The 54,957-nt window shown below is 62.6% G+C and carries 63 protein-coding genes and 1 pseudogene (1 of these 64 only partly in view); 10 read left to right on the top strand and 54 right to left on the bottom strand.

The genetic code is table 11. The features are described from left to right. Positions 1-1,217: the 3' portion of a penicillin-binding protein 1A gene (locus ACJRPG_RS20915; RefSeq protein WP_445322691.1), read on the top strand. The gene continues 1,108 nt to the left of window position 1, outside the view; only the last 1,217 of its 2,325 coding nucleotides appear in the window; its start codon lies off the left edge, out of view; its stop codon occupies positions 1,215-1,217. 78 nt (positions 1,218-1,295) lie between these two features. Here the strand turns inward: ACJRPG_RS20915 and cyaY are convergent, their stop codons facing one another. After that, on the bottom strand, positions 1,296-1,631 hold the full coding sequence (cyaY, locus tag ACJRPG_RS20910) for an iron donor protein CyaY (RefSeq protein WP_408002032.1): 336 nt from the start codon (positions 1,629-1,631) through the stop codon (positions 1,296-1,298). Between the two features lie 29 nt (positions 1,632-1,660). Here cyaY and lptM point away from each other — a divergent pair, with 29 nt between their 5' ends. Both lptM and lysA read left to right on the top strand, forming a co-directional pair. After that, the gene (lptM, locus tag ACJRPG_RS20905) at positions 1,661-1,861 is read left to right on the top strand and encodes an LPS translocon maturation chaperone LptM (protein ID WP_408002031.1); all 201 of its coding nucleotides are present in this window, start codon (positions 1,661-1,663) and stop codon (positions 1,859-1,861) included. Between the two features lie 3 nt (positions 1,862-1,864). Further along, positions 1,865-3,139 carry a diaminopimelate decarboxylase gene (gene lysA, locus ACJRPG_RS20900; RefSeq protein ID WP_408002030.1) on the top strand — a complete coding sequence of 425 codons (1,275 nt, stop codon included), beginning with the start codon at positions 1,865-1,867 and terminating at the stop codon, positions 3,137-3,139. 55 nt (positions 3,140-3,194) lie between these two features. Here the strand turns inward: lysA and msrQ are convergent, their stop codons facing one another. The 5 genes from msrQ to ACJRPG_RS20875 form a co-directional block, all read right to left on the bottom strand. Further along, positions 3,195-3,824 carry a protein-methionine-sulfoxide reductase heme-binding subunit MsrQ gene (gene msrQ / locus ACJRPG_RS20895; protein ID WP_408002029.1) on the bottom strand — a complete coding sequence of 210 codons (630 nt, stop codon included), beginning with the start codon at positions 3,822-3,824 and terminating at the stop codon, positions 3,195-3,197. Further along, entirely contained in the window at positions 3,824-4,801 is a 978-nt protein-coding gene (gene msrP / locus ACJRPG_RS20890) for a protein-methionine-sulfoxide reductase catalytic subunit MsrP (RefSeq protein WP_408002028.1), read from the bottom strand. Before msrP ends, msrQ begins: the two co-directional genes overlap by 1 nt. 74 nt (positions 4,802-4,875) lie before the next feature. Beyond that, positions 4,876-6,027: a c-type cytochrome biogenesis protein CcsB gene (gene ccsB / locus ACJRPG_RS20885; RefSeq protein WP_408002027.1), complete on the bottom strand. Its 1,152-nt coding sequence runs from the start codon at positions 6,025-6,027 to the stop codon at positions 4,876-4,878. A gap of 31 nt (positions 6,028-6,058) precedes the next feature. Next, positions 6,059-8,134, bottom strand: coding sequence for a cytochrome c biogenesis protein ResB (locus ACJRPG_RS20880; RefSeq protein ID WP_408002026.1), 2,076 nt, complete (start codon positions 8,132-8,134; stop codon positions 6,059-6,061). A 95-nt stretch (positions 8,135-8,229) separates the two neighbouring features. Next, on the bottom strand, positions 8,230-8,892 hold the full coding sequence (locus ACJRPG_RS20875) for a c-type cytochrome (protein ID WP_408002025.1): 663 nt from the start codon (positions 8,890-8,892) through the stop codon (positions 8,230-8,232). Positions 8,893-9,031: 139 nt separating this feature from the next. Here ACJRPG_RS20875 and yihA point away from each other — a divergent pair, with 139 nt between their 5' ends. Together yihA and hemB are read left to right on the top strand one after the other, a co-directional pair. Continuing rightward, on the top strand, positions 9,032-9,733 hold the full coding sequence (gene yihA / locus ACJRPG_RS20870; RefSeq protein ID WP_408002024.1) for a ribosome biogenesis GTP-binding protein YihA/YsxC: 702 nt from the start codon (positions 9,032-9,034) through the stop codon (positions 9,731-9,733). Further along, a complete protein-coding gene (hemB, locus tag ACJRPG_RS20865) occupies positions 9,730-10,734 on the top strand; it encodes a porphobilinogen synthase (RefSeq protein WP_408002023.1) in 1,005 nt (334 codons plus the stop codon). Before yihA ends, hemB begins: the two co-directional genes overlap by 4 nt. A gap of 63 nt (positions 10,735-10,797) precedes the next feature. Here the strand turns inward: hemB and ACJRPG_RS20860 are convergent, their stop codons facing one another. From ACJRPG_RS20860 to ACJRPG_RS20840, 5 genes are all read right to left on the bottom strand, one after another. Then, entirely contained in the window at positions 10,798-11,715 is a 918-nt protein-coding gene (locus tag ACJRPG_RS20860; protein WP_408002022.1) for a flagellar biosynthesis protein FlhF, read from the bottom strand. Positions 11,716-11,840: 125 nt separating this feature from the next. Next, entirely contained in the window at positions 11,841-14,978 is a 3,138-nt protein-coding gene (locus ACJRPG_RS20855) for an efflux RND transporter permease subunit (RefSeq protein ID WP_408002021.1), read from the bottom strand. Beyond that, positions 14,975-16,135: an efflux RND transporter periplasmic adaptor subunit gene (locus ACJRPG_RS20850; protein ID WP_408002020.1), complete on the bottom strand. Its 1,161-nt coding sequence runs from the start codon at positions 16,133-16,135 to the stop codon at positions 14,975-14,977. Before ACJRPG_RS20850 ends, ACJRPG_RS20855 begins: the two co-directional genes overlap by 4 nt. A gap of 25 nt (positions 16,136-16,160) precedes the next feature. Next, positions 16,161-17,513 (bottom strand): ATP-binding protein, encoded by a 1,353-nt coding sequence (locus ACJRPG_RS20845; protein ID WP_408002019.1) that lies wholly within the window; start codon positions 17,511-17,513, stop codon positions 16,161-16,163. Continuing rightward, the gene (locus ACJRPG_RS20840) at positions 17,510-18,235 is read right to left on the bottom strand and encodes a response regulator (RefSeq protein ID WP_408002018.1); all 726 of its coding nucleotides are present in this window, start codon (positions 18,233-18,235) and stop codon (positions 17,510-17,512) included. The genes ACJRPG_RS20845 and ACJRPG_RS20840 overlap by 4 nt, the downstream gene beginning before the upstream one ends. A gap of 205 nt (positions 18,236-18,440) precedes the next feature. Between ACJRPG_RS20840 and ACJRPG_RS20835 the strand changes: the two genes are divergently transcribed. After that, on the top strand, positions 18,441-18,926 hold the full coding sequence (locus tag ACJRPG_RS20835) for a Spy/CpxP family protein refolding chaperone (RefSeq protein ID WP_408002017.1): 486 nt from the start codon (positions 18,441-18,443) through the stop codon (positions 18,924-18,926). Positions 18,927-19,009: 83 nt separating this feature from the next. Here the strand turns inward: ACJRPG_RS20835 and dsbD are convergent, their stop codons facing one another. Next, positions 19,010-20,842, bottom strand: coding sequence for a protein-disulfide reductase DsbD (dsbD, locus tag ACJRPG_RS20830; RefSeq protein ID WP_408002016.1), 1,833 nt, complete (start codon positions 20,840-20,842; stop codon positions 19,010-19,012). A 121-nt stretch (positions 20,843-20,963) separates the two neighbouring features. On the opposite strand from dsbD, the gene ACJRPG_RS20825 reads away from it, so the two are divergent. Then, complete coding sequence (locus ACJRPG_RS20825) at positions 20,964-22,562, top strand: M20/M25/M40 family metallo-hydrolase (RefSeq protein ID WP_408002015.1); 1,599 nt, start codon at positions 20,964-20,966, stop codon at positions 22,560-22,562. A 44-nt stretch (positions 22,563-22,606) separates the two neighbouring features. Here the strand turns inward: ACJRPG_RS20825 and rplQ are convergent, their stop codons facing one another. The 28 genes from rplQ to rplC form a co-directional block, all read right to left on the bottom strand. Beyond that, positions 22,607-23,002, bottom strand: a complete 396-nt coding sequence (gene rplQ / locus ACJRPG_RS20820; protein WP_408002014.1) for a 50S ribosomal protein L17 — start codon at positions 23,000-23,002, stop codon at positions 22,607-22,609. A 118-nt stretch (positions 23,003-23,120) separates the two neighbouring features. Beyond that, complete coding sequence (locus ACJRPG_RS20815; protein ID WP_231767633.1) at positions 23,121-24,098, bottom strand: DNA-directed RNA polymerase subunit alpha; 978 nt, start codon at positions 24,096-24,098, stop codon at positions 23,121-23,123. 107 nt (positions 24,099-24,205) lie between these two features. Next, positions 24,206-24,829: a 30S ribosomal protein S4 gene (gene rpsD, locus ACJRPG_RS20810; protein WP_408002013.1), complete on the bottom strand. Its 624-nt coding sequence runs from the start codon at positions 24,827-24,829 to the stop codon at positions 24,206-24,208. A gap of 207 nt (positions 24,830-25,036) precedes the next feature. Next, on the bottom strand, positions 25,037-25,441 hold the full coding sequence (rpsK, locus tag ACJRPG_RS20805; RefSeq protein ID WP_028101645.1) for a 30S ribosomal protein S11: 405 nt from the start codon (positions 25,439-25,441) through the stop codon (positions 25,037-25,039). 13 nt (positions 25,442-25,454) lie between these two features. Then, entirely contained in the window at positions 25,455-25,820 is a 366-nt protein-coding gene (rpsM, locus tag ACJRPG_RS20800; protein WP_093556901.1) for a 30S ribosomal protein S13, read from the bottom strand. 14 nt (positions 25,821-25,834) lie between these two features. Further along, positions 25,835-25,948, bottom strand: a complete 114-nt coding sequence (gene rpmJ, locus ACJRPG_RS20795; protein ID WP_005663407.1) for a 50S ribosomal protein L36 — start codon at positions 25,946-25,948, stop codon at positions 25,835-25,837. Positions 25,949-25,981: 33 nt separating this feature from the next. Beyond that, positions 25,982-26,200 carry a translation initiation factor IF-1 gene (infA, locus tag ACJRPG_RS20790; protein WP_005663428.1) on the bottom strand — a complete coding sequence of 73 codons (219 nt, stop codon included), beginning with the start codon at positions 26,198-26,200 and terminating at the stop codon, positions 25,982-25,984. 10 nt (positions 26,201-26,210) lie between these two features. Further along, on the bottom strand, positions 26,211-27,545 hold the full coding sequence (gene secY, locus ACJRPG_RS20785; protein WP_408002012.1) for a preprotein translocase subunit SecY: 1,335 nt from the start codon (positions 27,543-27,545) through the stop codon (positions 26,211-26,213). A gap of 26 nt (positions 27,546-27,571) precedes the next feature. Beyond that, a complete protein-coding gene (rplO, locus tag ACJRPG_RS20780) occupies positions 27,572-28,003 on the bottom strand; it encodes a 50S ribosomal protein L15 (RefSeq protein WP_408002011.1) in 432 nt (143 codons plus the stop codon). A gap of 27 nt (positions 28,004-28,030) precedes the next feature. Continuing rightward, complete coding sequence (gene rpmD, locus ACJRPG_RS20775) at positions 28,031-28,207, bottom strand: 50S ribosomal protein L30 (protein ID WP_050409754.1); 177 nt, start codon at positions 28,205-28,207, stop codon at positions 28,031-28,033. A 10-nt stretch (positions 28,208-28,217) separates the two neighbouring features. Further along, entirely contained in the window at positions 28,218-28,736 is a 519-nt protein-coding gene (rpsE, locus tag ACJRPG_RS20770) for a 30S ribosomal protein S5 (protein ID WP_049817602.1), read from the bottom strand. A 10-nt stretch (positions 28,737-28,746) separates the two neighbouring features. Continuing rightward, entirely contained in the window at positions 28,747-29,109 is a 363-nt protein-coding gene (gene rplR / locus ACJRPG_RS20765; protein ID WP_107144084.1) for a 50S ribosomal protein L18, read from the bottom strand. 13 nt (positions 29,110-29,122) lie between these two features. After that, positions 29,123-29,656, bottom strand: coding sequence for a 50S ribosomal protein L6 (rplF, locus tag ACJRPG_RS20760; protein WP_050409756.1), 534 nt, complete (start codon positions 29,654-29,656; stop codon positions 29,123-29,125). A 13-nt stretch (positions 29,657-29,669) separates the two neighbouring features. Then, entirely contained in the window at positions 29,670-30,065 is a 396-nt protein-coding gene (gene rpsH, locus ACJRPG_RS20755) for a 30S ribosomal protein S8 (RefSeq protein ID WP_408002010.1), read from the bottom strand. Between the two features lie 14 nt (positions 30,066-30,079). Next, on the bottom strand, positions 30,080-30,385 hold the full coding sequence (gene rpsN, locus ACJRPG_RS20750; protein WP_231767626.1) for a 30S ribosomal protein S14: 306 nt from the start codon (positions 30,383-30,385) through the stop codon (positions 30,080-30,082). Positions 30,386-30,391: 6 nt separating this feature from the next. Next, positions 30,392-30,931 (bottom strand): 50S ribosomal protein L5, encoded by a 540-nt coding sequence (gene rplE, locus ACJRPG_RS20745; protein WP_231767625.1) that lies wholly within the window; start codon positions 30,929-30,931, stop codon positions 30,392-30,394. A gap of 6 nt (positions 30,932-30,937) precedes the next feature. After that, positions 30,938-31,252, bottom strand: a complete 315-nt coding sequence (gene rplX / locus ACJRPG_RS20740) for a 50S ribosomal protein L24 (RefSeq protein WP_231767624.1) — start codon at positions 31,250-31,252, stop codon at positions 30,938-30,940. A 9-nt stretch (positions 31,253-31,261) separates the two neighbouring features. After that, on the bottom strand, positions 31,262-31,630 hold the full coding sequence (gene rplN / locus ACJRPG_RS20735) for a 50S ribosomal protein L14 (RefSeq protein ID WP_107144090.1): 369 nt from the start codon (positions 31,628-31,630) through the stop codon (positions 31,262-31,264). A 258-nt stretch (positions 31,631-31,888) separates the two neighbouring features. After that, positions 31,889-32,155, bottom strand: coding sequence for a 30S ribosomal protein S17 (rpsQ, locus tag ACJRPG_RS20730; protein WP_408002009.1), 267 nt, complete (start codon positions 32,153-32,155; stop codon positions 31,889-31,891). Then, on the bottom strand, positions 32,152-32,343 hold the full coding sequence (gene rpmC / locus ACJRPG_RS20725; protein ID WP_107144092.1) for a 50S ribosomal protein L29: 192 nt from the start codon (positions 32,341-32,343) through the stop codon (positions 32,152-32,154). Before rpmC ends, rpsQ begins: the two co-directional genes overlap by 4 nt. Before the next feature lie 12 nt (positions 32,344-32,355). After that, complete coding sequence (gene rplP / locus ACJRPG_RS20720; protein WP_231767621.1) at positions 32,356-32,775, bottom strand: 50S ribosomal protein L16; 420 nt, start codon at positions 32,773-32,775, stop codon at positions 32,356-32,358. A gap of 2 nt (positions 32,776-32,777) precedes the next feature. Then, positions 32,778-33,578: a 30S ribosomal protein S3 gene (rpsC, locus tag ACJRPG_RS20715; protein WP_231767620.1), complete on the bottom strand. Its 801-nt coding sequence runs from the start codon at positions 33,576-33,578 to the stop codon at positions 32,778-32,780. A 9-nt stretch (positions 33,579-33,587) separates the two neighbouring features. Next, the gene (rplV, locus tag ACJRPG_RS20710; protein ID WP_207232949.1) at positions 33,588-33,920 is read right to left on the bottom strand and encodes a 50S ribosomal protein L22; all 333 of its coding nucleotides are present in this window, start codon (positions 33,918-33,920) and stop codon (positions 33,588-33,590) included. Then, positions 33,917-34,192, bottom strand: coding sequence for a 30S ribosomal protein S19 (gene rpsS, locus ACJRPG_RS20705; RefSeq protein ID WP_130315950.1), 276 nt, complete (start codon positions 34,190-34,192; stop codon positions 33,917-33,919). The genes rplV and rpsS overlap by 4 nt, the downstream gene beginning before the upstream one ends. A 9-nt stretch (positions 34,193-34,201) precedes the next feature. Then, positions 34,202-35,029, bottom strand: a complete 828-nt coding sequence (rplB, locus tag ACJRPG_RS20700; protein ID WP_408002008.1) for a 50S ribosomal protein L2 — start codon at positions 35,027-35,029, stop codon at positions 34,202-34,204. Then, positions 35,029-35,343, bottom strand: coding sequence for a 50S ribosomal protein L23 (rplW, locus tag ACJRPG_RS20695; RefSeq protein ID WP_408002007.1), 315 nt, complete (start codon positions 35,341-35,343; stop codon positions 35,029-35,031). Before rplW ends, rplB begins: the two co-directional genes overlap by 1 nt. Next, positions 35,340-35,960, bottom strand: a complete 621-nt coding sequence (gene rplD / locus ACJRPG_RS20690) for a 50S ribosomal protein L4 (protein WP_408002006.1) — start codon at positions 35,958-35,960, stop codon at positions 35,340-35,342. The genes rplW and rplD overlap by 4 nt, the downstream gene beginning before the upstream one ends. A gap of 3 nt (positions 35,961-35,963) precedes the next feature. Further along, complete coding sequence (rplC, locus tag ACJRPG_RS20685) at positions 35,964-36,620, bottom strand: 50S ribosomal protein L3 (RefSeq protein ID WP_231767616.1); 657 nt, start codon at positions 36,618-36,620, stop codon at positions 35,964-35,966. Positions 36,621-36,886: 266 nt separating this feature from the next. Between rplC and ACJRPG_RS20680 the strand changes: the two genes are divergently transcribed. Further along, positions 36,887-37,201: a type II toxin-antitoxin system Phd/YefM family antitoxin gene (locus ACJRPG_RS20680; protein ID WP_408002005.1), complete on the top strand. Its 315-nt coding sequence runs from the start codon at positions 36,887-36,889 to the stop codon at positions 37,199-37,201. After that, a complete protein-coding gene (locus tag ACJRPG_RS20675; RefSeq protein ID WP_408002004.1) occupies positions 37,167-37,442 on the top strand; it encodes a type II toxin-antitoxin system RelE family toxin in 276 nt (91 codons plus the stop codon). The genes ACJRPG_RS20680 and ACJRPG_RS20675 overlap by 35 nt, the downstream gene beginning before the upstream one ends. 3 nt (positions 37,443-37,445) lie before the next feature. Here the strand turns inward: ACJRPG_RS20675 and ACJRPG_RS20670 are convergent, their stop codons facing one another. The 9 genes and pseudogenes from ACJRPG_RS20670 to ACJRPG_RS20630 all read right to left on the bottom strand — a co-directional run bounded on the left by ACJRPG_RS20670 (position 37,446) and on the right by ACJRPG_RS20630 (position 51,822). Continuing rightward, positions 37,446-39,332, bottom strand: a complete 1,887-nt coding sequence (locus tag ACJRPG_RS20670; protein WP_408002003.1) for a glycoside hydrolase family 127 protein — start codon at positions 39,330-39,332, stop codon at positions 37,446-37,448. A gap of 1 nt (position 39,333) precedes the next feature. Further along, entirely contained in the window at positions 39,334-41,523 is a 2,190-nt protein-coding gene (locus ACJRPG_RS20665) for a formylglycine-generating enzyme family protein (protein ID WP_408002002.1), read from the bottom strand. Between the two features lie 17 nt (positions 41,524-41,540). Further along, positions 41,541-43,991, bottom strand: coding sequence for a sodium:solute symporter (locus tag ACJRPG_RS20660; protein WP_408002001.1), 2,451 nt, complete (start codon positions 43,989-43,991; stop codon positions 41,541-41,543). A 28-nt stretch (positions 43,992-44,019) separates the two neighbouring features. Next, the gene (locus ACJRPG_RS20655) at positions 44,020-45,213 is read right to left on the bottom strand and encodes a CaiB/BaiF CoA transferase family protein (protein ID WP_408002134.1); all 1,194 of its coding nucleotides are present in this window, start codon (positions 45,211-45,213) and stop codon (positions 44,020-44,022) included. Between the two features lie 195 nt (positions 45,214-45,408). Beyond that, positions 45,409-46,194: pseudogene (locus tag ACJRPG_RS20650) on the bottom strand (HpcH/HpaI aldolase/citrate lyase family protein); the annotation flags it as partial. 21 nt (positions 46,195-46,215) lie between these two features. Then, complete coding sequence (locus tag ACJRPG_RS20645) at positions 46,216-48,363, bottom strand: TonB-dependent receptor (RefSeq protein WP_408002000.1); 2,148 nt, start codon at positions 48,361-48,363, stop codon at positions 46,216-46,218. 94 nt (positions 48,364-48,457) lie between these two features. Beyond that, the gene (rbsK, locus tag ACJRPG_RS20640; RefSeq protein ID WP_408001999.1) at positions 48,458-49,408 is read right to left on the bottom strand and encodes a ribokinase; all 951 of its coding nucleotides are present in this window, start codon (positions 49,406-49,408) and stop codon (positions 48,458-48,460) included. 104 nt (positions 49,409-49,512) lie between these two features. Continuing rightward, on the bottom strand, positions 49,513-50,514 hold the full coding sequence (locus tag ACJRPG_RS20635; protein WP_408001998.1) for a LacI family DNA-binding transcriptional regulator: 1,002 nt from the start codon (positions 50,512-50,514) through the stop codon (positions 49,513-49,515). A 33-nt stretch (positions 50,515-50,547) separates the two neighbouring features. Beyond that, positions 50,548-51,822, bottom strand: a complete 1,275-nt coding sequence (locus tag ACJRPG_RS20630; RefSeq protein WP_408001997.1) for a serine hydrolase domain-containing protein — start codon at positions 51,820-51,822, stop codon at positions 50,548-50,550. 182 nt (positions 51,823-52,004) lie between these two features. Between ACJRPG_RS20630 and ACJRPG_RS20625 the strand changes: the two genes are divergently transcribed. After that, positions 52,005-52,745: a PEP-CTERM sorting domain-containing protein gene (locus tag ACJRPG_RS20625; protein ID WP_408001996.1), complete on the top strand. Its 741-nt coding sequence runs from the start codon at positions 52,005-52,007 to the stop codon at positions 52,743-52,745. Positions 52,746-52,976: 231 nt separating this feature from the next. Here the strand turns inward: ACJRPG_RS20625 and ACJRPG_RS20620 are convergent, their stop codons facing one another. From ACJRPG_RS20620 to ACJRPG_RS20600, 5 genes are all read right to left on the bottom strand, one after another. Then, positions 52,977-53,369, bottom strand: coding sequence for a DUF1398 family protein (locus ACJRPG_RS20620; RefSeq protein WP_408001995.1), 393 nt, complete (start codon positions 53,367-53,369; stop codon positions 52,977-52,979). 10 nt (positions 53,370-53,379) lie between these two features. Next, positions 53,380-53,835: a MarR family winged helix-turn-helix transcriptional regulator gene (locus tag ACJRPG_RS20615; protein ID WP_408001994.1), complete on the bottom strand. Its 456-nt coding sequence runs from the start codon at positions 53,833-53,835 to the stop codon at positions 53,380-53,382. 56 nt (positions 53,836-53,891) lie between these two features. Next, positions 53,892-54,284, bottom strand: a complete 393-nt coding sequence (locus tag ACJRPG_RS20610) for a VOC family protein (protein WP_408001993.1) — start codon at positions 54,282-54,284, stop codon at positions 53,892-53,894. 119 nt (positions 54,285-54,403) lie between these two features. Then, the gene (gene rpsJ / locus ACJRPG_RS20605) at positions 54,404-54,721 is read right to left on the bottom strand and encodes a 30S ribosomal protein S10 (RefSeq protein WP_028101676.1); all 318 of its coding nucleotides are present in this window, start codon (positions 54,719-54,721) and stop codon (positions 54,404-54,406) included. A gap of 109 nt (positions 54,722-54,830) precedes the next feature. Beyond that, positions 54,831-54,957: EF-Tu C-terminal domain-related protein (locus ACJRPG_RS20600; RefSeq protein WP_456057495.1), on the bottom strand; the 127-nt coding region annotated here is incomplete at its 5' end.

Raw genomic sequence — 54,957 nt, 5'->3', positions numbered from 1 at the left:
CCTCCCCGTCGAAGGTGACGGCGGTGACGGCGTCCGGCGAGGAAATCGCGATTACCGGCGCGGGCCTGGACATGGGCAAGTCCTGGCTGTCCGAAAAGGCGGCGCCGAACAAGCGCATCCGCCGCGGCGCCGTGATCCGGGTGACGCAGGAAGGCAAGGACTGGCAGATCACGCAGATGCCGGAGATCGAATCGGCCTTCGTGGCGGCCAGCACCGAGGATGGCGCGATCAAGGCCATGGTGGGCGGCTTCGACTACAACCGCAACAAGTTCAACCACGTGACGCAGGCGTGGCGCCAGCCGGGTTCCTCGTTCAAGCCATTTATCTATTCGGCTTCGCTGGAACGCGGCCTGTCGCCGGCGACCATGATCAACGACGCGCCGATTTCCTTCGATGCGGGCCAGACCGGCGGTCAGGCCTGGGAGCCGAAGAACTACGACGGCAAGTATGAAGGCCCGATGACGATGCGGCGCGGCCTGACGAAATCGAAGAACATGATTTCGATCCGCATCCTGCACAAGATCGGCGCCAGGTACGGCCAGGAATATTCAACGCGCTTCGGCTTCGAGGCCGACAAGAACCCGCCCTACCTGACGCTGGCGCTGGGCGCGGGCGCCGTGACGCCGCTGCAGATGGCAGGGGCCTATGCCGTGTTTGCGAATGGTGGCTACAAAGTCTCGCCCTACCTGATCTCCAAGGTGACGGACGCCAGCGGCCGCGTGCTGTCGCAGGCAGCGCCGGACCGTGCGGGCGTGGAAGCCAACCGCGTGATCGACGAGCGCAATGCCTTCCTGATGGACAGCATGATGAAGGACGTGGTGCGTTTTGGCACGGCGACCAAGGCGCTGTCGCTGAAGCGTCCGGACATCGCGGGCAAGACCGGCACCACCAATGATTCGGTGGACGCCTGGTTTGCGGGCTACCAGCCGAAGGTGGTGGGTGTGGCGTGGATCGGCTACGACCAGCCGAAGAACCTGGGCAACCGCGAAACCGGCGGCGGCCTGGCGCTGCCGATCTGGATCAGCTATATGCAGAAGGCGCTGAAGAATGTGCCGGTGGAGGAGCGCGTGGTGCCGGACGGCGTGATCCAGGTGGATGGCGAGTACTACTACGCCGAGAACCCGCCGGGCACCGGCGTGCAGAGTCTGGAAGGCAACGCCCGCGGCACCCCGGAACAGGAAAAAGCCCGCGACGCCGTCAAAAACGAGCTGTTCTAAAGAAACGTTGCTCAAAAATTGGGGACAGACCCGGATTTTGAAAATCCGGGTCTGTCCCCAATTTATTTGCAACTTTTTTTAGGGAGCAATGATTACGGGGGAGCCGCCAGATTGTTCGGTGGCGATCTGGGACAGGGCTGCGAACAGCTCGCTGCTGTCGCGCGTGTTGAGCCATTTGCCGTCCACGTGCCGGTAGTGGAAGCCGCCGGAACGGGCCGCCACCCACAGCTCCTGCATCGCCGCCTGGCTGTTGACGATGACCTTGGAGCCGTTGTGCAGGAACTCGATTTCCAGCACGTTGCCGTTGCGGCTGCACTCGGCATCGATCCGGTCCTGATCGTTGAGCTGGTCGATGGCGTGCTCGATGGCGGCCAGCGTGGCATCGGCCAGGTCCAGGAATTCGGTTTCGGTCATGCTACACTCCAAGATAATCTGTTCAAACCGTGATTCTAATCGTGAAGTCCTCTTTTGCGCTGCCCGCCATCGTTGTCCTGACCGCCATGCTATCCGCCTGCGGCCAGACTGGTCCTCTGTATCTGCCCAAACCGCCGGCAAAACCGGCGTCGGCTAACGAGCTGGGCAAACCGGGCGTTGCGCCTGCTTCGGCGCCCGTCCCTTCGACCCCTCCAGCCTCCCAACAGTAATTTATGCCTCACTTCGAATACCAGAACGGCGTGCTGCACGCCGAAGGCGTTGCGCTGACCGCCATCGCCGAACAATATGGCACGCCTGCCTACGTCTATTCCAAAGCCCAGCTGCTGGAAAATTTCGCCGCCTACGCTGACGCCGTCGCCGGCCGCGATGCGCTGGTCTGCTATGCCATGAAGGCGAACTCGAATCTCGCCATCCTTGACCTGCTGGCGCGCAAGGGCGCCGGCTTCGACATCGTGTCCGGCGGCGAGCTGCTGCGCGTGATTGCCGCGGGCGGCGATCCGAAGAAAGTGATCTTCTCCGGCGTCGGCAAGACCGTGGACGAGATGCGCCTGGCGCTGCAACACGACATCCTGTGCTTCAACGTGGAATCCATCCCCGAGCTGCACCGCCTGAACGAAGTGGCCGGCGCCGCCGGCAAGAAAGCGCGCGTTTCCCTGCGCGTGAATCCGAACGTGGACGCCAAGACCCACCCGTATATCGCCACCGGCCTGAAAGCCAATAAATTCGGCGTGGCCTTCAGCGATGCGCTGGACACCTACCGCGTTGCGGCCAAACTGCCGAACCTCGACGTATCAGGCATCGACTGCCATATCGGCTCCCAGCTGCTGGACGATGCGCCGCTGCTGGAAGCGCTGGACAAGCTGATTGAGCTGATCGACACGCTGGGCGCCGAAGGCATCCACCTGCACCATCTCGATATCGGCGGCGGCATCGGCATCGACTACGGCAACGGCGAAGGCTCGCCGGTTGCCGTGGGCGATTACCTGTCCCGCCTGTTCAAGCGCATCGATGCCTGGCGCGCCGGGAAGCACGGCGGCAAGGCGATCAAGGTGATCTTCGAGCCGGGCCGCTCCATCGTGGGCAATGCCGGCGTGCTGCTGACCAAGGTGGAATTCCTCAAGCACGGCGAAGAGAAGAACTTCTGCATCGTGGATGCGGCCATGAACGATATGGCGCGTCCCGCCATGTACCAGGCCTGGATGGAGATGCAGCCGGTGGTGCAGGGCAAACCCGGCGGCACCGTGTTCGACGTGGTGGGTCCCATCTGCGAATCCGGCGACTGGCTGGCGCGCGACCGCGAGCTGGCGGTGGAGCCGGGCGACCTGCTGGTGATGAAAACCGCAGGCGCTTACGGCATGACCATGGCTTCCAACTACAACACGCGCGGCCGCGTGGCGGAAGTGATCGTGGACGGCAGCACCACCCACCTGGTGCGCCGCCGCGAAACGCCGCAGGAGCTGTTCGCGCTGGAATCCGTCATCAAGTAATGTCGTCCCCGCGCCAGGCGGCGGTCCGCCGATGCGGGACCCAGGTGCCAGCCACTCACCCCTGGGCTCCCGCCTGCGCGGGAGCGACGCGCCGCGCCCACCACAGGCGCAGCCCCAGCAGCGCAGCCACAATCACCACAAACAGCAGCGGCTGTCCCAGGTCATTCTTGGCCGCCTTCATCCACCAGTAGTGCAGCACGCCCAGCGGTGCGATCACATAGACCAGCCGGTGCAGCCACAGCCAGCGCTTGCCGCCCAGGCGCTTCACCATGGCATTGGTGCTCGTCACCGCCAAGGGAATCAGCAGCACGAAAGCAATGAAGCCCACCGTGATGAAGGGCCGCTTCACCACATCCTTCAGCATCTCCTGAACATCGAAGAAGTGATCGAACCACAGGAAGGTGGTGAAGTGCAGCAAGCCATAGAAGAAGGCGTACAGCCCCAGCATGCGCCGCAGCTTGAGCACCCAGTTCCATTTCGACAGCCGGCGCAGCGGCGTCACCGCGAGCGTGATGCACAGGAAGTACAGCGTCCAGTCGCCCGTCGCGCGCGTGATGTACTGCAGCGGCTCCACCAGCTGTTCGGTGACCGTCAGCCACACCAGCTTGCCGAAGGGGACCAGCGCCAGCAGGAACACCAGCGCCTTGATCGCACTGAGCTGCTTCGGACTCGGATTGAAGGCCATCAGTAGAACTTCTTCAGGTCCATGCCCGAGTACAGCGAAGCCACGTCGTTATACCCGTTGAACATCAGCGTCTTGCGTTTGCGGGACAGGAAGCCGTCTTCGCCGATACGCCGCTCGGACGCCTGCGACCAGCGCGGGTGGTCCACATTCGGGTTCACGTTGGAATAGAAGCCGTATTCCTGGGGCGCCGAAACGTTCCATGCGGTGCGCGGCTGGTCCTTCACGAAGCGGATCTTCACAATCGACTTGGCGGACTTGAAGCCATACTTCCACGGCACCACAATGCGCACCGGCGCGCCGTTCTGGTTCGGCAGCGTTTCGCCATACATGCCCAGCGTGAGCAGGGTGAGCGGGTGGTTCGCCTCGTCCATGCGCAGGCCCTCCACATACGGCCATTGCAGCACGCGGCTGCCCACGCCCGGCATCTGCTTGCGGTCCGCCAGGGTCACGAATTCCACGTATTTCGCATTGCCGGTCGGCTCGGCCTTCCTGATGATCTCGGAGAGGGAATAGCCCACCCATGGAATCACCATAGACCAGCCTTCCACGCAGCGCAGGCGGTACACGCGCTCTTCCAGCGGCGCCAGCTTCAGCAGCGCGTCGATATCGAGGGTGAAGGGCTTCTTCACTTCGCCTTCGATGGAAACAGTCCACGGCCGGGTTTTCAGCGTGTGCGCATTCTCCGCCGGATCGCCCTTGTCGGTGCCGAACTCGTAGAAGTTGTTGTAGGTGGTGGCATCCTTGTAGGCGGTCTGCTTGTCCAGCGCCGAGTAGGACGGATTCAGCTTGGCGGCCAGCTTGGGATTGACGCCCTGGGCAAAGGCCTCGCGGTTGGCCATTTCCCACAGGGCGCTGCCGGCGATGGAGCCCAGCGCCAGCTGCTTGATGAAGCGCCGGCGGTCTTCAAAAACCTCGCGCGGGGTGATTTCCGAGGAAAACGGCAGGTCGATGCCGTTGGGGGAACGTTTGATCAGCATTGCACACTCCTGAATGGTGTCGTTGAATGAACCTTACACCATTCAGTCGTTTCAGGAGATTACATCCTTGCAATCTAAAGCTTCCCATAAGAATGCAGGCCGGACAGGAACATGTTGACACCAAGGAAAGCAAAGGTCGTCACCAGCAGGCCGACCAGCGCCCACCAGGCGGCAACCCGGCCGCGCAGGCCGGACATCAGGCGCATATGCAGCCAGGCCGCATAGTTGAGCCAGACGATCAGCGCCCAGGTTTCCTTCGGATCCCAGGACCAATAACCGCCCCAGGCTTCCGCCGCCCACAGCGCGCCCAGGATGGTGGCAATGGTAAAGAAGGCGAAACCGGCCGAAATGGACTTGTACATCACGTCATCCAGCAGCTCCAGCGAAGGCAGGCGGTCCACCAGGTAGCCATGGGACTTCAGCAGGTAGGCCGTGGCCACCATGGCCGCCAGCGCGAAGGTGCCGTAGCCGATGAAGTTGGCCGGTACGTGGATTTTCATCCACCAGCTCTGCAGCGCAGGCACCAGCGGCTGGATATCGGCCGCCCCGCGCGAGACCGTGTACCACAGCAGGAAGGCCACCGCCGCCGAAATCACCAGCAGCACGAAGGCGCCCAGCTGGCGGGTCTGGTAGCGCTGCTCGTAGTAGAGGTGGAACATGGCCGTGATCAGGGCGAACAGGATGAACACTTCATACAGGTTCGAAATCGGAATGTGGCCCACGTCCGTACCGATCAGGTAGGACTCGTACCAGCGCACCAGCATGCCGGTAATGCCGAACACCAGCGCGGCCCAGCACAGGCCCGCGCCGATGGCGCCGCCGGTGGCCGAACGGCTGATCAGCCCGATCCAGTAGAACAGCGTGGACAGGAAGAAGAACACGCTCATCCACAGAATCGCGGACTGGCTGGAGATCATGTAGCGCAGCCAGAACTTCTTGTTCGCCATCTCCAGGTCGCCGGCGTACATGGACACGGCCCACAGCGCCAGCAGGAAGGTCAGCGGCATGACCCAGCGCACCGGCTTCCAGTGCCAGCCCAGCGCGGCGAATACCGGCGCGGAGGCGACCAGGATCACCTTCTCGTAGATGTCCATATAGGCGCCGAAGCGGTTCAGCGCGTACAGGGCGCCGGCCAGCAGCGCGAGGCCGAACAGCCAGTCGAAAATGCTCAGGCGCTTGAAATAGCCGGGCGCCTGCGTGTAAGGTTGGTTCTGGGTAATTTCCATGCTTTAGGTCTCCCCTTCTGACGGCAACAGCTTACGCCGATTGCGGCAGCTTTTCCTTTAAATCGTTGAATTCTTTGTCGAAATCCAGGGTCTTGCGCTGGGTGCTCATGGCCATCAGCGCATGGGTGCCCTGTTCGTCATCGCGCAGCCAGATCCACAGGCGGCGCTCGCGGATGTAGAACATGGCGAACACCCCCAGCACCAGGAAGGTGCAGCCGAGGTAGACCACGGCCTTGCCCGGCGAGCGCGTTACCTGGAAGACCGAGGCTTTCACCTGCGTATAGTCATCCAGCTGCAGGTAGACCGGCGCCTTGTAGAAGAAGCTGTCCGCCAGCGCATTGGTGGCCAGCTGCAGGAAGCGGGCGTGCTTCTCGTCGCCGTCCACGGCAGGCAGGCCGGCCTGCTCGCGCGTCACCTGCCACAGCTCCCACAGCGTGCCGTTCAGGATCTTCATGAAGATATCGGCGGCCTTGGCCTGTTCCCCTTCCGGCACCTTGCGCAGGAAGTCGGTGACGGCGACGAAGCCGGCCGATTTTTCATCGCCCGCGAAAATTTCCAGGCTCTTCAGCGAGGACTGTTCCAGCTGGGTCTGCATCTGCACCGCATTGCCGCCGGCCGGCATGGCGCGGCGCGCGTACGCTGCGGCGGCCTTGGCGCGCAGTTGCGGATCGTTGAGGGCGGCGCGCAGGCGCATCCAGTCGCGCACGCTGTATTCGTCGTCGGCCGGAATACGCAGATAGCTGAAAGGCTCGCCCGGATTGCTGCGCACGCCGGCCAGGAAGACGGTTGCGCCGTCGACCGTTACCGGCTGCATATAGTTCTGGTATTCGCGGGCCTGGCCGGTGGCGTCGCGCAGCTTGTACTGCACGCTGGGGCCCACGTTCTTCAGGTCTTTGTTGTTGGCGTTCTTGGCGGCCGAGCCCAGCTGCTTCGACAGCGCTTCGTTCAGGTTCTCGCCCTTCTTCACGGCGCGCGCGTCCTCGCCGGCCAGGTTCTCGACGTTGAAGGGGCGGAAATCGCTCCACTCCACCGTGTAGGCATCGTTCAGTTTGGTCGAGGAGCCGACTTCGCCGCTGATATCGAATTTGTCCGCCTTCGGGCCGGCCATCGGGAAGCCCGTCAGCTTGAGTTTGCTGCCGCCGTCTTCGAAGCTGGACTGGTAGACCGCCAGGCCCTTGTAGATCAGCGGCTTGTTGACTTCGATCACCGACGAGAAGGTGTGGCCCGTTTCGTTATCGCGCACCGTCACTTCGCTGGCGAACAGCTTGGGCATGCCGGTGCTGTAAAAGTCGATGTTGAACTTGTTCAGCTGGATGGTGAAGGGCAGTTCCTGGATCAGCACGCCGTCCGCGCGCGGAATCACGGCCGTATTGCTGGCCGCGCCTTCCGGAATCATGCTGTTGGCGCGGAAGGTGGGGTTGCCGACGCTGAGGCGGTGCTGTGCCGGGATATCGGAAATCAGGCCGCTGCCCGCGAAGGGCGTCTTGCCCATGAACCATTCCTGGATGCGGATCGGCATGTCCGAATCCAGCAGGCCGCCGATGCAGATCACCACAATTGCCGTGTGCGCGAAGATATAGCCGAACTTGTTGGCCGCGCCGCGCTTGGCCGCCACCAGCGTGCCGCCATCCTTCTCGACGATCTTCGCCTGGTAGCCGGCATGCGAGAGGCGCGTGGCCATCTGCTGCGCCATGGCGCTGCGCGCCAGCGGCGACTGCCATTCGTTCTTGTGGTGGAAGTTGCGCAGCGACTGCTCGCGCACGTTCTCCTTCCAGCTGCGCATATCCTTGATCATCTTCGGCGCATTGCGCACGATGCACAGCGAAGTGGACACGACGAGGAAGCCCATCATCAGCAGGAACCACCAGGCCGAGTACACGGCGTAGAGGCCCAGCTTGGCGAACACTTCGAACCAGAAGGGGCCGAACTGATTGATATAGTCCGGCATTGCGCGGTTTTGCTGCATGATGGTGCCGATAATCGCCGAGATGGCGATCATGACCAGCAATGCGATGGCAAAGCGCATCGACGACAAGAGCTCGAAAGCCTCATCGACTGCGGGACGGCGGGTATTCAGGCGGATGCCGGTGGTGCTGGGTTCGCTCATGCGTCAATCCGGAAAAATAAAAGGCGGCCCGCTCGCGCGGCCGCCCCTTTTCACTTCCATGCGTGCGCCTCTTGCGGGCGCCTTTGCTTCAGAGATTACTTCAAGCCAGCCACGTAGTCGGCGACGGCTTTCATTTCGTCGTCGGACATGCGGGCGGCGATGGTGCTCATCTCGGCGCTGTTCTTGCGGCCGTTGGCCTTGAACGCTACGAGCTGGGCGGTGGTGTAATCCTGGTGCTGGCCGCCGATGCGCGGATAGCGGGTCGGCATGCCGTTACCGGCCGGGCCGTGGCAGCTGGCGCAGGCAGGCACGTTCTTTTCAGCGATGCCGGCGCGGTAGATCTTCTTGCCCAGCTCGATGGTGTCCTTGTTCTTGGCGGCGCCAGGCTTCTGGGTCTGGGTGGCCAGGTAAGCGGAGATGTTCTGCTTTTCTTCTTCGGTCAGCATCTTCGCGTAGGTGCTCATCACCGGCTGCTGGCGCTGCGGGGTCGTGAACTCCACCAGCTGCTTGTGCAGGTAGACGGCGTTCTGGCCGGCCAGTTTCGGATTGGCGGCGATGGTCGAGTTGCCCGACGCGCCGTGGCAGGATGCGCAGGCCGGCAGGCCGCGTGCGTTGTCGCCATCGTTGTACAGGGTTGCGCCTTTGGCAGCATCCACTTTGACCGCTGCCGGAGCGTGCTCAGCGGCAGTCGCCAGGCCCGAAACCGCCATCATTGCAACGAACAAGGATTTTACAAACGGTGAAAACGCACGATTCATTCAGACACCCTGACTAGTAATAATAAAGGTAAGGTCATTGCGGCTGCCCATAGGGGCGTGGCTACAATTCGTAACCCCTTATTGTACAATAGCTTTCCACGGCATAACGCCCCTTTTGTTGCAATTTCTGCTTATCTCCATGTCCAAACTCTGGCAAGCCCGCTTCTTCACGACTGTTAATCACCTGCGCGACCTGCCCCGGACCACCGTGCCTGAAATTGCCTTCGCGGGCCGTTCCAACGCAGGCAAATCGACCGCCATCAACATTCTGTGCAACCAGAAAGGCCTTGCTTTCGCCTCCAAAACGCCGGGCCGCACCCAGCACATCAACTTTTTCTCGATCGGCGGCGCCCATGTGGCCATGCACCGCAAGGACGAGACCAATGTGGACGAAATCCAGTGCCTGCTGGCCGACCTGCCGGGCTACGGCTACGCGGAGGTGTCCGGCGACGCCAAACTGCACTGGCAGCGCCTGCTGGGCGACTACGTGCAGCGCCGCGAACAGCTGGCGGCCCTGGTGCTGATCATGGACGCGCGCCGCCCGTTCACCGACCTCGACATCCAGATGCTGGAATGGTTTGCCCCGACGGGCAAGCCGATCCACTGCATCCTGACCAAGGTTGACAAGCTCAACCGCAACGAATCCGTCAACGTGCTGCGCCAGGCGCAGGCCAAGCTGGACAGCTACGTGGACGAAGACGGTGAAGGCTTCCCCTTCACCGTGCAACTGTTTTCCGCGCTGAAGCGCATCGGCATCGAAGAAGCGACCGCGAAGATCGAAGAACTCGTGGGGCTGAGCGGTGCCGGCGACGCGCTGGCGGACGAACCTGAGGAACCATGATGACGCACCACGCCCCCTTCCCCGCCCTGCGCATGCGCCGCATGCGCCGCGATCCCTTCTCGCGCGCGCTGATGCGCGAGCACGCCGTCACGGCATCCGACCTGATCTACCCGGTCTTCATTCTCGACGGTGAAAACAAGCGCGAGCCCGTGCTGTCCATGCCCGGCGTGGAACGCGTGTCGGTGGACCTGCTGCTGAAAGTGGCTGAGGAGTGCGTCAAGCTGGGCATTCCGGTGCTGGCGCTGTTCCCGGTGATCGACGCTGCGCTGAAGACGCCGGACGGCATTGAAGCCACCAATCCGGACGGCCTGGTGCCACGTGCCGTGCGCGCGCTGAAGAAGAACTTTCCCGAACTCGGCATTCTGACCGACGTGGCGCTGGACCCGTTCACCAGCCACGGCCAGGACGGCCTGATCGACGAAAACGGCTACGTGCTGAACGACGTGACCACGGCCATGCTGATCCGCCAGGCGCTGGCGCAGGCCGAGGCCGGTGTGGACGTGGTGGCGCCGTCGGACATGATGGACGGCCGCATCGGCGCCATCCGTAATGCGCTGGAAGAAAAAGGCTTCATCCACACCCGCATCATGGCCTACTCGGCGAAGTACGCCTCGGCCTTCTACGGCCCCTTCCGTGACGCGGTGGGCTCGGCGGCCAACCTGGGCAAGAGCGACAAGGCCACCTACCAGATGGACCCTGCCAACAGCAACGAAGCGCTGCGCGAAGTGGCGGCCGACCTGGCCGAAGGCGCGGACATGGTGATGGTCAAGCCCGGCATGCCCTACCTGGACATCGTGCGCCGCGTCAAGGATGAATTCAAGGTGCCGACCTTCGCCTACCAGGTCAGCGGCGAATACGCGATGATCAAGGCCGCCGCGCAAAACGGCTGGCTGGACCACGACAAAGTGATGATGGAATCGATGCTCGCCTTCAAGCGAGCCGGCGCCGACGGCATCCTCACCTACTTCGCCCTCGACATCGCCCGCAAGCTCCGCACCTGACACCATGGGGTCAGGCCCCCTCCTGTCAGCTGACAACCGGTGCCTGACCCCAGGGTGTCAGTGTTAGCGGCCGGCGGGTTTAATGTAGTTGGGGAACATTTCCTTGATGAGGAAGGCGAGCAGTTCGGCTTCGTCTTCCTTACGGGCGCTCAGGCGCACCACTTTCCGCAGGCGGTGCGATTCCCATTCGAAGTCGCCCGGTTTTTCTTTGCGGATCAGCTCGATCATCTTCTTGGCCACCGCCGTTTCCACGTCGATCTCGCTGCCCGTCTCCACGTGCACCTGCGTCAGCCAGCGGCGCTTGAAGTTGGTGTTCCAGCCGCGGAATTTGAGGTCGGCGCCGGAGAAGGTCTTGTTCTGCACGTCGAAGATGCCGCCCGTGTCTTCCTTCTCGCCATTCGCACTGCGGCCCTGCGCGCCCATGATGTTGGCCAGCGCGATGCGCTTGGCGCGCGCGTCGTCGCTTTCCACCGACGCATCCGTCGACTGGTTCGGCTGCTCGCCGCGGTTCTTGCGGCGCGCTTCGATCATGGCCTGCATGTCCTGGAACTGCTGCGGCGCCGGCGTCAGCTCGCGCGCGGGCGTGGGGTCGACCTGCACCTTGCGCGGATCGGTAATCGCTTCGTTATTGGTGCGCGGCAGCACTTTCGGCAGCGCCCTGGCCACTTCCCGCTTCTGCGGCGTGTCCTTCGGACGCGGCGTGGGCGCCGGTTTCGGCTTGCTCGGCGTGGGCGACAGCGGCGCCACATAGACCATCTCGCCCTCTTTGGCGGGCGGTTTCATCCGGATCATGTGGCCGGGGTTGATAATGACCAACAGGATAATCGCCACGTGCAGCGCGATCGTGACCGCAATACCGATACGGTTCGGCTTGTTCGAGCCGTATTCGAGGACCGGCCCGCCCGGCGGCGGCAGGCGCTGGCCACAGGTGGGGCAGACGTCGTCACCTGCGTGGATGTGGCTGATTTCGGACAAGATCACTGGGTTTCTGTGCACAAACCGGCAATACCGGCGATATGAAAGCTTACTAGAGCTCGCTCTTGACGGATGTTACCGTATGTATCGAAGAGCCGCGGCCGGAAACTTTCGCTTCCGGCCGCATGATATCAGTGCTTGGACAGATTGACTGCTTTCAGTTCGACCGGCAGTTTCTCTGGTGGCGGCGCCGTTTCGTCCAGGTCGGCGTCGTTCATCGGGCCGCTGCCGCTCCAGCGGTCGAGGAAGAGGTAGATCACCGGCGTAATGTAGAGCGTGATCACCTGCGAGAAGATCAGGCCGCCGCACACCGCCAGGCCCAGCGGCTGGCGCAGCTCGGCGCCCGCGCCCAGGCCCAGCGCGATGGGCAAGGCGCCCATCAGCGCAGCCAGCGTGGTCATCATGATGGGGCGGAAGCGCAGCACGCAGGCCTCGCGGATCGCATCCACCGGCTTCATGCCCTGCTCGCGCTGCGCTTGCAGCGCGAAGTCGATCATCATGATCGCATTCTTCTTCACAATACCGATCAGCATCAGGATGCCGATGATGGCAATCATGGTCAGGTCGAGGTCGAACAGCCACAGCGTCAGCAGCGCGCCCACGGCGGCCGATGGCAGGCCGGCCAGAATGGTCAGCGGGTGGATGAAGCTTTCATACAGCACACCCAGCAGCACGTAAATCACGCCCAGCGCCGCCACAATCAGGATCAGCTGGTTGCCCTGCGTGCTCTGGAACACGGCCGCATCGCCGCCGTAGCTGGTGATGATCGATGGCGGCAGGCCCATTTCGGCGCCCATGGCGTCGATCTTGGCCGTGGCATTCCCCAGCGGCACGCCCGGCGCCAGGTTGAAGGACAGCGTGATCGCCTGCAGCTGCCCCTGGTGGTTGACGGCCGTCGGCCCCACCGTGCGCTCCACCGTGGCAAAGCTGGACAGCTTGACCAGGTCGCCAGTGCTGTTGCGCACCGATACCTTGGTCAGCGCGTCGTCGAACTGGCGGTCCTCATCGGCCGCTTCCATGATCACGTAATAGCTGGCGGCCGAGGAATAGATGGTCGATACCTGGCGTTCACCGAAGGCGAGGTAGAGCGCCGTGCGGATATCGGAAATCTTCACGCCCAGGTTGTTGGCCTTGTCGCGGTCGATGCGCAGCGAAGCCTGCAGGCCCTTGTTCTGCGAATCGCTGGTCACGTCGCGGAAGTCGGGATCGGCGCGCATCGCGTTCAGGTATTTCTCGGCCCAGTCGCCCAGCGCGTCCGGGCTGACCGACTGCAGCGTGTACTGGTAGCGGCTCTTGCTCTGGCGGCCGCCCAGTTGCAGGTTCTGCACCGGGCTCAGGAAGACCTGCACCCCCGCCACCTTGCGCGTTTCCTTGCGCAGCTCATCCAGCACCTGCGGCATCTTGCCGCGCTCGCTGCGCGGCTTCAGCACGATGAAGGAACGGCCGGAATTGCCGCCATTGCTGAAGGAGGTTACGTCCTGCACGGCCGGATGGGCGCGGATGATGTCCACCACCTTTTCCTGCAACTTCTGCATGCCCAGCGAGGAGATATCTTCCGACGCCTCGAAGCTGGCGCGGATCTGGCCCAGGTCTTCCTCCGGGAAGAAGCCTTTCGGAATCGAGGAATACATCAGCACCGTCAGCACGAAGCTGCCGATGGCGATGGCGAGCACCACGAAGCGGTGGCGCAGTGCGATGTCCAGCGTGCTGGCATAGGCATTGCGCAGTTTGGTGAAGCCCGCTTCGAAGTAGCGGCCGACAAAGCCTTCCTTGCGCTGCACTTCTTCCTCATGCGCCGGCAGGAAGCGCGAGGCCAGCATCGGCACCAGGGTCAGCGACACCACGGCCGATACCAGCACGGCCAGCGCCACCACCACGGCGAATTCGTGGAACAGCAGGCCGATTACACCCGGCATGAAGAAGATCGGGATAAACACCGCCACCAGCGACACGGAAATCGAGATGATGGTGAAGCCCATCTCGCGCGAACCGATCAACGCAGCCTGCAGCGGCTTCTTGCCTTCCTCGATATGGCGCACGATATTTTCCAGCACCACGATGGCGTCGTCGACCACCAGGCCGACGGCCAGTGTAATGCCGAGCAGGGAGACGTTATCCAGGCTGTAGCCGAAAGCGTACAGCAGGGCCAGCGCACCCATCAGGGAAATCGGCAACGTGACCGCAGGAATAAAGGTCGCGGCCAGGCGGCGCAGGAAGAGGAAGATCACCATCACCACCAGCACCACGGTCAGCGCCAGCGTCAGGTTCACGTCATGGATCGCTTCGCGGATCGATTTCGAGCGGTCGTTGACCAGGTCGATATTGATGGAGGCCGGCAGCTGGGCGCGGAAGCGCGGCAGCAGCGCGCGCACGCCGTCCACCACCTGCACGGTATTGGCGTTCGGCTGGCGCTGCACCAGCAGCGCAATCGAGCGCTCGCCGTTGAAGCTGCCCATATTGCGCACCGACTGGAAGCTGTCTTCCACCACGGCCACGTCCTTCAGGCGCACCGGTTCGCCGTTGCGCACGGCGACGATCAGCTCCTGGAATTCCGCTGCACGCATCAGCTGGGCATTGCCCTGGATGGTCAAGGTCTGGTCCGGGCCGTCGAGGATGCCCAGCGGCGTGTTGGCGTTGGCGGAGCGGATGGCCTGCTGCAGCTCATCCAGCGTCATATTGCGTGCATTCAGCAGGTCGGACTTCACACGCACCCGCACCGCAAAGCGCTTCTGGCCGTTGACCGAGACCTGGGCCACGCCCGGCAGGGTAGACAGGCTCGGCGCGATCAGGTTCTCGGCGTAGTCGTTCAGCTCGGACAAGGTCAGCGACGGCGAGGTCATCTGGATGAACAGCACCGGCGCGTCGGCCGGGTTCACCTTGCGGTAGGACGGCAGGTCCGTCATCTCCTGCGGCAGCTGGCGCTGGGCGCGCAGCAGCGCGGCCTGCACATCCACCGCTACCTGGTCCACATCGATGCTCGGATCGAATTCCAGCGTCAGCGAGGTGCTGCCCTGCGTGCTGGTGGAGGTAATCATGGTCAGGCCGGCGATGGTCGCGAACTGCTTTTCCAGCGGCAGCGCGACCGAGGAGGCCATGGTTTCCGGACTCGCGCCCGGCAGGTCCGCGCCGACGTTGATCACCGGCGTGTTATAGCTCGGCAGCGCAGCCACCGGAATGTGGGCGTAAGCCAGCACCCCCGCGAGAATCACGCTCAGCGAGAGCAGCACCACCATCACGGGGCGCCGGATACTCAGCTCGGAAAGATTCATGAAGCCTTGCCTTTCTGTTTGCCCGCGCCGTGCGGACCTTCCGAAACCTGAACCTTGCCGCCCGGACGCAGGTTCTGCTTGCCTTCGACGATCACGCGTTCATCGCCTTTCAGGCCCGCCACGGCAGCTTCCGTGCCGAAGGCGTGGAGACGCGTCACATTCCTGACGGCTGCGGTCTTGTCTTCCGCCACCGTGTACACGAAGGTGCCGCGCGTATTGCTGATGATGGCGTTCTGCGGCACCACCACGGCATCCTTCAGCGTCTGCACCGTCAGCTTCGTATTCACATACTGGCCGGGCCACAGGCGCGTATCCTTGTTGTCGAACTGCGCTTTCACGCGGATCACGCCGGCCACCGGGTCCACCGTGTTGTCGATGAAGCTCAGGTGGCCGTCGATCGGCTGGTCCGAATTGTTCTGGAACACCTGCACCGGCACCTTGCCGGCGCGCTGGGCATCGAGCAGCGCGGCCAGGCTGTTTTCCGGCAGCGTGAACGCGACGTTGATCGGGTTCAGCTGCGTAATCGTGGTCAGCGAGGTGGAAATCTGCACCAGGCTGCCCGGATACACATTGATGCCGCCCACCCGGCCCGACATCGGGGCGCGGATGGTCGTATAGCTCTGGTCCACCTTCACCGCGCGGGCGGCGGCGATATCCGATTCCAGCAGGGCGCGGGCCGCATCCACCTGGCTCTTCAGCGTATCGACGGCGCCCTGGGCGATGAATTTCTGGGCCAGCAGCTCCATGCTGCGCTTGTACTGCCGCTCCAGGTCGGCCAGGTTCGCGCGGTCGCGCGCCACCTGGGCTTCCGCCTTCTGCAGGTTAGCCGATTCGCTGCGGCTGTCCAGCGAGAACATAAGCTCCCCTTCCTTGACGAACTGCCCTTCCTTCACATGCACCTTGACGATGGTGCTGGTGGTTTGCGGATGCAGGTCCACGGTGCTGATCGGGCTCACGGTGCCGTTGGCCTGCAGGATCACCGGCACGTCCTGCCGTTTCGGGGCAATCACATTGACCACGGTTGGCCCCTGGCCGCCGCCCTTGCCGCCCTGGCCTGGGCCGTTATGCGCCTCGGCCGGTGCTTTCGTGAAATGCCATGCGCCCGCAGCAACAATCACTACAGCACCAATCAGTACTCCCAAAGTTTTCTTTTTCATTCGGACGACTTCATTATTTTGTTAATTATTTACCTGCATAGTATTCCGGCACCAGCAGCGTGGCTTCCAGTCCGCCGCCTTCCTGGTTGGCCAGGCTGAGCGTGGCGCCGTGCTGCTCGGCGATGTTGCGGGCGATGGTCAGCCCCAGTCCAGTGCCGCCCGATTCGCGCGAACGCGAGCTTTCGAGGCGGTAAAACGGTTCGAACACACGCGCCAGCTGGTCGGCCGGAATGCCGGGGCCGTTGTCGCGGATGCGGATGCGCGCGGCGCCGGCCAGGCGCTCCACCGTGACCTGGGCGCGGTGGCCGTATTTGACGGCGTTGTCGATCAGGTTGACCAGGCAGCGGCGGATATCCATCGGCCGGCCCATCAGGGCCATCGCGGCGCGGCCCTGCAGTTCCACTTCCTGGCCGGCATCGGCGGCATCGGAGCACACGCTGTCCAGCAGGGAATCGAGGTCCAGCTTCTGCATGGCGCCCGTGGTGTCCATGCTGCGCGCCAGGTCCAGGCCTTCGCGCACCATCTGCTGCATGGCCGACAGGTCGCCCAGCAGCTTCTGCTGCAGGTCTTCGTCGTTCACTTTTTCCAGGCGCAGGCGAATGCGGGTCAGCGGCGTCTGCAGGTCGTGCGTGATGGCGGCCAGCATTTCCGTGCGCTGGGCAATGTGCTGGCGGATGCGCGCCTGCATCGCGTTGAAGGCGGCGCTGGCCTGGCGTATCTCGCTGGTGCCCTTCAGCTCCAGCGGCGCGTGGTTGATGTCGTTGCCCAGGTCCTTCGCAGCCTGTGCCAGCTGCTTCATCGGCCGCATGGCCATGCGCGCCACGAAGTAGGCCAGGATGGCTATGCACAGCAGAGCCGGCAGGAAGACCAGGTACTCGTTATGCCCGGCCGGCGGCGGCGCGCGCGGCGGCAGGATGGACAGCTTGAGCATCTGGCCGTCCGTCATCATCACATTCATGGATTCGCAGGTGCCGCGCCAGATGCTGGGGCCGAAAATCGATCCGGGGCGCGGCTGGTCGCATTCCTGGGGCCGGTCGGCGAGCGGCGTTACCGCGTATTCGCGGCCGAGGCGGGCCGCCAGCGCGCTGGAGAACTCGGTGGCCGGCAACGGCGTGGCGCGGGTTTCGTCGGACAGCTCCAGGCGCACGCTGCCCTTGCTGGCCACGCGCAGGTACTGGCGGCGCGATTCGGGGCGGACCACGTCCGCCGTCGTAATGATCTGCTCCGAGCGTTCCAGCGCATGGAAATCGCGGTAACGCTCGATGGTGCGCTGGCGTTCGTTGACGGCAAGCCATTGCGTCAGCGCCCATGATGCGATGATGCCCAGCATCAGGACGACGAACACGCGGCCCGTCATCGAATTCCAGAATGCCTTCACGGCGCCGACTCCACGGAAACGGATCCGGCCAGCACGTAGCCGCCGTTACGCACGGTCTTGATGATCTGCGGCAGGCGCGCGTCTTCGCCCAGCTTCTGGCGCAGGCGGCTGATCTGGATGTCGATCGAACGGTCGAAGGGGTCGGCGTCGCGGCCCTGGGTGAGGTTCAGCAGCTGGTCGCGGTTCAGCACGCGGTTCGGGTGCTCGAGGAAGACCTTGAGCAGGCGGAACTCGGCGCCGGACAGCATGATCACCACGCCGTCCGGATTCAGCAGGTGGCGCGCCGTGAGGTCCAGCGTCCAGCCGGAGAATCGGATCAGCGAAGCCTTGTCGGCGGCATTGGCGGCGGCATTATGGCTGCGCCGCAGCACGCTGCGGATGCGGGCCAGCAGCTCGCGCGGCTCGAAGGGCTTGGGCAGGTAGTCGTCCGCGCCCATTTCCAGGCCCAGGATGCGGTCCAGCGGCTCGCTGCGGGCGGTCAGCATGATGACCGGCAGCGTGGAGTGGGCGCGCAGCTTGCGGCACAGGGTGAGCCCGTCTTCGCCGGGCATGTTCAGGTCGAGCACGATCAGGTCCGGGCGCGCTTCGTCCAGCAGCTTCCACATGCCGGTGCCATCGGCGGCGCCATAGGTGCGATAGCCGTTGGTCTCGAGGTAGTCGGCCAGCAGCGTCCGGATATCGCGGTCGTCATCGACGATCAGGATGCTAGATGTAGGTTCCATAAGCTCAATTATCCTTAGTTCCCGGACCGAAGACCAATGACAGTTTGTATCGTCTTGTATATGCGCCGAAAAACGAAACAACTGGATACAAAATGCGCGGCAGGGGACACGCATTCGAAACACTGCGTTGAGAAGATGATTCCCATGTGCAGTGCGTTCGACTTTCGATGCACATATTTAGTCAACCACTCTGGAAGGAATATCCATGAATACCCTGCGTAAAAGCTTCATTATCGGCATGACCGTTATCGGCATGGGCAGCGCCGCCTTCTCGGCGCATGCACAGGATACCGCCGCCAAACCACGCCATGCTTATACGGACACCAAATTCGATCCCGCCAAATTTGCTGAAAAGCGCGCCGCGCGCCAGCAGAAACTGCACGATGCGCTGAAACTGAATGCATCGCAGGAAACGGCCTGGAATAACTATATGGCCGCCATCCGGCCCAGCCACCCGGCCGGCCGTGCCGAGCGTGTTGATTTCAAGGCGCTGAACGCCCCGCAGCGTGCGGAAAAGATGCTGGAATTCTCGAAGCTGCGTGTCCAGCACCAGGAAACCCGCCTCGCTGCCCTGAAGACCTTCTACGCTGCGCTGACGCCGGAACAGCAGAAGACCTTCGACGAGGCAACGGCCCGCAAAGGCCGTGGCCACGGGCATCGCGGCATGATGCGCCATCACCGCCAGCAGTAATCATGCCACCTTCTGGCGCGTAAGCGCCAGAAATCAGCGCAGCGCGAGCGAAAAAAAGGGACGCCCCGGGGCGTCCTTTTTTTCTATTGCAACTTCCCGAGTGAAACCAGGAATTTGTCCTTGTCCTGGAATCCGATTACCCGCGAATCGGCAATTTCATTGCCGTTTTTATCGAAGAAGATAATACCCGGCGGGCCAAACAGGCGGAACCGTTTCAGCATGGCCTTATCGTATTCATCATTTGCCGTCACATCCACCTGCAGGGTAATGGTATTTGCCAGCGCGGTTTTTACGCGCGGATCGATAAAGGTGAATTTCTCCATTTCCTTGCACGATACGCACCAGTCGGCATAAAAATCGAGCATGACTGTTTTACCTTGCGTATTTGCCAGCACTTTATCGAGGTCGTCCACCGTCTTGATGCGCTGGAAATGCAGCGGCGCATTTGCCGCGCCCACGCCCAGGTGGGCGAGCGGGGCCCAGGCATCGCGCCCGCCGGTCGCCAGGCCTGCCAGCTGGATAATGCCGAGCGCGGCGAAAATCAGGCCGGCGCTTTTTTGCAGCCAGCGGCCGGGGCGGGTCAGCAGATACATGCCGTAGCCCACGCCGAGCAGCACCCAGCCCGCCATCTGCACCGCGGCCGGCAGCACGGGCGCCACCAGCCACCAGGCCATCGCCAGCAGCAGCACGCCGAAGAAACGCTTTACCGCATCCATCCAGGCGCCAGCGCGCGGCAGCAGGGAACCGGCCGACACGCCGACCAGGATCAGCGGCACGCTCATGCCCACCGCCATCGCGAACAGGGCGCCGCCGCCCACCACCACATCGCGCGTCTGGCTGATGTAGACCAGGGCGCCGGCCAGCGGGGCCGCCACGCAGGGGCCGACGATCAGCGCGGAGATGGCGCCCATGGCGAATACCCCCGCCAGGCGGCCGGAGGACTGGCGGTTCGATACCGTGGTCAGGCGGCTTTGCAGGGCCGCCGGCACCTGCAGCTCGTAGAAGCCGAACATGGACATGGCCAGGCCAGCCATCAGCAGGCCGAAGGCGACCAGCACAAAGGGCTTCTGCAGCGCGGCGCCCAGGCCCTCGCCCACCAGGCCGGCCGCAACTCCCAGCGCCGTGTACACGATGGCCATGCCCAGCGAATAGGCGACGGACAGGACCAGGCCGCGGCGGCGGCTGGACCCGGCGCCTTCGCCCACGATGATGGAGGACAGGATGGGCACCATCGGCAGCACGCAGGGCGTGAAGGCCAGGCCCAGGCCCCACAGCAGGAACAAGGGGGCAATAACAAGAAGTTGGCCGCTTTTGAGCGCGGATTCGATGCGGCCCATATCGCTGGGCGCTTCCTGCGCCGGCGGAACGGCGGCGGGCGCATCGCTGCCTGGCACGGCCGCCTCCGGGGAGCCCGGGCGGCTCATGGCCGCTGTGCTCGCGCTGCCGAACAGGCCCGCGATACCGCCGCCGGCCTTGCCGGCCGCCCCTTCGGCTAGCGGCGCGCTGCCGAGGCCGCCCAGCTGAGCCGAATAGTCCTGCGGCGAATAGCACAGGCCCTTGTCCGAACAGCCCTGGCCGGTCGCCTTCAGCGTAAACGGCCCGCTGGCTTCGAAAGGAATCAGGATGGTGAGTTCATGCCGGTAGGTTTCGACATTCTTGGCAAAGGTCTCGTCATATTTCACCTTGCCCGGCGGGATCTCCGGCGTGCCCAGCTTGGCGCCCACGGCTGAGAAGCCGAAGCGCTCGCGGTACATGTAATAGCCTTCGGCGATCTTGAAGTTGACGGCGATCTTGTCGCCCTCGATGCGGGCCGAGAAACGGAACGCGACCGAAGGATCGAGGAACTCGTCCTCGGCCCGGGCTGGGGACAACAGGGTAAGCAGCGCAAGGAACAGCAGCGCAAACAGTCGGAACATGACAGTATTCTTCCAGAGCATTGTGGCAAGCAGACGAATAGTACACCGGCATGCCTTCCATCCGCTGCCGGTGGTCAATTTGCCCAGTCTATAATCGGGAATCCACCTCAAGGAGCCGTCGTTGAAACTTCGAACCGCCCTGCTTCTGCTGTCCGTCCTCAGCGCACCTGCGCTGCAGGCCCGCCAGGCGCCCCTCCCGGCCATTTCCGACACCCAGTTCCGCAGCCATATCCAGACGCTGGCGTCCGACGCGATGGAGGGCCGCGCCCCCGGTTCCGCCGGCGAAAAGCTGGCCATCGCCTACCTTGAGCAGCAGTTCCGGGCACTGGGCCTGAAGCCGGGCAATCCGGACGGCAGCTACCTGCAAGCTGTGCCACTGCGCCACCGCATTCCCGCCACCCGCTTAAGCTACCACATCGGCGGCAAGGAGCAGACGCTGAAGCCGCTGGACGACTATGTGCTGGCGTCCACGGGCCCCTCGCGCAAGGCAAGCATCAAGGCGTCCGAGCTGGTGTTCGCCGGCTACGGCGCGGTGGCGCCCGAGTACGGCTGGGATGACTTCAAGGACGTGGATGTGCGCGGCAAGACCGTCATCCTGCTGATTAACGACCCGCCGCTGGACGACCAGAAGCTATTTCGCGGCAAGGCCATGACCTACTACGGCCGCTGGACATACAAATACGAGATCGCGCGCAGGAAAGGCGCTGCAGCCGTGCTCATCGTGCACGAGGACGGCCCGGCGGGTTACCCCTACGAGGTGGTGCGCAGCAGCTTCGGCAGCGAACAGTTCAGCCTGAAGCGCACCGGGGATGATCCGGACGCGCCGGAGGTGCCGGGCTGGATCCGCCTCGATGCGGCGAAGGCCATGTTCGGAGCAGCCGGGATGGATTTTGCGGCGCTGAAGCAGCAAGCCCTGTCGAAGGATTTCCGGCCGGTGAGCCTGAAGGGTACGGCCAGCTTCGAAGTGGATAACCAGGAGCGCATGCTGGATTCGCATAATGTGGTGGGCCTGATCGAGGGCAGCGATCCGCAGTTGAAGAAGGAATACGTGATCTATTCGGCCCACTGGGACCATCTCGGCAAGGACGGCAGCAAGATCTACCGCGGCGCGCTGGACAACGCTTCCGGCGTGGCCGCGCTGCTGGAGATTGCGCGCGCCTTCCGTGCCCAGCCTGCGCCCAAACGCTCGGTGCTGTTCCTGGCGACGACGGCCGAGGAGCGCGGCCTGCTGGGCGCGAAGTACTACGCGGCGCATCCGCTCTACCCGCTGAAGGACACGGTGGCCGATATCAATATCGACGGCATCAATGCCTGGGGCCGCACCGCTGCTATCGAACACGTGACTTCGGGGCATTCGAGCATCGACAGCTTGCTGGAGAAGTATGCCCGGCTGCAGGGCCGCAGCGTGGCGCCGGACTCGCGGCCGGAACTGGGCAGCTTCTATCGCGCGGACCAGTTGGAGTTTGCGCGCGTGGGCGTGCCGGTGCTCTACACCAAGGCGCGTTCAGGCTACCTGGACAAGCCGGAAGGCTATGCGGAAAAGGTGGTGAACCACTACTACACCCAGGACTACCACAAGGCTTCCGACGACTACCGCGCCGACTGGGACTTCAGCGGCGGCCTGCAGGATGTGCAGCTGCTGTTCCAGGTCGGCTACGACCTGGCGGGCGGCAGTCCGCGTCCGGTGTGGCACGCGGCTTCCGAATTCCGCCCCAAATAAAAAAAGCCGGGCTAGCCCGGCTTTCTTCTTACTTCAACGGCTGATTACTCAGCGGTTGGAGCGGCGTCCACATCGGAGACTTCTGGACGGTCCAGCAGTTCGATGTAAGCCATTGGCGCGTTGTCGCCCTGACGGAAACCCATTTTCAGGATACGCAGGTAGCCGCCGTTGCGGTTTGCGTAGCGTGGGCCCAGTTCAGCGAACAGCTTCAGAACCATCTCGCGGTCGCGCAGACGGGAGAAAGCCAGGCGCTTGTTGGCCAGGGTGTCGGTCTTGCCCAGGGTCAGGATCGGCTCGATCACGCGGCGCAGTTCTTTTGCCTTTGGCAGCGTGGTCTTGATCGCTTCGTGACGCAGCAGCGAAACGGTCATGTTGCGCAGCATTGCCAGACGGTGGGACGAGGTACGGTTCAGTTTACGAAGGCCGTGACGGTGACGCATGGTATTTCCTTTCGGTGTTTATATTCCAGATCTTCGATCGCTAAGCGCAAGCAGAGCGCGGTCCGGTTCTTAAGGGTTAAAACGCCCGGCGCGACAGTGCGCCGGACGGGTACTGCAATTACTTCTCCAGGCCGGCAGGCGGCCAGTTTTCCAGCTTCATGCCCAGGGTCAGGCCGCGGGAAGCCAGCACTTCCTTGATCTCGTTCAGCGACTTGCGGCCCAGGTTCGGGGTCTTCAGCAGCTCGTTTTCCGAACGCTGGATCAGGTCGCCGATGTAGTAGATGTTTTCTGCTTTCAGGCAGTTGGCCGAACGGACGGTCAGTTCCAGGTCGTCCACCGGACGCAGCAGGATCGGATCGACCAGCGGTGCGCGCGATGGCGCTTCCGCGGCGGCTTCGGTGCCTTCCAGGGCGGCGAACACGTTCAGCTGGTCCACCAGCACGCGGGCCGATTGACGGATCGCTTCCTCCGGCGAGATCACACCATTGGTTTCAATGTTGATGATCAGCTTGTCCAGGTCGGTACGCTGTTCCACACGGGCCGATTCCACGGCGTAGGACACGCGGCGCACTGGCGAGAACGAAGCGTCCAGGATGATGCGGCCGATGGTCTTGTTGGTGTCTTCCGACAGACGGCGCACATTGCCCGGCACATAGCCACGGCCTTTTTCGACCTTGATCTGCATGTCCAGCTTGCCGCCGGCGGTCAGGTGGGCGATCACGTGATCCGGGTTGATCAGTTCCACGTCGTGCGGCAGGTCGATGTCCGACGCCAGCACGGCGCCTTCGCCTTCCTTCTTCAGGGTCAGGGTGACGGAATCACGGTTGTGGACTTTGAAGACCACGCCCTTCAGGTTCAGCAGCAGATCAACCACGTCTTCCTGCACGCCGTCCAGCGAGGAGTACTCGTGCACGACACCGGCGATGGTCACTTCGGTCGGCGCGTAGCCGATCATCGAAGACAGCAGCACGCGGCGCAGCGCGTTGCCCAGAGTGTGGCCGTAGCCGCGCTCGAACGGCTCCATCACGACTTTAGCGTGACCGGCGCCCAGGGTTTCAACGTCGATAATACGTGGCTTCAACAGACTGTTTTGCATTGAAAATGTCCTTTTCATTACCCTCGGCTCGTTACACCGATAAGGCTGATGGCATTAGTGAAAACGCCCACTCCTCGGAGTGGGCGGGTGTTACTACTTACTGCGGATTAACGCGAGTACAGTTCGACGATCAGCGCTTCGTTGACGTCGTTGGCGATTTCGTTACGCTCTGGCAGGGACTTGAAGGTGCCTTCCATTTTCTTGGAGTCCACCGACACCCACGAAGGCATGCCGACTTGTTCAGCCAGCGACAGCGCTTCGATGATACGGGTCTGCTTCTTGGCCTTTTCGCGCACGGCGATCACGTCGCCGGTCTTCACAGCGTAGGAAGCGATGTTCACGACATTGCCGTTCACGGTGAAGGCTTTGTGGGACACCAGCTGGCGCGCTTCAGCGCGGGTCGAGCCGAAGCCCATGCGGTAGGCCACGTTGTCCAGGCGGGTTTCCAGCAGGGACAGCAGGGTTTCACCGGTGTTGCCCTTGCGGCGGTTCGCTTCGGCGAAGTAGCGGCGGAACTGGCGTTCCAGGATGCCGTACATACGCTTCACTTTCTGCTTTTCACGCAGCTGGTTGCCGTAGTCCGAGGTACGGGCGCCGGATTTGACGCCGTGCTGGCCTGGCTTCACGTCCAGTTTGCACTTGGAATCCAGCGAGCGGCGGGCGCTCTTCAGGAACAGGTCGGTGCCTTCACGGCGGGAGAGTTTTGCTTTTGGTCCGATATAACGTGCCACGGTGATTTCCTTAAAATTAAATGACGCCCCGGTGCCATCGGGATGGCATCAGGCGCTAGTCTGGTCTTCAACGAGCCAGACGGTGGCTCAACAAGCCGAGTCCGCGAGCGGACAAGGCGAAAATAGCCGGACAGTATAACCGTTTCCGGTTAACTGTTCCAGCAATTTCGGCGATAACACTGCCCAGCGGCTGCCGGGCGGCGGATCTTAGATACGGCGACGCTTTGGAGGACGGCAGCCGTTGTGCGGCACTGGGGTCACGTCCTGGATCTCGGTGATCTTGATGCCCAGGTTGTTCAGTGCGCGCACTGCGGATTCGCGGCCAGGGCCTGGGCCCTTGATGCGCACTTCCAGGTTCTTCACGCCGCATTCCTGCGCCACTTTACCAGCCGCTTCGGCCGCAACCTGCGCTGCGAACGGGGTCGACTTACGGGAGCCCTTGAAGCCGGCGCCGCCCGAAGTTGCCCACGACAGGGCATTGCCCTGACGGTCGGTGATGGTGATGATGGTGTTGTTGAAGGAAGCGTGAACGTGAGCGATACCTTCAGCGACGTTCTTCTTGACCTTCTTGCGCACGCGGGCTGCTGCTGCGCTGCTTTGTTGCTTAGCCATAGTAGTTCCCTAATTATTTCTTCAGCGATTGAGCGGCTTTGCGCGGGCCCTTGCGGGTACGGGCATTGGTGCGGGTACGCTGGCCGCGGACCGGCAGGCCCTTGCGGTGACGCATACCACGGTAGCAACCCAGGTCCATCAGACGCTTGATGTTCATCGACAGTTCACGGCGCAGGTCGCCTTCTACAACGAACTTGCCGATCTCGTCACGCAGCTTTTCCAGCTCGCTGTCGTCCAGATCCTTGATCTTCTTGTTGGTTGGAACGCCGGTTTGCGCGCAGATGAACTGGGCGCGTGGGCGGCCCACGCCGTAGATTGCGGTCAGACCGATCACGGTGTGCTGATGATTTGGGATATTAACCCCTGCAATACGTGCCATTCGTTATTCCTCGATTAACCTTGACGCTGCTTGTGACGCGGCTCGACGCAGATAACGCGGACGACGCCTTTGCGCTTGATGATCTTGCAGTTGCGGCAGATCCGCTTGACTGAAGCATTAACTTTCATTTTGCACTCTCTTCTTGGTTCGATTACTTAAAATTACTTGGTCCGGAACACAATGCGGGCCCGGGACAGGTCATACGGGGTCAACTCCACCGTCACCTTGTCGCCAGGGAGAATGCGGATATAGTTCATCCGCATTTTACCCGAAATGTGGCCGAGTACCACGTGGCCGTTTTCCAGCTTTACTCGAAATGTTGCGTTCGGGAGATTCTCCAGAATCTCACCCTGCATCTGAATTACGTCGTCTTTTGCCATAGTCTGCCGCTTATCGCGTAGGAATTCCGCCCTTGAAGTTGGCCTTCCGCAACAGAGAGTCATACTGCTGCGACATCACATAATTTTGTACCTGGGCCATGAAGTCCATGGTCACAACCACAATAATCAGCAGCGATGTTCCGCCAAACACAAAGGACACTTTCCACTGGGCCTGCATAAACTCGGGCAACAGGCACACTGCGGTAATGTAGACGGCGCCAGCCAGGGTCAATCGGGTCAGGATCTTGTCGATGTAGCGGGCTGTCTGCTCACCGGGACGAATCCCTGGCACAAAGGCCCCGCTCTTCTTCAAGTTATCCGCCGTTTCTTTGCTGTTGAACACCAGTGCGGTGTAGAAGAAGCAGAAGAAAATGATTGCCACGGCATACAGCAGCGCATGGATCGGCTCACCTGGGCTCAGCGACGCGGCCAGGTCCTTCAGGAAACGCACCACACTGTTGTCAGTGTTGGCGCCCTTCGAGAACCAGTCCACGATGGTCGCCGGGAACAAGATAATCGACGAAGCGAAGATCGGCGGAATCACGCCTGCCATGTTCAGCTTCAGCGGCAGATGGCTGGTTTGCCCACCGTAGATCTTGTTGCCGACCTGACGTTTGGCATAGTTCACCAGGATCTTGCGCTGGCCACGTTCCACAAACACCACCGCATAAGTCACCGCAGCGATCAGGATGACGATGATGATGGCCGAGAACGCATTGATCGCACCGGTCGACACTTGGGTGAACAGGCCACCCAGGGCGCTCGGCAGACCGGCAGCGATACCGGCGAAGATGATGATGGAGATGCCGTTGCCGAGACCGCGCTCGGTAATCTGCTCCCCCAGCCACATCAGGAACATGGTGCCGGTCAGCAGCGTCACCACGGTGACGAAGCGGAAGCCGATGCCCGGATCCAGCACCAGGCCAGGCTGGGCTTCCAGCGCGACCGAGATGCCGAATGCCTGGAACAGGGCCAGACCGACGGTTGCGTAACGGGTGTACTGGGTAATCTTGCGACGCCCCGACTCCCCTTCCTTCTTCAGCGCTTCCATCTGCGGCGACACGATCGACAGCAACTGCATGATGATCGAGGCCGAGATGTACGGCATGATACCCAGGGCAAACACCGTGAAGCGCGACAGGGCGCCACCGCTGAACATGTTGAACATGCCCAGCAGGCCACCTTCTTGCGACTTGAACAGTGCCGCCAGCTGGACCGGGTCGATGCCCGGCACCGGGACGTGGGCCCCGATGCGGTACACGACCAGAGCGCCCAGCAAAAACCACAGGCGGTTCCAGGGGAAACCGGCCGCGGCGCTCTTAGCAAGCTGTGGATTAGTCGCCAATTTTCGCTCCGATCAAGCTAGACGTCTCAGGCTACCGAGCCGCCGGCTGCTTCGATGGCGGCTTTCGCGCCGGCGGTCACTTTCAGGCCCTTGATGGACACTGCTTTGGTGATTTCGCCGGAAGCGATAATACGCACATCACGGGCCAGCACGCTCAGCACGCCGGCCTGCTTCAGCACCAGCAGGTCGACTTCGCCGACTGCCAGGTTGTTCAGGTCGGACAGGCGCACTTCAGCCTTGAAGGTTGCGTTCAGCGACTTGAAGCCGCGCTTCGGCAGACGGCGCTGCAGAGGCATCTGACCGCCTTCGAAGCCGACTTTGTGGAAGCCGCCCGAACGCGATTTCTGACCCTTGTGGCCACGGCCGGCGGTTTTACCGAGGCCGGAGCCGATACCGCGGCCAACGCGACGCTTAGCGTGCTTCGCGCCTTCTGCTGGTTGAATGGTATTCAATTCCATTGTGTTCTCCAGATCGTAAGCCGGGGCTTACGACACGACTTTAACGAGGTAGGCGACCTTGGTGATCATGCCGCGTACCGATGGCGTGTCCTGCAGCTCGGAAACCGAGTTGACACGGCGCAGGCCCAGGCCACGCACGGTGGCGCGGTGGTCTTGACGGGTGCCGATCAGGCCCTTCACCAGTTTGACTTTGATAGTGCTCATGGTCGTTCCTTTAAGCCAGGATGTCTTCCACCGACTTGCCGCGTTTCGCAGCGATGTCAGCAGCAGTACTGATTTTCGACAGGCCGTCCAGGGTCGCGCGCACCAGGTTGTACGGGTTGGAGGAACCGGTGGATTTCGCCACCACGTCCGTCACGCCCATCACCTCGAAGATCGCGCGCATGGCGCCACCAGCGATCACGCCGGTACCCGGCTTGGCCGGCATCATCATCACTTTCGACGCGCCGTGGCGGCCGATCACGGTGTGATGCAGGGTGCCGTTCTTCAGCGGAACCTTGATCAGGTTGCGGCGGGCTTCTTCCATTGCCTTCTGCACACCCACTGGCACCTCTTTCGACTTGCCCTTGCCCATGCCGATGCGGCCATCGCCGTCACCAACCACGGTCAGCGCCGCGAAGCCCATGATGCGACCGCCCTTGACCACTTTGGTCACGCGGTTGATCGCGATCATTTTTTCGCGCATGCCGTCATCCGGCTTGTCGCTTTGCATTTTTGCTTGCATTTTTGCCATGATCGTACCCTTAGAACTTCAGACCGGCTTCGCGCGCGGCTTCTGCCAGCGCCTTCACACGGCCGTGGTAACGGAAACCGGAGCGGTCGAAGGCGACTTCGGTGATGCCCGCTTTCAGTGCTTTTTCTGCGACGCGCTTGCCGACCAGTGCGGCAGCGGCGGCGTTGCCACCCTTGCCCGACTTGCCAGCCAGTTCGGCGCGCACTTCCGCTTCCACGGTCGAGGCCGAGACCAGTACTTTGGCGTCCGGGCTGATCAGGTTCGCGTAAATGTGCAGGTTGGTGCGGTGCACCGACAGGCGGTTCACTTTCAGTTGCGCGATCTTGATGCGGGTTTGACGTCCGCGGCGCAGACGAGATTCTTTTTTGTCCATCGTCAGCCCCTAATTACTTCTTCTTGGTTTCTTTAAGCTTGACCACTTCGTCCACATAGCGGACGCCCTTGCCCTTATAAGGCTCAGGGGAGCGGTAAGCACGCACTTCAGCAGCCACCTGGCCCACCTTCTGGCGATCGATACCACTGATCACGATTTCGGTCGGGGTCGGGGTTGCTACCTTGACGCCGGTTGGCATCGCGTGAACGACAGGGTGGGAGAAGCCCAGCGACAGGTTCAGCTTGTCGCCTGCGGCTTGCGCCTTGTAACCCACGCCGACCAGGGACAGCTTCTTCTCGAAGCCCTTGGTCACGCCGGTTACCATGTTGTTCACCAGCGCGCGCAGCGTGCCGGACATGGCGTTGGCTTCACGGCTGTCGTTGGCGACGTCGAAGGTCAGCGTGCCAGCATTGTTTTCTACTTTGACCAGGCCGTTCAGGCTCTGGCTCAGGGTGCCCAGCGGGCCCTTGACGGTGATCGCTTGCGCGGAGATGGCGACTTCGGCGCCAGCTGGCACAGCGATCGGCATTTTAGCTACTCGGGACATTGTCAATTACTCCTTAAGCTACGAAGCAGATGACTTCGCCACCGACGCCGGTAGCGCGCGCTTTGCGGTCGGTCATCACGCCTTGCGGGGTGGACACGATAGCAACGCCCAGGCCGTTCATCACGGTCGGGATTTCGCCTTTGCCTTTGTAGACACGCAGGCCCGGACGGGACACGCGCTCGAGGCGCTCGATGACCGGACGGCCAACGTAATATTTCAAACCGATCTTCAGTTCCGCTTTGCCCTCGGAGGTGGTCACAGCGAAATCTTCAATGTAACCCTCGTCCTTCAGGACGTTGGCAATCGCGACTTTGACTTTCGACGATGGCATGGCCACGGTCGTTTTTTGCACGCCCTGGGCGTTGCGAATGCGGGTCAGCATATCGGCGATAGGATCGCTCATACTCATTGCTTATTCTCCTATTACCAGCTGGCTTTGGTCATACCCGGGATCTCGCCACGCATGGCGAATTCACGGAGCTTGATACGGCCCAGACCGAATTTACGGAAGGTGCCGCGTGGACGGCCGGTCACGGCGCAGCGGTTACGCTGGCGGGTCGGCGCGGAATTGCGTGGCAGGGCCTGCAGTTTCAGGCGCGCTTCGTAACGCTCTTCTTCCGACTTGGACTGGTCATCAATGATGGCCTTCAGAGCGGCGCGCTTGGCGGCGAACTTCTCCACCAGGTCGGCACGCTTCTGTTCACGGTTAATCAGTGCGAGTTTTGCCATGATCGTTTAGTTCCTGAACGGGAATTTGAATGCGGCGAGCAGAGCTTTCGCTTCGTCGTCGGTCTTGGCGGTCGTGGTGATCGAGATGTTCATGCCACGCAGCGCGTCGATCTTGTCGTACTCGATTTCCGGGAAGATGATCTGCTCTTTCACGCCGATGTTGTAGTTGCCGCGGCCATCGAAGGAACGGCCGGACACGCCACGGAAGTCACGCACGCGCGGCAGGGCCACGGTGATGAAGCGGTCCAGGAATTCATACATGCGGGCGCCGCGCAGGGTCACCATGGTGCCGATCGGGTAGCCTTCGCGGATCTTGAAACCGGCGATTGCCTTGCGGGCCTTGGTCACCACAGGCTTCTGGCCGGCGATCTTGGTCAGGTCGCCCACAGCGTGCTCGATGATTTTCTTGTCAGCCACGGCTTCCGAGAGACCCATGTTCAGGGTGATCTTGGTCAGGCGCGGCACTTCCATTACCGATTTGTAGCCGAATTTCTCGGTCAGCTCGGTAACGACCTTGTCTTTGTACAGTTGTTGCAGACGGGCCATTTCTGATTACCCCTTCACTACTTCGCCGGAGGACTTGTACACGCGGACTTTCTTACCGTCCACGTCCTTGAAGCCCACGCGATCTGCCTTGCCGGTCGCAGCGTTGAACAGGGCAACGTTGGACACGTGAATCGGCATGGTCTTGTCAACGATGCCACCAGTAACGCCAGTCATCGGGTTAGGCTTGACGGCTTTCTTAGCCACGTTCACGCCTTCCACCACGACGTGCTCAGCGTCGACACGCTGTTGCACCACGCCGCGCTTGCCCTTGTCCTTGCCGGTCAGGACGATGACTTCGTCGTTTTTGCGAATCTTATCCATTACGACTCCTTACAGGACTTCCGGTGCCAGGGACACGATCTTCATGAACTTCTCAGTGCGCAGTTCGCGCGTCACTGGGCCAAAGATACGGGTACCGATCGGTTCCAGCTTGGAGTTCAGCAGAACGGCGGCATTGCCGTCGAACTTGACCAGGGAACCGTCCTGGCGGCGCACACCTTTAGCGGTACGCACAACCACGGCGTTATAAATTTCACCTTTTTTGACACGGCCGCGAGGCTGGGCCACCTTCACGGTGACCTTGATCACGTCGCCGATGCCAGCATAACGGCGCTTGGAACCGCCCAACACCTTGATGCACATGACTTCCTTGGCACCGGTGTTGTCGGCTACTTCGAGCCGGCTTTCAGTTTGAATCATAGTATTCTCTTTCCCAACTTAAGCCGAAGAATCCACACAATGCGGACATCGGTCAGTCTTGGTCCCGCCAGAGCGCACGATGCGCACTGATTGGGTGCTTGATCTTCATACAAGTACTGACCGCGAACCGCGCCAGTGGAATGACACTTAGCGGCGATACATGAACGAAGCCCGCAAGTATTACATAAAACCTGCGGGCCTGCAAGAACTAATTAAGTTGTGGCCGGGGCGTCGCCGCCCCGGCGTAGATCAACTTGCTTAGACGATTTGTGCGGCTTGCACCACACGGGTCACCGTCCACGCCTTCGTTTTGGAGATCGGACGGCCTTCCGCGATTTCCACGGTGTCGCCTTCCTTGACCTGGTTGGTCTCGTCGTGCGCGTGGTACTTGGCGGAACGGACAATGATCTTGCCGTACAGAGGGTGTTTCACGTGACGTTCGATCAGCACGGTAACGGTCTTGTCCATCTTGTCGGACACAACTTTACCGATCAGCGTACGCTTCAGCTTTACTTGCTCGGTCATTTTGCTTCCTTCGTGTTCATTACCGTTTTTACGCGTGCGATGTCGCGGCGTACCTTCTTGAGCTGCGAGGTGTTGCTCAGCTGCTGCGTCGCGGATTGCATACGCAGGCCGAACTGCGCCTTCAGCAGGTCGTTCAGCTCTTTCTGCAGAGCTGCCTGGTCTTTGCCGCGGAGTTCAGATGCTTTCATATTTCACTCCAATTATTGGCCAACCTGGCGCACCACGAAGGTGGTAGCCAGCGGCAGTTTGGCAGCAGCCAGGCGGAACGCTTCGCGCGCCAGTTCTTCGGCCACGCCGTCCATTTCGTACAGGACTTTGCCTGGACGGATTTCGGCAACGTAGTACTCCGGATTACCTTTACCGTTACCCATACGGACTTCGGCAGGCTTGTTGGAGATTGGCTTGTCCGGGAACACACGGATCCAGATACGGCCACCACGTTTGATGTGACGGGTCATCGCACGACGTGCGGACTCGATCTGGCGCGCGGTGATACGGCCGCGTGCCACGGCCTTCAGGCCGAACTCGCCGAACGACACCGAAGTGCCGGTGGTGTGCGAAATGCCGGTGTTACGGCCTTTCTGCTCTTTACGATATTTCCTGCGGCTTGGTTGCAGCATGATTATTCTCCTGCTTTCTCAGCAGCAGCCGGCTTGGCAGCGCGGCGGGCAGCTGGTGCGCCTGGTTTAGCGCCTGGACCTGGACGTGGGCGGCCAGCTGGCTTGCCGTCGTCGCGGCGTGGGCCGCGCGGCTTCTTCTCGTCAGCTGGGGTTTCGATGACTGGCGCTTCGCCGGTAGCGGAGCGGTCGCCCTTGTAAACCCAGACCTTGACGCCGATGATGCCGTAGGTGGTCGATGCTTCGGACGTGCCGTAGTCGATGTCCGCTTTCAGGGTGTGCAGTGGCACACGGCCTTCACGGTACCATTCGGTACGGGCGATCTCGATGCCGTTCAGACGGCCGGACGACATGATCTTGATGCCCAGGGCGCCCAGACGCATGGCGTTCTGCATCGCACGCTTCATCGCGCGGCGGAACATGATGCGCTTTTCCAGCTGCTGCGAGATGGAATCGGCGATCAGCTGCGAGTCGATTTCCGGCTTGCGGATTTCCTCGATATTGACGTGCACCGGCACGCCCATGATCTTGGTCAGGTCCGACTTCAGCACTTCGATGTCTTCGCCCTTCTTGCCGATCACAACGCCCGGACGGGAGCTGTACACGGTGAAGCGCGCGTTCTTCGCTGGACGCTCGATAACGATGCGGCCAACGGAGGCGTTCTTCAGCTTCTTCTTCAGGTAAGCGCGCGCCTTCAGGTCTTCGTTCAGCATCGAAGCGAAGTTGCCGTTGGTCGCGTACCAGCGCGAAGCCCAGTTACGGGTGACTGCCAGGCGGAAGCCGGTTGGATGAATTTTCTGTCCCATCGCGGCTCCTTAATTACCCACGGTCACATAAATGTGACAGGATTGTTTAGAGATACGGTCGCCACGGCCCTTTGCACGCGCGGTGAAGCGCTTCAGGATCGGGCCCTTTTCAACGTAGATCGTTTTCACGAACAGTTCGTCGATGTCGGCACCGTCGTTGTGCTCGGCGTTCGCAATAGCGGACTCCAGCACTTTCTTGACGATGAACGCGCCTTTTTTCGGGCTGAACTGCAGGATGTTCAGCGCGGCGTCAACCTTCTTGCCGCGGATCAGGTCAGCGATCAGGCGACCCTTTTGATCCGACAGGCGCACGCCTTTGAGGATAGCTTTGGTTTCCATTATTTCTTAGCCTTTTTGTCAGCAGCGTGGCCCTTGAAGGTACGGGTCAGCGCGAATTCGCCGAGCTTGTGACCAACCATGTTCTCGGACACATACACAGGCACGTGGACTTTGCCATTGTGCACAGCGATGGTCAGACCGATGAAGTCAGGCATGATCGTCGAACGACGGGACCAGGTTTTGATTGGCTTCTTGTCTTTCGACGCTTGCGCGGCTTCGACTTTCTTCACCAGGTGGGCGTCGCAGAACGGCCCTTTTTTCAATGAACGAGTCATGATTTATCCTTATTTCTTGCCGCGGCGCGAGACGATCATCGAAGAAGTGCGCTTGTTGCTGCGCGTCTTCTTGCCCTTGGTCTGCTGGCCCCATGGCGACACTGGATGACGACCAGCGGCGGTACGGCCTTCACCACCACCGTGCGGGTGGTCGATCGGGTTCATCACCACACCGCGGACGGTCGGGCGAACACCGCGCCAGCGCATGGCACCGGCTTTACCGATCTTGCGCAGGCTGTGTTCGGCATTGCCGACTTCACCCACGGTAGCGCGGCATTCGATGTGCACGCGGCGCACTTCGCCGGAGCGCAGACGCACCTGGGCGTAAGTGCCTTCGCGGGCCATCAGCACGACGGCGGCGCCGGCGGTACGGGCCATCTGGGCGCCCTTACCTGGCAGCATTTCCACGCAGTGGATCACGGTACCAACCGGGATGTTGCGGATCGGCAGGCAGTTACCGGCCTTGATCGGCGCTTCCGAACCGTTCAGCAGCGTGTCGCCGACAGCCATGCCTTTGGAGGCGATGATGTACTTGCGCTCGCCGTCGGCGTAGCACAGCAGGGCGATGTGCGCGGTGCGGTTCGGATCGTATTCGATGCGTTCCACTTTCGCAGGGATGCCGTCCTTGGTGCGCTTGAAGTCGATCAGGCGGTAGTGCTGCTTGTGACCACCACCGATGTGACGGGTGGTGATGTGGCCGTTGTTGTTACGGCCGGCGGTCTTCGATTTTTTCTCAACCAGGGCAGCGAACGGACGACCTTTGAACAGGTCGGAGTTCACCACCTTCACCATGCCGCGGCGGCCTGGCGAGGTTGGCTTCATCTTAACGAGTGCCATTATTTAGCCTCCTCGGAGAAATTGATTTCCTGGCCAGGCTTCAGGCACACGAAAGCGCGCTTGGTGTGGTTGCGGCGACCGATGAAACGGCCCGAACGCTTCACTTTACCTTCGCGGTTCACGGTCTGCACCGATTCCACTTCGACCTTGAACAGCAGTTCAACGGCGGCCTTGATTTCCGGCTTGGTCGCATCCGGTGCAACGCGGAACACGATCTGCTCGTTCTTTTCCGCGACCATGGTGGCCTTCTCGGAAATGACCGGCGCCAGCAGCACCTTCATCAGGCGCTCTTCGCTAATTTTGACGGCGCTCATGCCAGCAACTCCTCGATCTGTGCCAGTGCCGCTTTGGTAACCAGGATCTTCTTGTAGAAGACCAGCGACATTGGATCTGCGTGGCGCGGCTCGACAACCAGCACGTTCGGCAGGTTGCGGGAGGCCAGCTCCAGGTTTTCTTGAATGGTGTCGGTGATGATCAGCACGGAGTCCAGACCCATGCCGATCAGCTTTTGCGACAGCAGCTTGGTTTTTGGCGCTTCGATTGCCAGATCTTCGATCACGACCAGGCGCTCTTCACGAGCCAGCTGGGACAGGATCGAGCACAGGCCGGCGCGGTACATCTTCTTGTTCACTTTGTGGGTGAAGTTCTCGTCAGGCGAGTTCGGGAAGATGCGGCCACCGCCGCGCCACAGTGGCGACGACGACATACCGGCACGAGCACGGCCGGTGCCTTTTTGGCGCCATGGCTTCTTGGTCGTGTGGTGGACTTCTTCACGGTCTTTCTGCTTGCGGTTGCCGCTGCGGGCGTTCGCTGCATAAGCGACCACGACTTGGTGGATCAGCGCTTCGTTGTAGTCACGGCCGAAGACGGTGTCAGCGGCAGCCACGTTCGACGCGGCTTGACCTTGCGCGTTCAAGAGCTTGAGTTCCATCGATTAAGCTCCCTTCTTTGCTTTAACTTTAACGGCTGGGGACACAACCACCTGGCCGTTTTTCGCGCCTGGTACTGCACCTTTCACCAGCAGCAGTTGACGCTCGGCGTCAATGCGGGCGATTTCCAGGTTCTGGGTGGTGACGGTGACGTCGCCCATGTGACCGGTCATGCGCTTGCCTGGGAACACGCGGCCTGGATCCTGCGCCATACCGATGGAGCCTGGGACGTTGTGCGAACGGGAGTTACCGTGGGTAGCACGGCCCGACGAGAAGTTGTAACGCTTGATGGTACCGGCATAGCCTTTACCGATCGACACGCCCTGCACGTCGACTTTCTGGCCGACTTCGAACAGGGAAGCGGCAACCACTGCACCAGCTTTCAGTTCGGCGGCTTTAGCAGCGTCCACACGGAACTCTTTCAGCAGAGTACCGGCTTCAACACCAGCTTTAGCGTAGTGACCCGCAGCGGCTTTGTTCACGCGGGAAGCGCGACGTTGACCGAATGCGACCTGAACAGCGGAATAACCATCCGTTTCAGGAGTTTTGATTTGCGCAACACGGTTGTTCGATACGTCCAGCACGGTCACAGGGATCGAATCCCCGTCATCCGTGAAGATGCGCATCATACCAACCTTGCGACCGAGGAGGCCAAGGCTCATTTTTTCTCCATTCCCACCTACGATTGGGCGGGGCTTTGTTTAACTACAAAAGAAGCATGGACCAATAAAAAGACGAATCCATACCGAAGCCGGCTAGTTTAGCGTGAAAAGACCCTTGACGCAACAAGTATGTTGGGGGTATGTCGACTATTTCGGACGACGCCGCAAGATGGGATGATGGTTGATTTGCATCAAATTAATCACTTTAATCAATTTGATTCAAACCTCCCCTTCACGTATATTGAACTGGGATAAAGGAGAGCGTGATGAGCACAGCGAATTTCCCCACGATGAGCGCGCGGGATGCCAAAACCCGCTTCGGCGAATTGCTTGATGCGGCGCTAGGCCGCCCGGTGGGCATTACCAAACATGACCGCCTCACGGCGTTTATGGTGTCCAAACGCGACTTCGAGGCAATGCTGGCCCACATCGAGCTTCTGCAGGACAAACTGTTGCTCGCCGAGGCCGAGCTGGCGCGTCGTGAGGGTTTTGCCGGGGACGACCGGGTTGCGGCGTTTATTGCCGACTTCACGGAGGACAAGAGCCATGCTGAAGCTGGCGATTACCCACGCGGCATATAAGGTCCTGGCCGATCTCCAGGCCAAACAATACAAACAGATTGGCGGGGCGATCTTCAGGCTCCTCAAAGAAGGCCATCCACATGACAGCAAAGCGTTGCGCGGCGCCCGGCATGACGAGCGCCGGGTTGACTGTGGCGAATATCGCATCGTCTACGCGATTCATGGCGATATTGTTGAAATCCTCGTCATCGGAAAACGCAATGATGACGAGGTCTACCGGGCGTGGCAGCGTACTAGCTGAGTGCTACAGCGGTGGGGCGAGCTGGAGCCAGGTGAGGCGCCAGGTGCCGTCGCGGCGGCCGCCGGCTTCGTAGTAGGGGACGAAGATCAGGTCGGGGCGCGAGGCCAGTTTCAGGCGGATGGCGGGGCCGCTGGCGTCCTGCGGCAGCGCCTCGGGGGCCATTGCCAATTGTTCGCCGTCGGCCAGGATGACCGTTTCCTCGGTTTTGAAGCCGTCGATCAGGCCGGTGGCATAGACCAGCGGGCCGCGTGTGATGGCGGCGTATTCGTAGCGCATCACCTGCTGGGCTACGGGCGAGCCGTCCGGGGCCAGCGATTCCTGGGTGTTCTGGCTCAGCTTGCGGTGCAGCGTCGGCGCCATCGGCAGCGACAGCTCCACCACGTCGCCCGCCTGCCACTCGCGCTCGATGCGCAGATAGCTGCCGGGCTGCGCCGCCGTCTCGCCCGCGCCGGTCTTGGCACCATCCGCGCCCGTGCCGGCGCCATTCACCGCCGCCGCGGCGCCGTGCGCCCACGCCGGGATACGCAGCGCCAGCGTAAAGCGCCCTGCCCGCTCGGGCTGGATTTCGATGCGTACGCTGCCATCCGCTGGATACGCCGTCTGCTGCACCAGGCGCACGGCGCCTGCCGCCGCGGTGGCCAGCATCGCCTCGCCGGGGCCGTACAGGTTGACGGCGATTTCGTCGGCGCCGCGCAGCGTGTAGGCCACGCCCGGCAGTTCCTCGATCGCCATCGAGCCGCTGGATTTGCAGCAGCGCCAGTAAGTCGTGTACACCCGCTTCCCGTTGGGGAAGATGTAATAGCACCAGTCCTCGCCGTTCGGGGCCTGCGCAGCCAGCAGGTCGTTATAGGCCGAGCGCTCGATCTCTTCGGCGAATTGCGCCTCGCCGGTGATGGCGAGCAGTTCGCGGTTCATCTGCATCCACGCCAGCGTGGAACAGGTCTCGATATAGCCGTATGGCGAGAAGGCGCCATGGTGGTTGAACACCTCGCGCGAACGGTGCGCGACGCCGCCCCATGGCCCGCCGCCCAGCGACAGGTGGTACTCGCGCACGCTGTGCCACACATTGCGCACGGCCTGCAGGTACTGCGGCTTGCCGGTGGCGCGGTGCAACTTGGCCATGCCCACCATATTCCAGCACAGCTGGTAGGCCTTGCCGGTGGCGATTTCCGCTGCGTCCACGCCATTGACGGCCTGTGTCAGCAGATTGAGTTCAACACGCGCGTCGGCCTGCTGCACGATCAGTTCCGCCAGCTGCAGGTAGCGCGGCTCGCCGGTGCGCAGATAGAGCTCGGCCGCCGGATCGAGCAGGCAAGTGGCCGACATGCCGTGGTGGTTGCCCAGCTCCGTGATGTCGATATCGCCGCGCGTCAGCGTGGCGAAGCACAGGTCGCCGATCTTGCGCGCCGCCTCCAGATGGCGCGCATGGCCGAAGAACTTGTGCACTTCCAGCAGGCCGATGATCAGGTAGCTGTGGGTCCAGATGTCCCAGGTGCGCTTGCCGGGAGCGCCGTCCCAGGTGCGCGGGCCACGCGCCTGCTTCTGCATGAAGCGGCGTTCCGGCGCATAGGTGCCGAGGTAGCCGTCCGCTTCCTGTTCGGAGGCGAGGAAATCCGCAACCTGCAGCACATGCTGCGCCAGCACCGGATCGGCGCTGCGGTTGGCGGCGCGGGCGGCTGCGTACAGCCATTTTCCCGCGTGCTCGCCGTACCAGTCCCCTTCATGATTGCAGCACTTGTGGGCCGCGCCGAACAGCGCGATGGCGGGGCTGTGCCGGTCTTCGATGAAATGCGACAGGCGGCCGCGCCGGTTGGCATCGAGCGCCTCGCCCAGCAGGCCGGAAAGCTTGACCTGGGAAGGCGCGGGGAACATGGTAACGGCGTTGTCCATATCAGGCTGCGTCCACCACGCAACGGAAGCCGAGCATGCCGGAGCGGTCCTTGGCAGGCGCCATCAGCAGGTATTTGCCGTGCTGGTCGAGGCGGTGCGCCTGCGGGAAGTACCAGTGCGAGGTCTGCGGATGGTAGGAGCTGCCGCCGCGCAGGGCTGCGGCGCGGGTGTGCTCGTCCTCGAACTCGCTGGTCCACTGCCACACGTTGCCGACCAGGTCCAGCACGCCGAAGGGGCTGGCGCCGTCAGGGTGGGCATCCACATCGTCCGGCGGCAGCAGTTCGCGGCCGGTATTCTTCGCCGGCACACGGCTGTCGTCCCACTTGTCGCCCCATGGATAGAGGCGGCCGTCCGTACCCTGCGCCGCATACTGCCATTCCCATTCATGCGGGAGGCGCTTGCCGGCCCATGCCGCGTAGGCGCGCGCATCTTCCAGGCTCACCCAGGTAACAGGCTTGTTTTCCCAGCCCTTGCGCGGGGCGCCGTTCTCCCAGTCCTTCAGGAAGTTGTGCGCATCGCGCGGCGCGTAGCCGGTATCGTCGATGAACTTCTTGAACTGCGCGTTGGTGACGTTGTGCTTGTCCATGTAGAAGGGCTTCATCTCCATGCGGCGGCGGTGCGCGCGGCGCGCGATGCTCTCCCATGGGTACTGGAAGTCCATGCCGGCCCAGGTATAGCCTTCCACCTCGATGCCGGTGACAACGAAATCGAAAGTGCCCGCAGGGATGGCAACCATGCCTTCCGGTGCGCTGGCCGCGGCCCTGGTCGGCGCGATATCGATCATCTTCTGCGGCAGCGCTTTCCAGGCGCCGGAGAAGCTGCGCAGCGGCGCGGCTGCCATCTCCGCCATCTTGAGCAGGAAGGCGTCCAGGCCGGGCACGATGGCGCCCTTGTCCACGCCAACGATGGCGCCGAAGCCTTTCACTTCCAGCGTCAGGTCGAAGCTCGCAGTTGCGGCTTCGCCCGTGCCCTGGATACGCGGCGTGACCGGCACGCCGTTCCATACGTCGTAATAGGCGCGGCCTTCGGTGTGCGGCACGATCAGCTGCTCGCCGTTCACTTCATACTCGTTGCGGTTAACGATGGTCCACAGCGTGACGCCGTTGGCCGGGAAGCGGCTGGCGAACACGTTCTGCTGCAGCGCCGTCACATACGGCTCCCAGCCCGGGCTCACCAGCTGCTCGGGGAACTTGCGGTAGATGGTGGAGATGCGGCGCAGCGCTTCGCCATCGCGCTCGGTGAACTGGTTCCAGATGCCCCACACGTTTTCCCAGGCGGTATAGCCCACGCCGTTGAAGAACATGTAGTGGAAGTCATCGGTGCGGTCGCGGCACCAGCGGTTTTCCAGGTTGACCATATGGCGCGACTCCAGCCACTTCACCTTGCTCACGGCAGGAATGATTTCGGTGGAGGCCTTGCCCCAGGTCTGCTGGTTCCACTGCAGCGCTTCGTCGGCCGTCAGCGAGCCTTCCGGCTGGAAGATCAGCGGCTGCTTCGCCTTGTCGGCGCAGTCCGCGTACACGCGCGGCACGCCGTTGTAGGTGTCGCCGTTCACGCCGTCCGCATTCAGCTTCACGGCCAGGTCGGTGACGGCCTCCCAGTCTTCCTTGCCTTCCGGATGGGTGCCGTTATCCCATGGCATGGTGGGCAGGAAGACGCGCACGCCGCGCTTCTGGAAGGCCTGCACGGCCTTCTTCAGGCCTTCCAGGCCGCCCGGCATATCGCTGGCCAGCATGGTCTGGTTGCGGTTGTCGATGCCGATGTTCGGATACACGTACCAGATCAGCACACTGTCGATGCCGCCGAAACGCGCCTCCAGGTCGTCCAGGTAGCGGTCCACCGTGTACTCGTTCTTCACCGGGTCGAAGAAGTAGCGGTCTTCCACCATCATCTGCGTGTGCACGAAATTGCGCTGCGACCAGGCCAGGTCTTCGCGGTCATAGCGCGAACCGTCGTAGCCCGCGCGGATCTTGTGCTCATGGCGCCAGATCGTCAGTTCCTTGCGCCAGCTGTCGGCGTAGTTGTTGACGTCGATCTTCCACTTCCCGATATTGATGTAGGGCCAGTCAGGCGCCTTGCCCGGCGTTGGCAGGTGGGCCGGCAGCGTGTGCGGCAGCGGGGTGTCCCAGTGCTTCGGCTCTTTTGCAGGCACGGTGCGGGTATCGTAGGTGGGTGGGCGCTTGCTGGTCATGATGTGTTCTTTGATTCTTAAGGTTTGTCGGCGTAAATCGTGAGGCCAACCAGCGACTGTTTCGGGGCTGGGAACAGGAAGCTGGCGACGTAACCGAAGACGATGCACAACATGATCGAGATCGGCAGGTAGAAGTAAGGGTGGACCATCTTGAAGGTCCAGCAGATGGTGGTGAGGATGGAGCTGCACAGGATGCCGATGGCCACGCCCTGCCAGTTGGCGCGGCGCGTGAACATGCCCAGCGTGTAGGCGCCGGCGAAGCCGCCGCTCAGCAGTCCCGCCAGTTCAATCGACACATCGAACAGCGAGTGCGCATTGAAGCGCGACAGCAGCAGTGCGGCGGCAATGCCGATCAGGCCCGTGGCCACGGTGGCGATTTCCGCGAACAGCACACTCTTCTTCGGCGTGGGGTTCTTCACCAGTTTTTCGTAGAAGTCCACGGAAGCCAGCGTTGCCACGCTGTTCATGATGCCGGACAGGGTGGCCATGGCAGCGGCCAGGATGCCCGCGATGATCAGGCCCGTGATGCCCGTCGGCAGTTCGGCTGCGATGAACAGTGGGAAGGTGGCATCCACATTCAGCAGCGGGTTCATACGCTCCGGATGGCTCTTGTAGTAGGTGTAGAGCGCGGTGCCGATGGTGTAGAAGATGAAGCCGCCCGGAATCGAGATTGCCGCGAACATCCAGATCGAGCGCGTCGCTTCCTTGGCCGACTTGGTGGACAGCACGCGCTGCATCAGCACCTGGTCTTTCGGGAAGGTGAGCACCACGTCGAACAGCACGAGGAAAATGAAGCCCCAGACGGTAGGCTGGGTCAGGTCCCAGCTGAAGTCGAACAGTTTGGTCTTGCTTTCGGCCGCGGCCACGCTGACGAATTCCGCCACGCCGCCGTCCAGCTTCCAGATGATGAAGCCGATCGCGAACAGGGCGCCGCCCATCTTCACGAAGAGCTGTACGAAGTCGGTCCACACCACGGCCTTCATGCCGCCCATCGCCGTATAGATGATGGTGAAGCCGCCCATGATGATGATGCTCCAGGTGACGTCGATGCCGGTGATGGTGGCAATCGCCAGCGACGGCAGCAGCAGGATCACGCTCATGCGGCTGCCAATCTGCACCAGGATGCAAATCAGGCTGGCGATCATGCGGATCGCCGGGTGGAAGCGGATTTCGAGGTAGTGGAACACCGACATCAGGTCGAGGCGGCGCAGCAGCGGGACCACGGCCACGGCCACGAAAGTCAGCGCGACCACGGCCACCAGGTTATTGGTCATGTACTGCCAGTTGGTCTCGAAGGCCTTGGCGGGAATCGCGATATAGCTGATGGAGCTGGTGTTCGCCGCGTACAGGCTGATGCCCGCCGCCCAGAATGGAATGGAACGGCCGCCAACGAAGAAATCGGAGGTGGAATTGCGCTTCTCGCGGATGTAGCAGTACCAGCCGATGCCCAGCATGCCCGCCAGGTAGGCCACGATCACGAACCAGTCGAAGGTTTTCAGCAGGCGCTTGCCGCTGACGATTTCGGTATAGGCCATGTGCTGGCTGCCGTCCGCCGCCGTGTAGGCGCGCAGCAGGCCATTGGCCCAGCCGGTCGCGATTTCGCTGCCGCCCTGCGCTGCCGCCGAATCCTGCAGCGGCGACACGGCCCAGGAGCCGGTGATGGTGTGGTAGGTGTGCAGCTGCGGCGCGGCGGCGGCATCGCCTGCCGGGCGTGCGAGGTACAGCACGTGCGCCTGCCCGGTGGAGCGCGCGGCGCCGGGCAGCACCTTGCCCGCCACCGGCTTCATTTCCTCCCAGCCGCTGCGCGCCTTCCAGCGCAGGAGGCGGTCGCCCTCCCCGTCGGCGCCGCGCAGCGTCAGCAGCACGGTGGAGTTCTGTGCCGCGAGCGAGCTGATTGCCGCGCCGCGGCCGTCCCATGCGGCCAGCGTTTCCCAGCGCGCCGCGGTGTTGGCGGCATCAAGCGCCAGCAGCTGCGGCGCTCCGGTTTCGCTGTAACCGGCTACATAAAGCTTGTCTCCCAGCGTGGCGGCCACCGCCTGGGTAAGGGGCGCCGGCAGCGGCGGCAGCGCGCTCGCTTCCACCGTCGGTCCGCGCAGCCTGAGCTTTTCGACCTTGCTGACCACCTGGCGGGCGCCCTCGGCGCCGGACAACAGGTAGGTCTGCGTTTCGCTTGCGGCGAAGGCAAGGGCCAGCGGCGCGCGGAAATCGAGCGCCGTCCACGACTTGCGGTCCTCGCTCAGCAGCCAGCTGCGGTCTTCGCTCAGCGCCAGCAGCCGTCCTTCGATCGTGAGCATGCGCACGGCCTTCTGCTGCAGCGGCAGCGGCGGCAGTTCCATGTTCGTGATGGACGCCAGGTTGTCGGCATGCGCCTGGCGCGGCGCCAGCAGCATGCAGAAAGCCAGCAGCATGGCGAGCAGGGCGAAGCTCCAGTGCGCGGTGCGCATGGCGGGCGTGAATTGCTTGGTCATCTGATTACCTGTAGTGAGCTGGCGCACGTCAGCGGATAACGCCGAGGGCGCGCAGGCGCGAAATCTCTTCGGCGGAATAGCCGTTTGCTGCAAGGATCTGGTCCGAATGCTGGCCCAGCGCCGGCGCGGCGAACGGCGCGGGCGCCGCTGCATTGCCAAATTTGACGACTTCAGTAAAGCCTTGATAGCTGCCGACCACGGGATGGCTCATCGTTGCCATCATGTTTTCGGCGCGTACTTGCGGGTGCTCGAACATTTCTTCGAGCTGGCGCGCGGCGGAGCATGGCACGTCGCTGCCGAATACGGTTTCCCATTCATGCGCGGTGCGGGCCGACAGCGCGGCGCGCAGCTTTGGAATCAGCGCGTCCGCGTGCTCGGCGCGCTTGCGCACCGTGTCGTAGCGTTCGTCGCCCGCAAGCTCCGGCAGGCCCACGCGTTCGCACAGGGTGGTCCAGAAATGCGCGGTGTTGGCGGACAGGTAGATGTAGCCTTCCTTCGCGGGATGAATGCCGGTGATGCCGCCGGAGCGCATGTCGCGGCCGACGTTCAGGGGTTCCCCATCAGCCTTGATCAGACGTGCGGACTGCATCGCCAGCGCGCTGCGCAGCAGGGAGACGCCCACATACTGCCCTTGGCCGCTGCGGCTGCGCTCGAACAGCGCGGCCGTGACACCGGAGGCCACCAGCGCGGCGGCGTAGTAGTCCACGACGCTGCCATATACGATTTGCGGGTCGCCGCCTGCCGGGCCTTGCAGCGTGCAGATGCCGGTGAAGGTCTGCAGCACCTGGTCGTAGCCCGCGTTGTCTTTCATCGGCCCGTTTTCGCCGTAGCCGGTGACGGCGCAGTACACCAGCTGCGGGCGGCGCTGTTTCAGCTGTTCGTAGCCGATGCCGAGGCGCTCCGGCACGCCGGGCCGGAAGTTGTGCACCAGGACGTCAGCGCTATCCACCAGCTTTTGCAGCACGGCGAGGCCGTCCACCTGTTTCAGGTCGATGACGATGCCGCGCTTGCTGCGGTTCACGCCCAGGAAGGCGCGGCTTTCCGCCTCCAGCGTGGACGGATACTTGCGCAGGTTGTCGCCGGCCGGCGGTTCAACCTTGATGACTTCAGCGCCCATGTCGGCCAGTTGCGTGCAGCCGTAAGGACCGGCGATATAGGCGCTCAGGTCGAGCACGCGGATACCAGCCAGCGGCAGCCGCTGTTCCGGCTGTGCTGCAGCCAGGGCGGCGAGCGCGCCAGCATTGGCGCCAGCAGCCGCGATTCCCGCGCTGGCCGACGGCGCAACAGAGCCGGCAGACGGATCGCTTGTGGCGCTCGCCGCGGGCGTGCCGTCGTCAGTAGCCTCGGCCATCGCAGGGGCACCTGCGGCGACCACGGCTTCGGCACGGCGGATGAACGGCAGGTCGATCATCTTGCCATCCACCGTGAACGCGCCCGCGCCGGATGCTTCGGCTTCGCGCGCGGCGGCCAGCACGCGCACGGCGTGCTCATACTCCGCAGCACTCGCGCTGAATACTTCATTGGCCAGCGCCACCTGCGATGGATGAATGCAGCTCTTGCCCCAGAAGCCCAGTCGCTTCGACATGCCAGCTTCGGCGCGGAAGCCGTTGGCGTCCCTGATATCGGGGAAAGCGCTGTCGTAGGCGAACACGCCCGCTTCGGCGGCGGCCATGCGCAAGGCGAACATCGCCGCATGCACATTGGCCGGGTCGCGGCGCGCAATGCCGTTCGCCTCGAACAGGTCGGCAAAGCCCAGCTGCAGGCCTGCCACGCGCGGGTCGGCGGCGCCGATTTCGGCGGCCTTGCGCAGGCCGAGGGGAGATTCGATATTGGCCAGCACGCGCACCGGGCGCGCCACGCCATTCATGCTTTCGGCACGCGCCAGCGCGGCGCATACCGTATGAATATCGGCAGCCGATTCCGCCTTCGGCAGATTCAGCATGCCCAGCGCAGGCTGGGTGACAGCCTGCACGTCTGCTTCAAAGTGCGGCGAGCCGATGGCGTTCACGCGAACGATAATCAGCTTGCCGCTGTCGAGCGCCTGCGGCGAACGCAGGAACTCCGCGACCGCTGCGCGGGCTTCCTCCTTGCGCGCTTCCGGCACTGCATCTTCCAGGTCGATCGAAATGGCATCGGCCTGTCCGTTCAGTGCCTTGGCGAAAAGCTCCGGGCGCGAGCCCGGCACAAAGAGTTTGCTGCGCATGACGGTCTGTTGGCCTCTCGCTTAGAAGGTGATGCTGTGCGTGATCGAGTAGGTTCGGCCACGGCCCGCGAAGAAGTTCTGGAAGCCCGGCACCTGCGCGGACGTCAGAATATAGTAGCGGTCAGCCAGGTTCTCGATACCCAGCGTGAGGTCGCCATAACGGGTCTTGTACGAAGTGGTAAGGTCCAGCAGCGTGTAGCCACCGGTCTTTTCGCGCGAGCTCTTGCCCGGATTGATTTCGCGGCCGCGCAGCGTGGTGGAACTCAGGCGCACATCGCCGCGCTCCGAATACTGCCAGCTGACACCCAGGCCCACCTTGTCCGGATTGATGGTCGAGACACCCTGTTCGGTATCCAGCGGGCCGCCGAGGCGGGACGCCATCAGGCCGCGGATGCGAGAATACAGGCCGTTCACACGCAGGTCGCGGGTCACATTATATTCACCCGAGACCTCGAAGCCTTTCACGCGCACCGCGGAACGCTGCATGATGAAGTCGCCGGTCACTGGATCGATCGACAGCGAAACACCGAAGTCGGAATCCGACTGGTAGTAGGAGGTGGACAGACTGCCCCACGAACCCTTCCAGTTGGCGCCGATTTCCTTGTTCTTCACGATGATGGGCTGCAGGTCCAGGATGCCGGCCACGGACTGGCCGGGCACCTTGATGTTACGCAGCGGGATGCCCACGTTCGGCAGGCTGAAGCCCTTGCCGTAGGAGACGTAGGCAGACCAGCCCGGCGCGAAGCGCCACACGACACCCGCATTCGGCAGGCTCGCCTCGTAGTCCAGTTTGCCGCCTTCAACGTGCACGCGGTTGTTGAAGTAGGTGGTGGTGTAGCTGTCCACCGACAGGTCGCCGGACTCGCGGCGGTAGCCGCCGCTGAAGGTCAGGTCGCCCAGGTCATACGACAGCTGCGCGAACGGCGCGGTGCTGCTGTATTCCATCGGCGGCACCCAGGTGCGGTTGGTCAGCGCCAGGCGCTGTTCGGTCTCGTCACGCACCACGTCCACGCCGGCGCGCAGTTCGAGGCCGCTCACCAGGAAGTCCGGACGGGTGTAGCCGGTGCGCAGGCCGCGCTTCTCGGAATGCACTTCGGACTGGTCCACCAAGGTGCCCAGCGGCGCAATTAGCGGGTCCTGCTTGTCGGCGCCGCCCTTCTCGGCCACGAAACGCATCGCCTGGGAAGCCTTGTAGACCTGCGCGGTGAAGGTACCGCCGAATACTTCGTCGTTGGTGTAGTTCGCCGCGTACTGGCGGAAGTCGTTGAACTCGGCCTGGCCGTTGAACGGTTTGCCCGGCTGCGAGCTGTCGGTCACGCCCTTGGCGCGGTTGCCTTCCAGGTAGACGTAGTTGCCCTTACCATCCAGCTTGAAGCGGCTGGCGCTCACTTCGACGCGCTGGCTGGAGCTCAGGTTGAAACCGGTTTTCAGGAACAGGTTGCGCCCTTCGGTATCGTTCAGCGAACCGGAAGCATTCATGCCGATGCGGCGGCCCTTGGCGTCCCACTGCATGCCGCGGTCGACTTCCGACATTGCCAGCAGCACGTCGAAGGCTTCCTGCTTGTGCGCCACGTTCACGCCGACTTTCCAGCCCATGCTGTCGTCTTCGAACTGCGAGTTCAGCTTGGTGGTCAGCGTGACTTCGGTGCCCATCTTGGTCGGGGTCTTGGACACGTAGTTGATGATGCCGCCAGCCGCGCCCACGCCTTCCGACGCCGACGGGCCATTGATCACTTCGATGCGCCCCACCACGCCCAGGTCGGTGAAGGAACCGCTGCGCTGCGTTTCACGGAGCGGCGAGCTTTGCGGAATGCCGTCGAACAGGCGCAGCGGAATACGGCCGCGCAGCGTTTCGCCGGTGTTGCTCATGGCCTGCGTCGATTCGGCATAGCCAGGCACCAGGCGCGCCAGCACGGCGGTCGCGTCTTCGCTCAGGGCCAGGGACTTGCCCACTTCGGCCATGGAAATCACGTTCACGGCGCCCGGAATCTTGTCCACGGCCTTGGCCGTGCGGGTACCCGTCACAATGACGGTGGTATTGCTCTGCTCTTCCGCCTTCTTCTCTTCGGCGGGAGCGGCTTGCTGTGCATTGGCAACGCCGGCAAACAGCATGGCGGTAATCGCGGCAGCGATGGGGGTCAGTTTGATGGTCTCGCTCGTATTCTTCATGATTTTCTTATGTCTCATTTGAGTTGTCGGATGCCCCGGAACAGCGGGCGCTCTTTCAGTCACAGCAGGGTCAGGCAGGGCGATCAGGTCCTCCTTACAGGTCGAGACCGAGGGCTGCGCGGCCGCCCCGGCTGTCGATGAATTGCTGCAGTTCCTCACGCGTGGGAATCGAGGTCTGGGCGCCGATGCGGGTTACGGCCAGGGCGGCGGCGTATTGCGCCTCGCGGGTGGCCACTTCCAGCGTCATGCCGCGCGCCAGGGCGACGGTGAGGGCGCCGACGAAAGTGTCGCCGGCGGCAGTGGTATCGATCGGTAAAACCTTGGCTGCCGGGATCAGGTGCTGTGTGTTGCAATCAGACACGAGTACGCCCGATTCTCCCATGGTCAGCAGCACAGCGCCAGCACCGCGGCGGCACAGGGCGCGGCCGGCGGCCACGGCATCTTCCGTGCCGCGCACATCGAGGCCGCTCAGCTGCGAAGCTTCGGTTTCATTGACAACAAGGTAGTCGGTCATGGCCAGCAGGCTGTCCGGCAGGTCGGCGGCCGGCGCCGCGTTCAGCACGACTTTTACGCCTGCCGCGCGCGCAATTTCGATGGCGCGGGTGACGGTATCGAGCGGCGATTCGAGCTGGCACACGAGGTAGGAGGCGCCTTCAATGGTGGCGGCGGCCGCCTCCACCTGGGCCACGCTCAGCACATCGTTCGCGCCCGGCGCGATCACGATGCTGTTGGCGCCGTCCGAGTCCACGAAAATGCCGGCCACGCCGGTGGCCACGCCGGGAACGGTGAGCACGCCTTCGATGCAGATATCGTTGCCGCGCAGGCCGGCCAGGGCCGAACGGCCGAATTCATCGTCGCCGACCGCGCCAATGAAACGGACCTCGGCGCCCTGTCGCGCCGCTGCAACAGCCTGGTTCGCGCCCTTGCCGCCGGCGACCTGGCGGAAGCCATCGCCGCTGATGGTTTCGCCGAGCATGGGCATGCGCGGGGTGCGAAACACCAGATCGATATTGATACTGCCGACTATGGTGATACGGGGCGTCATGCTCTCAGGTCTCCGGAATTATTCTATTTATGCAGCGCAATCGATTGCGCAAACGATTGCTATTGAACTCCTGATTTCCCTGCAAGTCAATCGGTTTGTTGTTTTCAGGCCAGCCGGGCGGTGGACTGGCGCACCACGAGCTCGGTGTGCAGCATCTCGCGGCGCAGCGGCAAGGTGGGGCCGGCGACGCGGTCGAGCAGGACGCGGGCCGTCAGTGCGCCCATCTCGTACTTCGGCTGCGCCATCGTGGTCAGCGGCGGCGTGGTGAAGGAGGCCAGGGCGATATCGTCGTAGCCGATCACGGACAGCTGCTCGGGCACGCGCACCCCGGCGGCGTTGGCGGCGCACAGGCCGCCGATGGCCATCAGGTCGTTGCTGGCGAAGATGGCGCTGGGCGGCTTGGGCATGGCCAGCAGCTGCTTGAACGCCTGGAAGCCGCCTTCGCTGGTGAAGTCGCTGCGCACCAGGTAGTCGAGGCGGAAGCGCAGGCCCGCTTCCTTCAGCGCGCGCAGATAGCCTTCCACGCGGGCGCGCGAAGGCAGCAGGTCGATCGGGCCGGACACGCAGGCGATGTCCTTGTGGCCCAGCCCGATCAGGTATTTGGTGGCGAGGTAGCCGCCCTCTTCGTGGTCGGCCTCGACGAAATCGGCCTGCACCCCCTCCACTTCACGGTCGACCAGCACGGTGGGAATGGGCTGATGCTGAAGGCGCGACGACAATTCATCGTCCGCGCCGGAAGCCACCAGGATCAGCCCGTCGATGCGCTTTTCCATCAGCACCTGCAGGTAGGCCGACTGCTTGCGCGTGTCGTCGTAGGCGTTGCACAAGATGACGTTGTAGCCCTGCTTGAAGGAAGCATCCTCGATGCCCTGGATCAGCTCGGCAAAATAGGGGTTGGTGTTATTCGGGATCATCATCCCGATGGTGTGCGTCTTGTCGTTTTTCAGGCTGCGCGCCACCGCGCTGGGGATGTAGCGCATCTCCGCCATGGCGGTGCGCACGCGCTCCTTGACATCTTCGCTGACGGCGCGGGTGTTGTTCAGCACGTGGGATACGGTCGTGGTCGATACGCCTGCGCGCTCGGCCACCTGCTTCATCGTTGCCATTTCGTTATCCTTATGCGGGCAATCGATTATGTATCATTTGATCAACGATTGGTACACGAGATTAAAAAATTTCACGTTCAGCTTGGGCGGATCGCTGGGCTTGCCGCTCGGCAGGTGCTGCATCATCAGCAGCGCCACCAGGTTTTCCTTCGGATCAATCGTGTAATAGGTGGAGGCGGCGCCCGACCAGCCGAACTGGCCGACCGAACCCAGCCGCGCACGGCGCGCCACATCCAGCACCACCGAGCCGCCCAGGCCAAAGCCCTCGGCCGGGCTGAACTCGTGCGTCGGCGGGCTGAGGTGCGACAGGTGATTGGCCATCATCATCTCGACGCTCTTGCGGCCCAGGATCTGCACGCCGTCCAGCTGGCCGCCGTTCAGCAGCATCTGGGCGAAGCGGGCGTAGTCGCCAGCCGTGGAATACAGGCCGCCCGCGCCGCTGAAATAGGGATTCTGCAGTTCGCCCGCCGGCGCAATGCGGCCCGGCGCGACGGCGCTCAGGCGGCCGCCGGCGTCGCTGGTCGTCATGTCCACGATGCGGCGGCGCTTGGCAGGCGGCACGATGAAGCCCGTGTCCGCCATCTGCAACGGGCGGAACAGGCGCTTGTGCAGGAAGGCGTCGAAGCGCAGGCCCGATACCACCTCCACGATGCGCCCGGCCACCACGGTGGCGGTGCCGTCGTAGTGGAACTCGGCGCCCGGCTCATGGGCCAGCGGCACGCGCGCCAGGCGCTTGCTGAAGACATCGAGGTCGGACGCCTGGAACAGCAGCGCAGAGTCGAAGATCTGGTTGACCGGCAGCGAACGGTCGCCGTAGGAGGCGAAGCCCGGCGTGTGCGTCAGCAGCTGGCGGATGGTGATCGGCATTTTCGGCGGCCGCGTTTCCGGCACGGCAGCCGTGCCCGCCACGAACACGCGGGCGTCGGCAAACTCCGGCAGGTATTTCGAGACCGGGTCGTCCAGCAGCAGCTTGCCCTCTTCCATCAGCATCAGGATGGCGACCGCCGTCACGGTCTTGCTCATTGAATAGATGCGGAAGATGGCGTCGCGCTGCAGGGGCTCGCTGCGCGCCAGGTCGCGGTGACCATAGGCGTTGTAATCCACCACCTTGCCGTTGCGTAGCACCAGCACCACGGCGCCCAGATAGTCGTTGCGCTGGATGGCCTGCTCGACGAAGCTGTCCACGCGGTGCAGCCGGTCCGGCGCAATGCCTTGCGTGGCAGGCGGCATGTAGGGCAGCGGCGTCCCGGCAAAGGCGGGCGCGGCGCAGAAAGCAGCAAGGGCGGCGACGCTGAGCAGTGTTCTCATGTGGTCCGGAGATTAGCAAACCCGGCCCATTCTACTCCGTGCTGGCTGACAGGCAAGTAGTTGACATCGGAACAGGCTGCTCATGCCACAAAATTTCCTGTCTCTACGGTGCGCAGGTCATCGCAGAGCCTGATGTAGCCTTGGTCCTTCCAGCGTTTGCGGCTCAACATTTGGAGGTTCCAATGCACTCATCAATTCGAGCGCTTGCCGTCTGCGCGGCGCTAGCCCTGGCCAGCGCGCCCAGCTTCGCAACCGGCTATTCCTCGGTAAAGATCACTCCCACCCTGGAGGTCATCGACCTCACTCCCGGCGACGGCGTTGCCGCCGGCTACCGCTTCCGCGATGCGGATGGCGAGCTGTCCAGCAGCTTCGGCGGCGTGATGCACGTGAACGGGCTGTGGCCTACCGAAATCATCGACAGCGTGACCGGCCGCGCTCTGGCGGGCACCGCAGGCGAAATCGGCTCGCTGTATGCGTCCGCCAGCACGGCGCGCGGCTTCACCTTCGAAGGCTCGAACGCGTCCATGTTCTGGGAATTCGCCGTACTCCCGCACAGCAATGTTGCGCTGACCCTCACCTACGACTGGGAAGCCAGCCGCGACGGCGGCTATCCGGCCTCGATGCGCGCCAGCTCCAGCACCTCGATCTTCGAAGAGAGCTGGGGGCAGGCCTTCGAGATCCGCTCGGCGGTCGATCCCTTCGGTCCCGATGCCAGCAAGCACGAGAGCTACACCTTCTTCTTCAGCAATCCCACCGATACGGTGCTGGAACAGCGCCTGACGATGCGCACGGATGTGCAGGTGCAGGTCTCCGTGGTGCCGGAGCCCGGCTCCTATGGCCTGCTGGGCGCCGGCCTGCTGACCCTGGGCTTCGCCAGCCTGCATCAGCGCCGCCGCGCGCAAAACAATACACGCCGCAGTTAAAGCAGCTTAGGAAACTCCTCAACCGTCAGACCCGCGTCGCGCACAATACCGCCCAAGGTCAGTGCGTTGACGGGGTTGTGACGCGGGATCGTGATAGTGCGCGCACCACGACGCATCACTATGTGGGCTGTAGCGCATACGGCCTCCCTGACTGGTCATAAAATCATATGCCCTGTTTGAATGCGGCTGACTGGATGGTGCGCCGATTTCAGCCGCCCAGCCCCATCACGGCTATGGGAAAGCCTCGACGTGGACTTCGCCGCGACGCCCGAAGTAGCTGACGTGGCGGCCGGCGATCCAGACCATATAACCCACGCAGCCCGCCGCCATCGACAGGCGCATGAACTCGGGATACATCACCTCGCCGCGCTGGGCGCCGCGAATGGCTGCCTGCAGCGCCGCTGCATCGAAAGTTGATGGAATGGGCAGGTCGGGCGCATGCAGCTCCACTGTATGGGTGGCGCCATCCTCGGCGTAATAGTTCGTCAGGCGTCTGCGGTAGTCCGCGTAGTAGGACTCGGTGCCGGCCTGCGCCAGTGCCGCAACGATCTGGCCGAAGCTGGCGGCGCCCGCGTGCGAGTCGCGCGCACACCGTTCGGCGGCCTGGGTGAATGCAGTGCTCATAAGCTCTCCCCTACTCCACTGGTACCTGTTTCAGTTCATGGACACGCACCAGCTGCTGCATCATCTGCATCAGCATGCGCCGCTGCTGCCCGTTCAGGGCTGAGAAAAACAGTTCATCGTTCTGGTCCGCCAGCGCCGCGAGTTTCGGCACCAGCGCGCGGCCGGAACGCGTGAGTGCAATCACTTGCGCCCTGCCATCCGCAACGCTGCCTTCGCGCTGCGCCAGGCCTTTCTGCTCCAGCCGGGTGACGATTTTTGATACCGCCCCCTTCGTCATGCCCAGCGCATCCATCAGCTGCGCCGCAGACGCCTCGCCTGCATCGTAAAGCTGGCGCAATGCGACCCACTCGGATACCGATACCCCGTTCTCCTCCATCAGCCGCGCAAATCGCCCCGATACGTGGTTAGAGACAAAGCGCAGCCAGAAGCCCAGATGCGATTCAAGATGACTGACCTGTTTTTTCATACCTCTATATTAGTTTCCATGGAAACTTTATGCAAGAAAAAGACGCGCACCAACTTTCAGGCCGCGTCGTGGCAGCAGATACACAGTTTGTTGCCGTCCGGGTCGCGGAAGTAGGCGCCGTAGTAGTTGGGGTGGTAGTGGGGGCGCAGGCCGGGCGCCCCTTCGCAGCGGCCGCCGCTGGCCAGCGCGTGGGTATAGGCCTGGTCCACCAGTTCGCGCCGCCCCGCCTGCAAGGCCACCATCTGGCCGTTGCCGCGCGTGGCTTCGCCGCCATCGAACGGCGCGCCGATCAGGAACAGCGGACGTGGCGCATCGCCGGGCATCCAGCCCGCCCAGGGCTGGGCGTCGTCGCGGAAGCGCAGCTTGTGGCCCAGGATTTCCATCAGCGGGGCGTAGAAGCGGAAGGCGCGGCCGAAGTCGTTCACGCCGAGGTAGACATGCGAGATCATGGGAAGCTCCGAAATGGACCAGTCCGCCAATTGTCGCATCAAAACAAAAAAGCCGGACCGCGTGAGCGGGTCCGGCTTTTCCTGGCGGATGGCGTTGCCGCCATCCTGCCGCAATTCGATTACTGCAGTTTGATTTCGACGTCCACGCCAGCTGGCAGGTCCAGCTTCATCAGCGCGTCAACGGTCTTGTCGGTTGGGTCCACGATGTCCATCAGACGCTGGTGGGTGCGGATTTCGAACTGGTCGCGCGAGGTCTTGTTCACGTGCGGGGAACGCAGCACGTCGTAGCGCTGGATGCGGGTTGGCAGAGGCACTGGGCCTTTTACCACGGCGCCGGTGCGCTTGGCGGTGTCAACGATTTCCAGGGCGGACTGGTCGATCAGCTTGTAGTCGAAAGCCTTCAGGCGAATGCGGATTTTCTGGTTTGGAGCGGACATGCTATTTCCTTAAAGAACGAACCGGAATCAAAGTCCCGGCAATGTATGAAAGTACTGCTAGCGGGGCCGACATGATATCACAGGTCGGCCCCGCCGGATCAAGGCTTGATTAGGCGATGATCTTGGCCACGACGCCGGCGCCAACGGTACGGCCGCCTTCGCGGATTGCGAAACGCAGGCCTTCTTCCATAGCGATCGGGTTGATCAGCTTGACGGTGATCGACACGTTGTCGCCT

The sequence above is a fragment of the Pseudoduganella rhizocola genome (genome assembly GCF_045984285.3).
Lineage (GTDB): Bacteria > Pseudomonadota > Gammaproteobacteria > Burkholderiales > Burkholderiaceae_D > Rugamonas.
This window is presented reverse-complemented; position numbering and strand designations above follow the sequence as displayed.

Coding starts and splice junctions, on each gene's coding strand:
- dsbD (WP_408002016.1), bottom strand. CDS start 20,842: ATGTTCCGACTGTTTGCGCTGCTGTTCCTTGCGCTGCTTACCCTGTTG.
- ACJRPG_RS20615 (WP_408001994.1), bottom strand. CDS start 53,835: ATGAAAAAACAGGTCAGTCATCTTGAATCGCATCTGGGCTTCTGGCTG.
- ACJRPG_RS20660 (WP_408002001.1), bottom strand. CDS start 43,991: ATGACCAAGCAATTCACGCCCGCCATGCGCACCGCGCACTGGAGCTTC.
- cyaY (WP_408002032.1), bottom strand. CDS start 1,631: ATGACCGAAACCGAATTCCTGGACCTGGCCGATGCCACGCTGGCCGCC.
- rpmJ (WP_005663407.1), bottom strand. CDS start 25,948: ATGAAAGTTAATGCTTCAGTCAAGCGGATCTGCCGCAACTGCAAGATC.
- rpsQ (WP_408002009.1), bottom strand. CDS start 32,155: ATGACCGAGCAAGTAAAGCTGAAGCGTACGCTGATCGGTAAAGTTGTG.
- rplR (WP_107144084.1), bottom strand. CDS start 29,109: ATGGACAAAAAAGAATCTCGTCTGCGCCGCGGACGTCAAACCCGCATC.
- ACJRPG_RS20665 (WP_408002002.1), bottom strand. CDS start 41,523: ATGACCAGCAAGCGCCCACCCACCTACGATACCCGCACCGTGCCTGCA.
- rpmC (WP_107144092.1), bottom strand. CDS start 32,343: ATGAAAGCATCTGAACTCCGCGGCAAAGACCAGGCAGCTCTGCAGAAA.
- lysA (WP_408002030.1), top strand. CDS start 1,865: ATGCCTCACTTCGAATACCAGAACGGCGTGCTGCACGCCGAAGGCGTT.
- rpsN (WP_231767626.1), bottom strand. CDS start 30,385: ATGGCAAAACTCGCACTGATTAACCGTGAACAGAAGCGTGCCGACCTG.
- rplW (WP_408002007.1), bottom strand. CDS start 35,343: ATGAGCGCCGTCAAAATTAGCGAAGAGCGCCTGATGAAGGTGCTGCTG.
- ACJRPG_RS20620 (WP_408001995.1), bottom strand. CDS start 53,369: ATGAGCACTGCATTCACCCAGGCCGCCGAACGGTGTGCGCGCGACTCG.
- rplC (WP_231767616.1), bottom strand. CDS start 36,620: ATGAGCCTTGGCCTCCTCGGTCGCAAGGTTGGTATGATGCGCATCTTC.
- msrQ (WP_408002029.1), bottom strand. CDS start 3,824: ATGGCCTTCAATCCGAGTCCGAAGCAGCTCAGTGCGATCAAGGCGCTG.
- rpsC (WP_231767620.1), bottom strand. CDS start 33,578: ATGGGACAGAAAATTCATCCAACCGGCTTCCGCCTGGCAGTCACCCGT.
- rpsM (WP_093556901.1), bottom strand. CDS start 25,820: ATGGCACGTATTGCAGGGGTTAATATCCCAAATCATCAGCACACCGTG.
- rpsJ (WP_028101676.1), bottom strand. CDS start 54,721: ATGTCCGCTCCAAACCAGAAAATCCGCATTCGCCTGAAGGCTTTCGAC.
- ACJRPG_RS20680 (WP_408002005.1), top strand. CDS start 36,887: ATGAGCACAGCGAATTTCCCCACGATGAGCGCGCGGGATGCCAAAACC.
- ACJRPG_RS20835 (WP_408002017.1), top strand. CDS start 18,441: ATGAATACCCTGCGTAAAAGCTTCATTATCGGCATGACCGTTATCGGC.
- yihA (WP_408002024.1), top strand. CDS start 9,032: ATGTCCAAACTCTGGCAAGCCCGCTTCTTCACGACTGTTAATCACCTG.
- rplN (WP_107144090.1), bottom strand. CDS start 31,630: ATGATTCAAACTGAAAGCCGGCTCGAAGTAGCCGACAACACCGGTGCC.
- ACJRPG_RS20850 (WP_408002020.1), bottom strand. CDS start 16,135: ATGAAAAAGAAAACTTTGGGAGTACTGATTGGTGCTGTAGTGATTGTT.
- infA (WP_005663428.1), bottom strand. CDS start 26,200: ATGGCAAAAGACGACGTAATTCAGATGCAGGGTGAGATTCTGGAGAAT.
- hemB (WP_408002023.1), top strand. CDS start 9,730: ATGATGACGCACCACGCCCCCTTCCCCGCCCTGCGCATGCGCCGCATG.
- rplE (WP_231767625.1), bottom strand. CDS start 30,931: ATGGCCCGTCTGCAACAACTGTACAAAGACAAGGTCGTTACCGAGCTG.
- ACJRPG_RS20875 (WP_408002025.1), bottom strand. CDS start 8,892: ATGAATCGTGCGTTTTCACCGTTTGTAAAATCCTTGTTCGTTGCAATG.
- ACJRPG_RS20625 (WP_408001996.1), top strand. CDS start 52,005: ATGCACTCATCAATTCGAGCGCTTGCCGTCTGCGCGGCGCTAGCCCTG.
- ACJRPG_RS20635 (WP_408001998.1), bottom strand. CDS start 50,514: ATGGCAACGATGAAGCAGGTGGCCGAGCGCGCAGGCGTATCGACCACG.
- ACJRPG_RS20630 (WP_408001997.1), bottom strand. CDS start 51,822: ATGAGAACACTGCTCAGCGTCGCCGCCCTTGCTGCTTTCTGCGCCGCG.
- rbsK (WP_408001999.1), bottom strand. CDS start 49,408: ATGACGCCCCGTATCACCATAGTCGGCAGTATCAATATCGATCTGGTG.
- rplF (WP_050409756.1), bottom strand. CDS start 29,656: ATGTCCCGAGTAGCTAAAATGCCGATCGCTGTGCCAGCTGGCGCCGAA.
- rplD (WP_408002006.1), bottom strand. CDS start 35,960: ATGGAACTCAAGCTCTTGAACGCGCAAGGTCAAGCCGCGTCGAACGTG.
- ccsB (WP_408002027.1), bottom strand. CDS start 6,027: ATGGAAATTACCCAGAACCAACCTTACACGCAGGCGCCCGGCTATTTC.
- ACJRPG_RS20815 (WP_231767633.1), bottom strand. CDS start 24,098: ATGCAAAACAGTCTGTTGAAGCCACGTATTATCGACGTTGAAACCCTG.
- rpmD (WP_050409754.1), bottom strand. CDS start 28,207: ATGAGCACTATCAAAGTCAAACTGGTGAAGGGCCTGATCGGCACCCGT.
- ACJRPG_RS20670 (WP_408002003.1), bottom strand. CDS start 39,332: ATGGACAACGCCGTTACCATGTTCCCCGCGCCTTCCCAGGTCAAGCTT.
- rplP (WP_231767621.1), bottom strand. CDS start 32,775: ATGCTGCAACCAAGCCGCAGGAAATATCGTAAAGAGCAGAAAGGCCGT.
- rpsE (WP_049817602.1), bottom strand. CDS start 28,736: ATGGCAAAAATGCAAGCAAAAATGCAAAGCGACAAGCCGGATGACGGC.
- ACJRPG_RS20610 (WP_408001993.1), bottom strand. CDS start 54,284: ATGATCTCGCATGTCTACCTCGGCGTGAACGACTTCGGCCGCGCCTTC.
- ACJRPG_RS20675 (WP_408002004.1), top strand. CDS start 37,167: ATGCTGAAGCTGGCGATTACCCACGCGGCATATAAGGTCCTGGCCGAT.
- rplX (WP_231767624.1), bottom strand. CDS start 31,252: ATGGATAAGATTCGCAAAAACGACGAAGTCATCGTCCTGACCGGCAAG.
- ACJRPG_RS20645 (WP_408002000.1), bottom strand. CDS start 48,363: ATGAAGAATACGAGCGAGACCATCAAACTGACCCCCATCGCTGCCGCG.
- ACJRPG_RS20880 (WP_408002026.1), bottom strand. CDS start 8,134: ATGAGCGAACCCAGCACCACCGGCATCCGCCTGAATACCCGCCGTCCC.
- rpsS (WP_130315950.1), bottom strand. CDS start 34,192: ATGACTCGTTCATTGAAAAAAGGGCCGTTCTGCGACGCCCACCTGGTG.
- rpsH (WP_408002010.1), bottom strand. CDS start 30,065: ATGAGTATGAGCGATCCTATCGCCGATATGCTGACCCGCATTCGCAAC.
- ACJRPG_RS20840 (WP_408002018.1), bottom strand. CDS start 18,235: ATGGAACCTACATCTAGCATCCTGATCGTCGATGACGACCGCGATATC.
- ACJRPG_RS20855 (WP_408002021.1), bottom strand. CDS start 14,978: ATGAATCTTTCCGAGCTGAGTATCCGGCGCCCCGTGATGGTGGTGCTG.
- rplB (WP_408002008.1), bottom strand. CDS start 35,029: ATGGCACTCGTTAAGATGAAGCCAACCTCGCCAGGCCGCCGCGGCATG.
- rplO (WP_408002011.1), bottom strand. CDS start 28,003: ATGGAATTGAATACCATTCAACCAGCAGAAGGCGCGAAGCACGCTAAG.
- msrP (WP_408002028.1), bottom strand. CDS start 4,801: ATGCTGATCAAACGTTCCCCCAACGGCATCGACCTGCCGTTTTCCTCG.
- rpsK (WP_028101645.1), bottom strand. CDS start 25,441: ATGGCTAAGCAACAAAGCAGCGCAGCAGCAGCCCGCGTGCGCAAGAAG.
- rplQ (WP_408002014.1), bottom strand. CDS start 23,002: ATGCGTCACCGTCACGGCCTTCGTAAACTGAACCGTACCTCGTCCCAC.